The organism is Clostridium estertheticum (genome assembly GCF_018861295.1).
In the GTDB taxonomy this organism is placed as follows: domain Bacteria; phylum Bacillota; class Clostridia; order Clostridiales; family Clostridiaceae; genus Clostridium_AD; species Clostridium_AD estertheticum_D.
This window is the reverse complement of sequence record NZ_JAHLDM010000018.1, coordinates 57,672-110,623: the sequence shown is the minus strand read 5'-3', so window position 1 is coordinate 110,623 and position 52,952 is coordinate 57,672. Positions and strand designations below refer to the sequence as shown.

The window sequence follows — 52,952 nt, the reverse complement described above, 5'->3', positions numbered from 1 at the left end:
AGTCGAGGGCTTGACCAAGATATAATAATAAAATGCGAAAACACTGTGCAATTTTCAGAGAATATTTATATTCTCATCTGGTGATTATGGCATGAAGGTAACACCCCTTCCCATACCGAACAGGTCGGTTAAGCTTCAATGCGCCAATGGTACTGCAGGGGTGACCTTGTGGAAGAGTAGGTTGTCGCCAGGTAATAAAAAAACACTAAGTTTATCTTAGTGTTTTTTTGCGTTAATATTATAAGAGGATACTTTTAGTGTTATCTTTTTAAATTTATATAAACATTGAATTGAAATTCTTTACTAATACTATACATTTTTGATATACTTATATTAAAATATCTAAATAATAAAGATTATGTAGCTAAAATAAAGTTTTAAATGAATATAATGAAAAAGGAGATAGGTTGCTATGAAGACAATACGTTGGGGAATCATTGGATGTGGAGATGTGACTGAGGTTAAAAGTGGTCCAGGATTTCAACTGGCAAAAAATTCACAATTGGTAGCTGTTATGAGGCGTAATGGGGAACTTGCAAAGGATTATGCGACTCGCCACAATGTGCCAAAGTGGTATGATAATGCAGAAGAATTAATAAATGATCCTGATGTTGATGTTGTTTATATAGCTACGCCACCTGCATTTCATAAAGAATATACATTAAAATGTGCAGAGGCTGGAAAGCCAGTTTATGTTGAAAAACCTATGGCTCGCAATTTCGAAGAATGCACTGCTATGATACAGGCGTGTGAGAATGCTGGAGTCCCATTATTTGTTGCATATTACAGGAGGGCCTTGGATCGTTTTAATAAGGTTAAAGAATTAATTGAATCAGGTGAAATTGGAGAAATACGTTTCGTTACAGTTGTGTTATATAAAAAGGCATTAAAAATAGATTCAAAGTCTGGTGAGTTTCCGTGGAGAGTTATTCCTGAGATTTCAGGAGGAGGAGAATTTATGGACCTTGCTTCTCATACATTAGATGTTTTAGATTATATTCTGGGACCAATTGAGAAAGCCTGTGGTTATGCAGATAATCAAGCTAAATTATATGATGCGGAAGATATTGTGACAGCTTCACTAGCCTTTGAGTCTGGTGTCAAGGGAACAGGGACTTGGTGTTTCTCAAGTTTTTCTAATTATGATATGAATGAGATTATTGGAAGCCTGGGGAAAATATCATTTTCCACTTTTGGAGCAGAGCCAGTTTTATTGACAACAATTAATGGTATCACTCCATTTAACATAGTAAAGCCGGTTCATATTCAGCAGCAATTGATTCAAAGCATAGTAAATGAACTTAACGGTCTGGAAGTGTGCCCAAGTAAAGGAATTAGCGGCGCGCGAACAAATAAAATTATGGATCAAATTTTAAGAAATTATAGATTAAATAAAAATAAAAAGTAGAATATTAATTATATGTATTTTTATTGAACTTTTCTTTTTTATACAAAATGTGATAGAATAAATCAAACTGTGTAATCGTTTTATTTGGATTTTATTGTGAAAGGATGATGTTAATGAAAAATTTTAGCTTTAGAACACAAGTATTTTTTGGAGAAGGTTCATTAAAAAGATTAAGCCAACTTAATTGTCATAAGGCATTTATAGTAACTGACCCTTTTATGGTAAAGTCAGGTGTTATAAATAAAATTACTGATGAAATTTCAAAGGGCAATGTTGAGTATATTGTTTTTTCAGATATTGTACCAGATCCATCAATTGAAATTGTGGCAAAAGGTATTGAAGTTATGATGAAATTTAATCCGGATGTAGTTATAGCTTTGGGTGGAGGGTCTGCAATAGATGCAGCAAAGGCGATATGCGATTTTAATTTAAAACTAAAAGCTAATATGGGTTCTAATATAGAAAGTAATAAAAAAATTAAGCTTATAGCTATACCTACAACCAGTGGTACCGGCTCTGAGGTTACAAGTATTTCTGTAATTACAGATAAAAATAAGAATATAAAGTATCCGTTAATATCAGAGGAGTTACAACCGGATGAGGCTATATTAGTCGCAGAACTTGTGAGTACAGTACCCGATTTTATAACAGCAGATACAGGAATGGATGTACTAACTCATGATATAGAAGCATTCGTGTCGACAAGGGCAACCGATTATACAGATGCCTTGGCTGAAAAATCTATAAAATTAGTTTTTCAGAACTTAATAAATGCATATAAGGATGGTAATAATTTAGAAGCAAGAACTAAAATGCACAATGCTTCTTGTATTGCCGGAATAGCATTTAACAATGCATCTTTAGGATTAAATCATGGAATGGCACATATCATTGGTGCAAAATTCCATGTGTCGCATGGAAGAGCTAATGCTATATTACTCCCATATGTAATAGAATTTAATGCAGATATAAAAGATTTTAATTCAAATGAATATACATATGCTGCCAAAAGATATTCAGAAATAGCTAAAATATTAGGATTGCCATCATCAAATGCTTACGAAGGAGTAAAAAGCTTAATAATAGCTATAAATATGATCCTAAAGGAATTAAATATTCCTACAACACTGAAAGAAGCTGGAATAAAGGAAGAAGATTTTAAAAGGGAAGTTAATGAAATGGCGAGTATTGCCATAGAGGATAGATGTACGCAAACTAATCCTAGGGTGCCAAGGCTTGAAGAAATAATAACTCTATTTAATAAAGTTTATAATAATTAACAGGGAGTTGCTAAAATATTATGGAAGATAAACAAAGGGTAATACAGGAATATGTTCCGGGAAAGCAAGTTACATTAGCCCATTTAATTGCAAATCCAAACAAAGATTTATATAAAAAGCTAGGACTTATATCAGAGAATATGGGCGCCCTTGGGATACTTACAATAACACCTGGAGAGGCTGCTATCATAGCCGCAGATGTTGCGACAAAGGCAGCAGATGTAACAATTGGTTTTGTAGATAGATTTAGTGGAACGGTGGTTATAATTGGGGATGTAGGTAGTGTAGAGTCAGCACTTACGCAGGTTTTAAAACTTCTTACGAGTGTTCTTAATTTTGCTGAGTGTAGCATAACTAAATCTTAGGAGGGTATATGAAAAAGTTAATGTTAATTGGAAAAACAAGTTGTGGCAAGACTACTCTGACTCAAGCATTAAATGAAAAAAAACTTTTTTATAAAAAGACGCAGACAGTTGAAATTATTGATAGCATTATAGATACTCCTGGTGAGTATATTGAAAGTAGATTTTTTTATAATGCACTTATAATTACATCTGTAGACAGCGATGTAATTGCTATGGTTCAGGATTGTACGGAGGAAAATAGTGTTTTTCCACCGAGTTTTGCTAGTAGATTTGCAAAACCAGTTATTGGGATTATTACAAAAATAGATCTATGTCGTGATGAAAATAATATAAAAATAGCAGAAGAATTTTTATTAAATGCAGGTGTAGAAAGAATTTTCAAGGTAAGTGCATTTGGTAGACAAGGTGTAGAGGATTTAAAAGAGTACCTTATAAAATCATAATAAAGGGAGTTTGAGTGTAATACTCAAACTTCCTTTATCATATTAGCTTTTTCTATTAATAGCACTAAATAAAGCATTTAGTGAAGCTGTATCAATATTTGCAGAAACACCAACTCCAAAATACCTTTTGTCATTGTATTCTATTTGTATATAAGTGGCAGCTTTTGAATTTGAGCCACTACCTAGAGCATGTTCATCATAAGATATAAAGTTATAGCCATTAATATTTGATTTATGTAGTGCATTGAAGAATGCATCTACTGGACCATTACCTACACCGGAAATATTCATTTCTTTCCCGTTTACTGAAATTAGAGCATTGATATTTACTATATTTTCATCTGTTTCAACATTTTGTACTGATTGAATGGTATAATTTTTCAATAGATTTGGACTTTTTAAATTTAAGTATTCCTTTTCAAATAAATCATAAATTTGATTTCCTAATAGTTCTGTACCAAGTAGGTCGGTCTTATTTTTCACTATATTACCAAAATCAGCCTGCATAGCCTTTGGTAAAATAAAACCAAATTCGTTTTCCATTATAAATGCAGCACCGCCTTTACCGGATTGACTGTTAATACGAATAACTTCCTCGTAATCTCGTCCGACATCATGTGGGTCAATTGGAAGATATGGAACATCCCAATAATTATTATTTTCATCTTTAAGGGCTTTAAGTCCTTTTTTGATTGCATCTTGGTGTGATCCAGAAAATGCTGTGTAGACAAGTTTACCAGCATATGGATGACGCTCGTGTACCTTCATCCTTGTGCATAATTCATATATATCTACAATTTCATAAAGATTTGAAAAATCTAATTTAGAATCTATTCCTTGAACATGCATGTTTAAAGCCATAGTCATAAGATCAAGATTTCCAGTTCGTTCACCATTTCCAAAAAGTGTACCCTCAATTCTGTCAGCCCCTGCAAGAATTCCAAGCTCGGAAGCCGCAGTACAAGTACCCCTATCGTTATGAGTATGAAGACTTATAATAATGTTTTCTCTCCTTTTAACATTCATGCAGAACCATTCAATTTGATCTGCATAAATATTAGGAGTGGCCATTTCTACTGTTGATGGTAAGTTTAAAATAACTTTCTTTGATGATGTTGGGTTCCAAACATCTAATATGGCTTCGCAAATTTGAAGAGAATATTCAAGCTCTGTTCCAGTAAAACTTTCAGGAGAATATTCAAAAGAAAAATCCGTTTCTGGGTATTTATCTTTGTATTTCATTAGAAGTTTTGCACCAGTTACTCCAATATCAATAATTTCTTGTTTGCTTTTTTGAAAAACAACTCTTCGTTGTAAAACTGAAGTTGAATTATAAAGGTGGACAATTGCTTTTTTCGCTCCTTTGAGAGCTTCAAAGGTTTTCTTGATTAAATGTTCTCTTGATTGTGTTAAAACTTGAATAGTTACATCTTCAGGAATAAGATCATCTTCTATAAGTGTTCTTAAAAATTGATATTCAGTATTTGAGGCGGAAGGGAAACCTACTTCTATTTCTTTAAAACCAATATCCACAAGAAGTTTGAATAATTTAACTTTCTCATCAACGTTCATTGGAATAGGAAGAGATTGATTGCCATCTCTTAAATCAACGCTACACCAAATGGGAGCCTTTTCAATTAGTTTATTAGGCCACTGACGATCCTTAATATTTATACCACCATAAGGTTTATATTTTTTATATGACAATTTAAACATCTCCCTTTAGAATATTAAAATAAATATGTCTATTTTATTTCATTTGCGATAAGTTTTGACATTTCTATAGTTCCAACACACTTCATGTTAGGCTGCATAATGTCAATTGTTCTATATTTATCATCTAAAACTTTAGATACTGCATCTTCAATATTTTTTGCAGCATCTTCCATATTAAAGCTATATCTAAGCAGCATTGCAGCGCTCATTATAGTTGCAATTGGATTGGCGATATCTTTACCTGCAATATCTGGTGCTGAGCCATGTATTGGTTCATATATACCAAGAGTGCCATTGCCTAAGCTTGCAGAAGGTAACATTCCAAGCGATCCAGTAAGCATTGAAGCTTCATCACTTAGGATATCACCGAACATATTTTCAGTTAGAATAGTATCAAATTGTCCTGGATTTTTTATAAGTTGCATTGCACAACTATCAACTAATTGTACTTCAAGAGTTACATCTGGGTAATCAGCAGACATTTTTAGAACAATTTCTCTCCACAGTCTTGATGTCTCAAGCACATTTGCTTTATCAACTAATGTAAGCTTTTTAGTCCTTTTTCTTGCAGTTTCAAAACCAATACGGGCTATTCTATCTATTTCATAAGTTGAGTAAGCCATTGTATCCCATGCTTTTTGGCCACCAGAGGGTAGGTCTATTCTAGATTTTTCACCAAAATATATACCACCTGTTAATTCACGTATAACCATAATATCAATATTACCTTTAAGAACTTCTGGCTTAAGAGCTGAAGCTTCCTTTAATTGTGGAAAAAGAATAGCAGGTCTTAGGTTTGCAAAAACCTCAAGGGCTTTTCTAATTCCAAGAAGTCCAGCTTCTGGTCTTTGATCACCAGGAAGTTTATCCCACTTAGGACCACCGACAGAACCAAGTAAAACCGCATCACTCCGTTTACAAATGTCTATTGTTTCTTTTGGAAGAGGTACTCCAGTTTCATCTATAGCTACCCCACCCATTAAAAGATTTGTATAAACAAATGGGATATTATATTTTTGAGATATTACATCTAATACCTTAATTGCACCATCAACAATCTCTGGTCCAATTCCATCTCCACGAATTACTGCTATTTTTTTCATTAATCCTCAGTCCTTTCTTTAAGATAATTAATAAGTCCCTGTGAAGCTATGATATCTTGCATAAATGCTGGAAATGGTATTGCCATATAAGTTTTTCCTTTTGTGGTATTTGTGATAACTCCAGAAATAACATCAACGGATATTTCATTTCCTTCTTCAATATCCTCGGCAGCCTCGGTGCATTCGAGTATTGGTAAACCTATATTAATTGAGTTTCTGTAGAATATTCTTGCAAAGTTTTCAGCAATTATACAACTAATTCCTGAAGTTTTTATAGCAAGAGGGGCATGCTCCCTTGAAGATCCACAACCGAAGTTTTTACCAGCAACCATTATGTCACCATTTTTAACTTTGCTAGTAAAATTTTTATCTATATCCTCCATGCAATGAGATGCAAGTTCGTTTGCATCTGAGGTATTAAGATATCTTGCGGGAATTATAACATCAGTATCTACATTATTACCATATTTTATAGCTTTTCCTTTAAACATTACATTACCTCCTCTGGAGACGAAATTTTTCCGGTTATTGCTGATGCTGCGGCTATTGCTGGACTGCAAAGATATACTTCACTTCCGGGATGGCCCATTCTGCCAACAAAGTTTCTGTTTGTAGTAGACAAAGCCCGCTCACCATTTGCAAGCACTCCCATGTATCCACCAAGGCAAGGTCCACAAGTTGGAGTACTTACTGCAACTCCAGCCTCTATAAATATTTCAATTAAACCTTCGCGAAGGGCCTGAAGGTAAATTTTTTGAGTAGCAGGAAAGATTAGTGTTCTTATTTTAGGATCGACCTTTTTACCTTTGAAGATACTTGCTGCCATTCGAAGATCTTCTATTCTTCCGTTAGTACAAGAACCAATAACTACTTGATCAATCTTAACTTCGCCAACCTCATCAATAGTTCTGGTGTTATCTGGAAGGTGGGGGAAGGCTATTGTTGGTCTTATAGTACTTAAATCAATCTTTATTATTCTTGAATATGTTGCATCAGCGTCAGCCTTAAATATTACAGGGGCTTTAGTTGAATGTTCTTTTACATATTCTAAAGTTTTATCGTCAACTTCAAATATTCCATTTTTGGCACCTGCTTCAATGGCCATATTAGATATTGTAAATCTGTCATCCATAGAAAGGCTTGCAACTCCAGATCCTGTATATTCCATTGATTGATACAGTGCCCCATCTACTCCAATCATTCCGATAATATGGAGTATTACATCCTTACCACAAACCCATTTTTGCATTTTTCCAGTTAAAATAAATTGTATTGCTTCTGGAATCTTAAACCAACATTTTCCACTAGCCATTCCGGCTGCCATGTCAGTGGAGCCAACTCCAGTTGAAAAAGCACCTAAAGCACCATAAGTACAAGTGTGAGAATCAGCACCTATTACAACATCTCCAGATACTACAAGTCCTTTTTCTGGTAATAATGCATGTTCTATCCCCATTTGCCCTACCTCAAAGTAATTTTCAATCCCCTTTTCATATACAAATTCGCGGGTGCACTTGCATTGCTCAGCAGATTTTATGTCTTTATTTGGAGCAAAATGATCTGGAACTATAGCAATTTTCTTTTTATCGAAAACTTCATTAACACCCATTTTGTTAAACTCATTTATTGCAACTGGTGTTGTTATATCATTGCCTAAAACTAAATCAAGATTTGCCATAACTAATTGTCCGGCATTTACCTCTTGCATGCCAGCGTGTGATGCTAGTATTTTTTGCGTCATCGTCATTCCCATATAATTGAACCTCCCTTATAAAATTTAAAAGCTTTTTCTAAGTTATTATTTATTTTGAAGAATATTCTAAAATAAAATTAACAGAATGTTTTGATAAATTTGGACTAAAAAAAGGGTACAAAAAAACAGACATCTTCACTGGGGCGAAGAGTCCGTCGCGGTACCACCCATATTTATAACTTATTTTAAGATAACGGATTAAACCGGTAAAACCTACTAATAAGTACACTTTTAAGAGTGAATACACTTTTAAGTGTAACTTAGTTTAAGTTCACAACTCGAGGGTAAGTTTCAACATCTGATTATTTAGGGTTCACAGCTTTATCCCTTCTCTGTAAAACATCCTGATGCCTATTTGTCCCTGTCAAAGTTTTTATTATATTAGCGATAATCTTATCAAACAAAAGACTGCTTGTCAATATCTTAAGCTCTTATAAAATATATAAATGACTATTTTTATATTAGTAAGATTTAAAAAAACAGTATCTTTCTAAAAATACGCTTGAAACATAATATACTACGAATAATAAAATATGTCAATAAGTCAATAAAAAAAGTATTCTGAATTTGGTTGACAATTCAATTTATAGATGGTACGATACATAAAATGTTTGGTACGAATTACAAGTCAACTTGGAATTATTTACTTGTGGAAAGGGAGGCGATATTTTGATTTCACATGTATTGTCAATTTTAGTTGACAACAACCCAGGAGTATTAACAAGAGTATGTTCATTATTTAATAGGCGAGGTTTTAATCTTGATACTGTTTCCTCTGGTCACACAGAAGATGAAAAATTAGCCCGAATAACTTTATTAACTAAAGTTCGGGATGATGAAGGCATTGACCAAATAATTAAACAAATAAGGAAATTAGAGGATGTTCATAAAGTTGAGCAATTAGATAATGAAAACTCTATTTGTAAGCAAATGTTGTTTGTAAAAGTTAAAGCTGAAGGCAATAATAGGCAAGAAATTATTAATATAGGAAAAATTTTTGGAGTTTCTGTTATAGATGTAACACCGACAACATTAATTATTCAGATATTAGGTGATAATGGCAAGTTATGTGCTTTTGAAAATTTAATTAAACCGTTTGGTATTTTAGAAATAGTCGGTAGTGGATTTATTGCAATGCAAAGAGGTTCAGATGCAGTAATCTAATAATATAGATAAAAATTAGGGGGAATTAATAATGGCTAAGATGTATTATGAAAGTGATTGTAATTTAGATAATTTAAAAGGAAAAAAGGTTGCAGTAATAGGATATGGTAGTCAAGGACATGCACATGCGCTAAACTTAAAAGAAAATGGTGTAGATGTTGTAGTTGGTCTTTATGTAGGAAGTAAATCTTGGGAAAAGGCAGAAAAAGCAGGATTAACTGTTTTGACTGCAGCAGAAGCAGCTAAAGCTGCAGATATTATAATGATCCTAGTTAATGATGAAAAGCAGGGACAAGTATATAAAGAAAGTATCGCACCAAATCTTACAAAAAATAAGGCTTTAGTATTTGCTCATGGTTTTGCAATTCATTTTGGTCAAATAGTTCCACCAGCAGATATTGATGTATTCCTTATAGCTCCAAAGGGACCAGGACATACAGTTAGAAGTCAATTTTTAGAAGGCAAGGGAGTACCATGTCTTATAGCTATACATCAAGATGCTTCAGGACATGCAAAAGAAGTAGCTTTAGGTTATGCTTTAGGAATAGGTGGCGCAAGAGCTGGTGTTATGGAGACTTCTTTCAAGGAAGAAACTGAAACAGATTTGTTTGGAGAACAAGCAGTTCTCTGTGGTGGTGTTACAGCACTTATAAAAGCAGGTTTTGAAACACTTGTAGAAGCTGGATACCAACCAGAAATGGCGTACTTTGAATGTTGTCATGAAATGAAACTTATCGTAGATTTAATAAATCAAGGTGGTTTAAATATGATGAGATATTCAATAAGTGATACTGCAGAATATGGTGACTACATTACAGGAAGTAAAATAATAACTGCGGATACAAAGAAAGCTATGAAAGGCGTATTAACTGATATTCAAAAGGGCGTTTTTGCTAGAGATTGGCTTTTAGAGAACCAAATTGGAAAACCATTCTTTAATGCAACAAAGAGAATAGAAAGCGAACATCAAATAGAAAAAGTTGGTGCTGAACTTAGAAAAATGATGTCTTGGAATAAAAAATAAGATAAATTTAATATTTAAAATTGAGCAATAAAAATAAAAGTTACTAATATTATATTTGAGAACCAAGTTCTAGAAAATTCAATATGAACTTGGTTCTCTTTATTATATGAATTAAGGAGGGATTAAAATGAAGTGCAGCGGTGCAAAAATTTTGCTAGAGTGTCTTAAAGAGCAAGGTACTGATACTATATTTGGGTATCCAGGTGGAGCAGTACTAAATATATATGATGAAATTTATTCTTTTCAGGAGATAACTCACATATTAGTTTCTCATGAACAAGGGGCAGCGCATGCTGCTGATGGATACGCTAGAGCAACTGGAAAAGTAGGCGTATGCCTTGCAACATCAGGCCCAGGGGCCACAAATCTTGTTACAGGTATTGCAACTGCTTACATGGATTCTGTACCTATGATTGCAATTACTGGGCAGGTAGCAACGACATTAATAGGTAAAGACTCTTTTCAGGAAGTTGATATTGTTGGTATAACAATGCCTATTACAAAACATAATTTTTTAGTGAAAGATATTAAGGAATTAGCACCTACAATAAGAAAAGCCTTTAGAATTGCAATGAGTGGAAGGCCAGGACCTGTGCTTATAGACATACCTAAGGATATAACTGGCATGGAGTGCGAATATTTTCCTGAAATTCCAAAGATAATCGAGCATAAAGTCGTAAAAGAAAGCCAACTTAAGGATGCTATTTCTGCTATTCACAGCTCGAAAAAACCAATAATTGTAGTCGGTGGTGGGTGTAATATATCAGAGGCTGAGGAGTTATTATTATCATTTCAAGATAAATTAAAATGCCCAGTCTGTAGTACTATGATGGGGCTAGGTGCCTTTAGTGGATTACATCCTATGTACACGGGGATGCTTGGCATGCATGGAACTTTTGCCTCTAATAGGTGCATAACTTCAAGTGATTTAATAATTGCAATAGGGGCAAGATTTAGTGATAGAGTTATTAGTGATCCGGTTACTTTTGCAGCGAATACTAAAGTAATCCATATTGATATAGATGAAGCAGAAGTTTCAAAAAATATTAAGGCGGATTGCTTTGTAATTGGAAATGTAGCTGATGTATTAATAAAATTACTACAAAATCTAAAAGGTCGGGAATCAAATGAATGGACAACTTGTGCAAAGGAACTAATTCAAAAGGACAAGGAAAAAGTTATAAAAATAAATGAATTGGAAAGTGTAAATCCTCTTTATGTAATTAAAAAACTTTATGAAATTACAAAAGGTAATGCTATAATAACTACAGAGGTAGGCCAAAATCAAATTTGGGCAACTCAAGCATTCACTTATACGAGACCAAGAACTTTTATAAGCTCTGGAGGACTAGGTACTATGGGATATGGCTTTGGAGCAGCAATAGGAGCAAGTATAGGAAAGAAAGAAATGGTTTTTGATATTGCAGGGGATGGTAGCTTTAGAATGAATCTTAATGAGCTCGGAACTGCTGCAAGATATAATATACCAGTTAAAATAATATTATTAAATAATGGTGTTTTGGGTATGGTAAGGCAATGGCAGAATGTGTTTTACTCAAAAAGATTTTCTAGCACAACACTTGAGAGAGATACTGATTTTGTAAAAATAGCAGAGGGTTTTGGAGTTAAAGGTATAAGAGTTGACCATAATGGACAGGTCGTAGATGCATTAAAAGAAGCAATAGCATGGGATGGTCCTGTTGTGATTGATTTTAGGGTTGCACCAGATGAGATGGCGTCTCCTATGGTTCCGCCAGGTGCAAGTATTGAAATGATGTTTGAGGTATAGTGTTTATCGCTATACCTTGTTTTAATTCAATTGAAAATATGTTTATAGGAGGAATACATGAAAATAGTAGTATTAGATGGGTTCACTTTAAATCCAGGAGATTTATCTTGGAAAAAGTTTGAAAAATTAGGTGAGTTAAAAGTTTATGATAGAACAAGCTTGGAGGAAATTGTAGATAGAGCTTATGATTGCGAGATAATTCTTACAAATAAAACACCATTAAGTATGGATACTTTAAAAAAGTTACCTAAAATAAAATACATTGGGGTTCTTGCAACAGGATACAATGTAGTTGATGTAAAAGCCGCAAAGGAGAGGGGTATTATAGTTACCAATACTCCAGCTTATGGTACTAATTCAGTTGCGCAATTTGTTTTTGCTCTTCTCCTGGAAATATGTCATCATGTAGGGGAACATAATGAAGTCGTTCGAAAAGGTGCTTGGACCAATAGCAAGGATTTTTGTTTTTGGAATTATCCTATGATTGAACTTGCTGGCAAAACAATGGGTATTATAGGTATGGGACGGATTGGTGTTGTTACGTCCACAATTGCGCAAGCTTTTGGTATGAATGTCTTAGCATATAATCCATCTAAGAAGGAGTCATTAATATCAGATACATTTAAATATGTTGAACTAGACCAGTTATATGAAGGGGCTGATGTTATAAGTTTACACTGTCCTTTGTTTGAGGAAACTAAGGGAATAATAAATAAGGAATCTATTAAGAAAATGAAAGATGGCGTTATTATAATAAATACTTCTAGAGGCCCTTTAATTGTTGAAGAGGACTTAGCGGATGCTCTAAATAGTGACAAGGTTGCAGGTGTTGGATTAGATGTTATGTCAGTGGAGCCGGTTCAAATGGATAATCCACTTATGAGAGCTAAAAATTGTTTGATTACACCACATATAGCATGGGCACCAAAAGAATCTAGGGAGCGTCTTATGAATATAGCGGTAGATAATTTGGCCCAATTTGTAAAAGGTAGACCTATAAATATAGTAAAATAACTATTGCTAATTATTTGGTATATTCACGTAAAAAATGTGCAAAATAGTAAAAGGTTATTTCAACTAATTAGGAGGCGTACATATGCAAGGAAAAATGTTTTGTTTTCAATGTGAGCAAACTTTCGGTGGTAAAGGTTGTACAAAAGTAGGGGTATGTGGTAAAACACCAGAGATTGCGGCAATGCAGGATCTGCTAATATATCAGATAAAAGGAATAAGCTGTTATGCATCTAAGCTTTTAGCTAAAGGTGAAAAAATTGATAAGTCATTGGTATCTTTTGTTGAGAATTCATTATTTATGACATTGACTAATGTAAATTTTGATCCTGAGTCTCATATGGATATGCTCAGAAGATCTCAAGTGAATAAAGAAGAGATTAGAAAAAAAGCGATAGGGGAAGATGTAAATAGCAAGGAAGCTTTATATAATTTAAGTGATACAAAAGAACAAATACTTGAAGATGCTAAAAAAGCAGGAATTATGTATGATGAGAATTTAGATGCTGATATTCGCTCTGTTCGTGAAACTATAAAATATGGATTAAAAGGAATTGCTGCGTATGCACATCAAGCTAGATTTATTAAATATCAAAGTGATGAGGTGGATAATTTTTATTTTATAGCTTTAGCGGTACTTACTGATGATAGTTTAAATTTAAAAGATCTTATTGCGTACTTAGTTAAAACTGGAGATATGAGTGTTAAGGTTATGGAGGTATTAGATAAAGCAAATAATGAGAAATACAATTCTCCAACACCTACAAGAGTAAATGTAAATATTAAGAAAGGACCATTTATAATAGTTTCTGGCCATGACTTAAGAGACCTTGAAATGTTACTTGAACAAACAGAAGGCAAGGGGATAAATGTTTATACTCATGGTGAAATGTTACCTTCACATGGATATCCAAAACTTAATAAATTTAAACATTTAGTAGGTAACTTTGGAGGAGCATGGCAAAATCAACAAAAGGAGTTTGATGGTATACCAGGTTGCATTTTAATGACAACAAACTGCTTAATGAAACCAAGAGATTCTTATAAAGATAGAATTTATTCTACAAGTGTTGTAGGATGGGAAGGATTAAAACATATATCTAATGATGAGAAGGGGTATAAGGATTTTTCTGAAATAATAAATAAGGCTTTGGAACTTGGTGGCTTTGAAAAAGATGAGGAAGTTAAGGAAATTACAGTAGGATTTGGACATAAAGCAACTTTGAGTCATGCAGGAGAGATTGTAAGTGCAGTTAAAGAAGGGAAGATTAGACGCTTCTTCTTAATCGGTGGATGTGATGGTGCAAGACCAGGAAGAAATTATTATACTCAATTTGCACAACTAGTTCCAAAAGATTGTATTATCCTTACATTAGCCTGTGGAAAATACCGTTTTAATAAATTAGAATTTGGTGAAGTAGCAGGACTTCCAAGGTTACTTGATGTAGGTCAATGTAACGATGCATATTCTGCAGTTATAATAGCTAATGCGCTAGCTGATGCATTTGAGTGCACCATTAACGAACTACCGCTTTCGTTTATCATAACTTGGTATGAGCAGAAGGCTGTTGCTGATCTACTAGCCTTATTATCGCTTGGGGTAAAAGGTATTTATCTTGGACCAACACTTCCAGCGTTCTTAAGCCCAAATGTATTACAATTTTTAATTGATACATTTGACCTTAGAGCAATAAGTACACCAGAGGACGATTTAGCAAAAATACTTGGATAAAATCCTAAGATATAAAAAAATAAAATTAATAATAAAAAAATGAAAGTATGTGATATTAGTCACATACTTTCATTTTTTATAATGATATAGTATGGCTATATTTTATTAAGGAGATGATTTATTATGTTTAGTGAAGAAATTAACAAAGTATCAGCATCGGCGATAAAAAAGTCTGAATTATTAAAGAGGAGCAAAATGAGGTACCTCACTTCTTCAGCATTGGCTGGTATATATGTGGGATTTGGAATTTTATTAATATTTACTATCGGTGGATTATTATCACAAGCTGCATCTCCAGCAACAAAAATTATGATGGGAGCTTCCTTTGGGATTGCCTTAAGTCTTGTAATAATGGCTGGCTCTGAACTTTTTACAGGAAATAATATGACTATGACAATAGGTTCTTTAGAAAAGAAAGTTTCGTGGCTTGACTCAACAAATATTTGGATATACAGTTTTATAGGTAACTTTGTGGGGTCAGTAGCTCTTGCAGCAATGTTTGTAGGTGCGGAACTTGCAAAAGGAAGTACAGCAACATTTATTCTAAAAACATCACAAATGAAAATGGCTTCGCCAAGTATAGAATTATTTTTAAAAGGATTACTTTGTAATATGTTAGTCTGTTTAGCAGTTTGGTGTTCTATTAAATTAAAGGAAGAAACAGCTAAACTTATAATGATTTTTTGGTGCTTATTTGCATTTATAACTACAGGGTTTGAACATAGTATTGCAAATATGACATTGCTTACAACGGCGTTAATGATTCCTCACAGCGCAGCGATTTCCATAGGGGGACTAGCACACAACTTAATTTGGGTTACGTTAGGTAATTTTGTAGGTGGAGCAGTGTTTATTGGAGCAGCATATTGGTTTATATCAAAAGAGAAATAATATATTATAAAAATAAAAGCATCCTATAGGGTGCTTTTATTTTGTTTATATCCAATGTGCAATAATCATAGTATAATAGAGAGCGATTAGTAATATGAATATATTTATAAATATACTGAGATCATAAGGAGAAATTAAAATGCCACAAGTAACTATTAGGCAATTAAGAGACCTTCCTTTGTTAGAATGTATTGAGGATAAAACTTTAGATTTAATAAGAGAAAAGGTTGTACTAAAAAATTTTAAGAAATCACAAATGTTATTTGGGGAAAGAGAACGTTTAAATAACATATATATAGTGTTAGAAGGAAAGGTATCAATGTACAGATTATCGGAAAAAGGTCAAAAGAGAGTTATTTATATCTTGAATAAGGGTGAGATTGTAAATGAAGTGAATTTTGATAATTATACAAGCTCGATTAGTTGTGAAGCGTTTGAAGACAGTGAGATTATAAGCATATCAAAAGGAGATTTATTAAATATTATGCAGCAAGATTTTAAGCTTACAGAGGTTATATTATACTCTATGAGCAAGAAAATAAGACGATTGTATAGGCAAATTAAAAACACTGTTCCTACTAAAATGGATAAAAGGGTAGCTGCCAAGCTTTGGAAGTTGTCTAGAGATTATGGCTTAGAAACTCCAAAAGGTGTTTTAATAGATGTTAAAATAAGTATAACTTATTTGGCAGATATGTTAGGTAGCTCTCGGGAAACTATTTCAAGGGCCGTAAAAGAGCTAGAAAATATGGGAATGGTTAAGATAGAACATAGAAAATTCATAGTTGATAGAGAAAAGTTAAGTGGTTACTTTAAAAGTGTGTGATGAAAATTACATATTTTTTTAGTATGCAGAAAAGATTTCTGCATACTCTTTATTCTATTTAATATAAAGTTACAATAATTTATGAATCGTCTCTTAATATATTAAGATCTTTACCTTGCATTATCTTGTTCATAGTTCTTGCAGAACACATTTTACCACACATTGTGCAACTATCAGCATTTTCTGGCATTGATTCTTTTCTATATCTTATGGCTTTTTCTGGATCTATTGCAAGTTCAAACATTCTCTTCCAATTAAGAGCTTGCCTTGCAGTACTCATTTCATTGTCCCAGTCGCGGCTACCTGGAATTTTTTTGCCTATATCACCAGCATGGGCTGCAATTTTACATGCAATAATTCCTTCGCGTACATCATCAACATTAGGAAGTCTTAAATGTTCTGCTGGAGTTACATAACAAAGAAAATCAGCTCCTGCGCTTGCAGCTAAAGCACCTCCTATGGCACTTGTAATATGGTCATAGCCTGGAGCAATATCTGTAACTAGGGGTCCTAAAATATAAAAAGGTGCACAATGACATAATTTCTTAGCAAGTAATACATTTGCCTCGATTTCATTTATTGCCATATGACCTGGTCCTTCTATTATAACTTGTACATTCTTTTCCCAAGCTCTTAAGGTTAATTCACCTAGCACCATTAATTCATGAATTTGACAAGCATCAGTTGCATCATTAATGCAGCCGGGTCTACATGCATCACCAAGGCTTAAAGTTAAATCATATTTTTGACATATTTCTAATATTTCATCAAAATGTTCATAAAAAGGATTTTCTTTATGGTTTAATTCCATCCAAGCATATAGGAGCGATCCTCCACGAGACACAATATGAGTTATTCTCTTGTTTCTTTTAAATACATTTGCAGTAGCTGTGTTTAAACCGGCGTGTATTGTTACAAAGTCAACTCCATCTTTTGCATGTTTTTCTACAACATCTATTAATTCTTTTGAAGTAATATCCTGTAATTCTTTATCGTAAAAACCTAAGGCATCATAAATTGGAACAGTACCTATCATAGCAGTTGAATCAGAAATGAGTCTTTTTCTAAATTCTTCAGTTTTACCAAATGAACTTAAATCCATAACAGCTTCAGCTTTCATATCTATAGATAACTGTACCTTTTTCATTTCTTCATCAATATCACAGCAATCTTTTGAGATACCTAGGTTTACATTGATTTTTGTTTTTAAACCTTCTCCAACTCCCTCAGGGCTTAATATTTTATGATTTCTATTAGCGGGAATTGCGACTACGCCTCTTGATATTTTTTCTCTTAAAACATCTTCTGGCATATTTTCTTTTTTTGCAACTATCTTCATCTCTCCAGTTATAATACCTTTTTTTGCAGCATCCATTTGAGTTGTATACATCATTTTATAGTCTCCCTTACAGTTGTATTATTTTGAAATAAAAAAAAGCAAGCTCATAAAGAGCTTGCAACAAAAAACATTGTAATAAACTCCCTACGTTGGAATTACCCAAATCAGGTTATGAGGGTCAGCGATAATATCTCTTTCTCAGCTCTTGGTGCGAGCTCCCCTTGTTTAATTTATTTAATTATTATTTGTCTTAAGTATATTAGTAAAATAACCCTTTGTAAAGTCTTTTTTATTTTTAATATAAGTTTTAGATTGTATCCATACACTATTCAAACCATGTAAATATATGATATACTTCGTCTAATAAATAATTTACGTGGAGGTTTATTATGGAAAGATATGAAATAAATAAGAACTTGGCTCAGATGTTAAAGGGCGGAGTAATCATGGATGTAGTGAATGTTGAGCAGGCAATAATAGCAGAGAATGCAGGGGCCTGCGCGGTAATGGCATTAGAAAGAGTGCCTTCAGATATTAGAAAAGAGGGTGGAGTAGCTAGAATGTCTGACCCTAAAATGATTAAAGAAATAAAGGCTGCGGTAACTATTCCAGTAATGGCTAAAGGCAGAATAGGGCATTTTGTTGAAGCGCAAATTCTTCAAGAAATAGGGGTAGATTTTATAGATGAGAGCGAAGTTTTGACTCCAGCAGATGAGCAGTATCATATAAATAAGTGGGATTTTAAAGTTCCTTATGTTTGCGGAGCAAGAAATTTAGGTGAGGCACTAAGAAGAATCGGAGAAGGTGCTGCGATGATAAGAACAAAAGGTGAAGCAGGCACAGGCAATGTGGTAGAAGCTGTTAGGCACATGAGATGTATAATGGGTGAAATTCGCAAAGTTAAAAATGCTCCAAAAGAAGAACTAATGACAATTGCTAAAGAGTTTGGGGCACCTATTAATTTAATAGAATATGTATGGAAAAATGGTAAACTTCCAGTAGTAAATTTTGCAGCAGGCGGAATAGCAACCCCAGCTGACGCAGCACTCATGATGCAACTTGGAGCAGAAGGAGTTTTTGTAGGTTCAGGAATTTTTAAAGCAGAAAATCCAGAGGCTAGAGCAAAAGCAATAGTACTTGCAACTACATATTATAATGATCCAAAAGTTGTTGCAAAAGTTTCAGAAAATCTTGGGGAAGCAATGAGTGGCCTAGAAATAAGTGAAATTAAAGAGAAGTTTGCCAAGAGGGGTTGGTAAAGTTGAAAATAGGTGTTTTATCACTTCAAGGAGATGTTATCGAGCATATAAATCATATTACAAAACTTGGTCATGTTGGGATAGAGGTTAAAAAACTTGAAGATATGGACGGGATAAATGGAATAATACTTCCTGGTGGTGAGAGTACAACAATAGGTAAACTTTTAAGGGAGACAAAAATGCTTATACCTCTAAGGAATAAAATACTTTCAGGATTACCGGTATGGGGAACTTGCGCTGGTATGATTTTACTTGCTAAAGCTATTGAGGGCGAAATAGATGGACATCTTAAAATTATGGATATAAAAGTAAAAAGAAATGCCTATGGAAGCCAAATTAATAGTTTTAAAAGAGAGGTTATAATTAGTGAAATTTCAAGTGAGCCTTTGCCACTAGTTTTTATACGTGGACCAGTAATTACAGAGGTGACAAGTAATGTAAAAATAATATGCAAGGTTGATGATAGGATTGTAGCGGCAAAACAAAATAATATGTTTGTTACAGCTTTTCATCCGGAACTCACAAATAACTTAGAAACTCATAAATACTTTATAAATATGTGCAAATAGAACAATATATATAAATTATTATTAAAATTAAGCATAAGGCTAAAAAATATGACTTAACATTATTCCCATACATAATCATTTTCAAACTTGTTTGAAAATGGTTATGTATGGGATGTTTTTTTATGATATAGTAAGTTACTATAAGTTATAAATTAATTATTGCAGGGGGAAAATAAGGAGTGAAAAATGATTTTAATTTATCTCAATATATGAACAATGGAATTGAAAATGTAGTAAGGGGTGTAGTGAAAGCATCATTTAGAAACCCAAAAGAAACATCATTTGTATTAAAATATGTATTATCAAGCAAGGAAGCCAAAGAAATTGGTGTTTCTTTTATACTGCTTGCAGGTGGTGAGCCTTTACTAAGAAAAGATGTTATAGAAAAGGCATCGGAACTGGAATTCTACTAGGAGAACATGATGGCGGGTGCATTCTTTTTGAAAAAGAAAATAAGGTTAAAGAATTACTCAATATCAGCAGATAATATTATATTAAAGGACATTTAGTATCAATGAAAAATCAGGATAACCAATACGCATTCCAAATAAGGGGCATTTCTCCACATGGAGTAGATAAATAAATTTACACTTACAAAATTTAGTAGTATATTATATGTAAGAAACCTTATAAAATTACTGGAGTGTGAAGGTTATGTATAAGCTTTTAATTGCTGATGATGAACCAAGGATTAGGAAGGGGTTAAGAAATGCCTTAAATTGGAATGAGTTCAATATTGAAGTGGTTGGTGAGGCTGAAGATGGTGAAATAGCATTAAATCAAACAGAAAAATTAAAACCTGATATAATCTTTTTAGACATATGTATGCCATTTTTAAATGGTTTGGAGCTTATTAGAAAATTGAATGAAAAAGACCAAAATTGTATTATAATAATAATAACAGGATATGATGAGTTTGAGTATATGCATGAGGCACTGAAGCTAAAAACATTTGATTATCTTTTAAAACCAGTTCCAAAAGAAGTGCTTATAGACACAGTAAATAAAGCAATACAAGAAATAAGAAAGAATGAAGAGAAAAAAGTATATTTGGATTGGGCGGACAGAAGATTAGACGAGAATTTTGATATGTTAAAACAAGCTTTTTTAAATAATTGGTTAAATGGAAGTTATGAATACGTGGAAATATTAAATGAGTTAAAATTTTTCAAATATAATTTCGATGCTGACATAGAAGTTGTAGTAATTAAAGTGATAGAAAGGTTAAACCATGAGGTATACTCAAAAAACTGGGATAGAGAACTATTAAATTTCGCATTATCTAATGTTACACTTGAGTTAATGAGGAAAGTTAAGCCAGAAATAACATATACTGATGAAGATAATAACATTGTTATAATTAGTAATGTTATGAATGCTTACGATTGGTTAAACATAGCGAATGAAATTGAAAATAAAATATATTATTATTTACACTTTACTGTAATTATAGAACACAAAAGGAGCCTAAGTGGTATCTCGGGGGTAAAAAACACGTATAATGAAATTATTGCTAGTATAGATAAAATAGCTGCTTATAAACCTATAGTGCTTTTAGCTACTAGATATATAGACACCAATTATAGTGTAAACGATTTAAGCTTAGGCGATGTAGCAGAGAAATTTAATTTAAGTTCTTCTTATTTAAGCAAATTATTAAAAAAAGAAGCGGGACTTTCTTTTATTGATTATCTTACAAAGTATAGAATTAATAAATCTATTTGTATGATGGATGATCCTAAATATAAGATTTATGAAATTGCTGAAGCTGTAGGATATAGTAACCAACATTACTTTTGCAAGGCATTTAAGAAGATTATGGGGTTTGCCCCAACAGAATATAGGGGGAGGAGTATATGATTGATTAAATACATTAGAGCAAAAGGTATGTATTTATTTGTGTTAGTCCTTATTATTGCTAGTTCAGTAATTATTATTAAATCAATTTGCATAAAAAAATCTGGAGGCGTGGAATTTGTTATTGGAATGTCTCAAGCAAATTTGACAGAGCCTTGGAGAATTTCTATGAATGATGAAATAATAGAGGCGTCAAAAAAATATAAAAATATAAAAATTGTGTATAAAGATGCTGGAGGAGATACGGATAAACAAAAAAAAGATATAAATGAACTTGTAGATGATGGTGTGGACTTATTAATTGTATCTATAAATGATTCAAATAAATTGACACCACTAGTGAGACAAGTATATAAATCAATGCCGGTAATAGTTCTTGATAGAGCTGTTGAAGGCTATGATTACTCATTATATATTGGACCAGACAATGAAAAAATAGGTACACAAGCAGGAAATTTTGTTATAAATTTAATTGGACAAGGTAAAGGTAAAGTTATCGAGGTTCAGGGTTTATTAGATTCTTCACCTGTTATATCGAGGAGTAATGGCTTTAGATCGGTTCTCAAAGATCATAAAAATATTGAAATATCTAACACCATAGTTTGTAATTGGCAAAGAGATGAAGCAGAAGATAAAGTTACGCAGGCTTTACAAGGAGATAAAGACGTAAATGCTATTTTTGCACATAATGACTATATGGCATTAGGGGCTTATAAAGCTGTTTACAAATTAGGGCTTAAAAACATAAAAATTATTGGGGTAGATGGTCTTACTGGAGAAAATAGTGGATTAGATTTGGTTTCTAAGGGAATTCTAAGTGGTACTTTTACCTGTAAAACGGGTGGAAGCGAAGCTGTAAATTATGCAATGGATATTTTAAATAAAAGGAGTGACATACCAAAAAAAATAATATTAAAGAGTGATAAAATTACTGTTGGAAACGTAAATCAATATTTAAATAATAAATCAAAGAATCTAGTGGATAATAAAGGCATAGTGCTGGGGTATGCTCAATTGATGTCAGAGAGTAGATGGAGAGATGCAAATGCAAAATCAATTAAAAATGCAGCAAATGATGCCAGTATTAATTTAGATTTTAGAGAAGAAGGTTATACCCAAAAGGATCAGAAACAATTAATTAGAGAACTAATAAAAAAGAGAGTGGATATAATTGCATTTTCACCTTTTGTGAAGACTGGGTGGGACGATGTTTTATTTGAGGCAAAAAATGCAGGTATTCCGGTGATTTTATGTGATAGAAGTGTTGACTCAGATGATTCGCTCTGGACTTGTAATATTGGTTCAGATTTTCAGGAGGAGGGACGACGTGCTGCAAGATTATTAATAGAACACTTTAAGGATAAAGAAGCAAATATCTTCGAACTTAAAGGAAATATAGGTTCAGCTCCTGAAATTGAAAGAGAATTAGGATTTAATGAAGTAATTAAAGACCATCATAATTATAAAATAGTAGCAGAAGGTACTGGAAACTTTAATATTGATGAGGGAAAGGAAGTAATGAAAAAATTTCTTAACTCAAAGCATCAAAAAATAAATATGGTATTCGCTCTTAATGATGATATGGCACTTGGTGCTATTGACGCTATAAAAGATGTTGGACTTACTCCAGGAAAAGACGTTATTGTTATTGGAATAGATGCTACTAAGCAAGCATTACTTTCTATAAAAAAAGGAGAAATGTACAGTACTGTAGAGTGCAACCCACTACTCGGCCCTCAATTAATGAAAACTGCTCAGCAAATAATGGAAGGCGTTGAAGTTCCATTGAAAATAGTAAATGCTGAGGATGTCTTTACAAAAATAAATTCAGCAAAAGAATTTAATAATAGGAAATATTAATATAGCTCTGCAAATGCAGAGTTATATTTTTTTGTTTCAAATAGTGTAAAAAATAGCTGATTAGTGCAAATACAGTAATGTAAAATAGATATATAATACTTGTAAACGATACAATGATATTATTAGAGGGGGTTTATTAATGAAAAACAAAAAAATTATTGCATTTTTATCTGCGGCTATTCTAGTGACTACAATGTTTGCTGGATGTGGTACTAAGGCTACAACTGATGGGGCGAAAGCGACGCCAACTGCAACTGATACTTCAAAGAAAAAAGTTATTGGATTTGCTCAGGTTGGTGCGGAAAGTGGCTGGAGAACAGCAGAAACAGCTTCAATAAAAACGATTCCAACTTTAGATCCAACATTTGAATTAAAATTCTCAGATGGGCAACAAAAACAAGAAAACCAAATAAAAGCTATTAGATCTTTTATAGCACAAAAAGTTGATATTATTGCTTTAGATCCAGTTGTTGAAAATGGTTGGGACACAGTATTAAAAGAAGCAAAAGATGCAAAGATACCAGTAATTATAGTAGATAGAGGTGTAAAGGTTTCAGATCAATCTCTATATGCTGGATTCTTAGGATCAGACATGGAAGCAGAAGGAAAAAAAGTGGCAAAAATATTAGTAGACAAGTTTGGGAAAGATGCAAAATTAAATATAGCTGAAATCCAAGGAACTGTTGGGTCAAGTGCTATGGTTGGACGTCAAAAAGGCTTTAAGGAAGGTATTGCAAATTGCCCGAATTATAAGATCGTAAAATCACAAACTGGCGATTTCACACGTGCAAAGGGTAAAGAAGTTATGGAAGCTTTCATGAAATCAGATGGAAAGAACATCAATGTTCTATTTTCACATAATGATGATATGGCTATAGGAGCAATTCAGGCCATTGAAGAAGCTGGAAAGAAACCTGGAAAAGATATATTTGTAGTAGCAGTAGATGGTATTAAAGAATACTTTCAATTTATGGTAGATGGAAAAGCAAATGCAACTGTTGAGTGTAATCCGCTACTTGGACCACAATTATTAGATACTGCAAAATTAATTTTAGCAGGTAAACCAATAGATAGATGGGTTAAATCAAAAGAAGGTGTATTCACCGCAGCTCAAGCTGCTGCAGAGTTACCAAACAGAAAATATTAATTTGTAAATTTTAATATAAGAGCAGGAATGTTATACAGTATCCTGCTCTTATATTATAAATAGATTTTTCTATATCCATTTTAAAAGGAGGGAAAAAAGGATGGAAGATAACAATGTAGTTTTAAAAATGGAAAATATATGTAAGACATTTCCTGGTGTAAACGCTTTATCATCTGTAAACTTTCAGCTTGCAAAAGGTGAAATTCATACTCTTATGGGAGAAAATGGAGCAGGAAAGTCAACACTAATAAAAGTTCTTACTGGTGTGTATAAAATAGATAAAGGAAAAATAATATTAAATGGAAAAGAAATTTTTATTTCTTCTACTAGAGATGCACAAGAACATGGCATAAGTACAGTGTATCAAGAAGTTAATTTGTGTTTCAATCTTACTGTAGCTGAAAATATTTATATTGGCCGTGAACCTATGAAGAATAAGAGTATTAATTGGAATGAGATGAATAAAAATGCTACAAAACTATTAGAGGAAAGATTGAATTTAAAAATCGATGTCAAAAAAACATTATCTACTTATTCTGTTGCTATACAACAAATGGTTGCAATTGCACGTGCGGTGGATATTTCAAGGGGTATATTAATATTAGATGAACCAACATCAAGTTTAGATGCAAATGAAGCAAAACAATTGTTTGTTGTAATGAAAAAATTGAAATCAGAAGGAATGTCAATCTTATTTGTAACTCATTTCCTAGATCAAGTTTATGAAATCTCAGATAGGATTACAGTACTTCGAAATGGAGAATTTGTTGGAACTTATGAGGCTAAAAATCTTACTCGTATTGATTTGATTTCTAAGATGATTGGAAAAGATATTGGTGAAGTAGAAAAGTTAAATAATACTTTTAAAAATACTACTAGAAAACTTAGTGGAGAGAAATTAATCGAAACACATCAATTTGGGAAAAAGGGTACAATTGAACCCTTTGATATAGATATTAGAAAAGGAGAAGTGCTTGGACTAGCTGGCCTTCTAGGATCAGGGAGAAGCGAAATTGCAAGGCTGATTTTTGGTATAGATAAATCAGATCATGGTACCATTGAGATTAAAAAAAAGAAATACTCTTATATTTATCCTAAAAAAGCAATTTTAGATGGTTTTGGTTTCTGCCCTGAAGATAGAAAGGTAGAAGGTATTGTTGGACAATTAACTATTAGGGAAAACATAATACTAGCTATTCAGTCTAGACGTGGGATAATTAAATATTTGTCAATTAAAAAGCAACAGGAAATAGCTAAAAAGTATATAGATTTATTGTCTATTAAAACACCTAGTATGGAACAAAGAATTGATAATTTAAGTGGTGGAAATCAGCAAAAAGTAATATTAGCAAGGTGGCTTGCTACAGATCCCCAGCTTTTGATTTTGGATGAACCTACAAGAGGCATAGATGTAGGTGCAAAATATGAAATTGAAAAACTTATTGCTAAGCTCGCGAGTGAGGGGGTAACTATTTTATTTATTTCCTCAGAACTTCAGGAAATAGTAAGAAGTTGTGATAGAGTGCTTGTGCTCAGAGATAGAAAAATCATTAAAGAACTAATTGGAGAAGATATACAAGAAGAAAATATTATGCAAGCAATTGCAGGGAGAGGGTAAAAACAATGCACAAAATTAAAGATATATTTAAAAAGTTTTATGCAATGCAGATCTTTTGGCCAGTAGCATCTTTAATTGTATTAATATTTTTGAATTTTGTAATTAGACCTGGCTTCGTAAGTATTAATATTAGGGATGGTCATTTATATGGAAACCTAATTGACATAATTAATCATGCAGCTCCACTTATTCTTATATCCATTGGAATGACCATTGTTATTGCCACGCAAGGGATAGATATCTCTGTGGGATCTATCATAGCTATTAGTGCTTCTGTTTCAGCATCTGTTATTGTTATGAGTGGTAATGTACCTCTTGCTATACTTGCTGGTATATTTGTTGGACTTATTTGCGGTATGTGGAATGGTATGCTAGTAGCGTACATAGGAGTACAACCCATGGTCGCTACTTTGATTTTGTATATAGTGGGTAGAGGTATTGCACAGTTAGTAACAGGTGGACAAATATTAACATTTACAAATAAAACTTTTATTTTTATAGGTACTGGTTATTGGGTTATACCTTTTGCAGTATATATAACAGTTTTAGTTGTAGGGATTGTATTTTATTTAATGCGAAAGACTGCTCTTGGATTATTTGTTGAATCTATAGGAGTGAATAACAGTGCCAGTAAATTTGCAGGTATTAATTCTAAAAGAGTAATTTTTTCTCTATATGTAATTTGCGGTATTTTGTCTGGAATTGCTGGAATTATTATATGTTCAAATATAAAATGTGCAGATGCAAACAATGCAGGGTTGTGGCTTGAATTGGATGCTATTCTTGCAACAGTTATCGGAGGAACATCGATGGCAGGGGGAAGGTTTTATATAGGTGGAACTGTTATAGGTGCATTATTTATCCAAACATTAACAACCACAATTTATAGTATGGGAGTACCACCAGAAGTTACCTTAGTTGTAAAGGCTGTTGTCGTAATTGTGGTGTGCTTAATTCAAACTACAGAGTTTAGGAAAATCTTTAACGGAAGATTAGTTCATAATAAAAATAATCTGAAAGCAAAGAAGGTGGAAAGAATATGAAACAAGTTAAGATTAGAAAAGAAAACTTTAAGTTAAACCCTGCGTATATTTCTATTTATGCTACGATAACTCTATTTATAATTATGTTTTTAACTGGTTCGGTGTTATATGATGGTTTTTTCTCAGCACAGGTATTATCAAATTTATTTATTGATAATGCGTATTTAATTGTTATATCCATTGGAGAAACATTCGCAATACTCACAGGTGGAATTGATCTTTCTGTGGGTGCTATGATCGCTTTCACAAGTATGATTTGTGCAGACCTACTAAGAAAAGGTGTGAATCCATTTATTGTTATGATTTTTGTTCTGGTAATAGGTGTTGTTTTTGGTACAGTTCAAGGATATTTAATTCAAAAATTCAAACTTCATCCTTGGATTGTAACACTAGCAGGAATGTTTTTTGCTAGAGGTTCAAGCTACCTTATTAGTATAGATACGATAACTATAACTAATCCAGTTTTTACTAAGATTGCTGCTTTTAGAATACCTGTTTTACCAGGAACGTTTATCTCTATTAATGTAATAATAGGTTTACTTATAGTAGCAGTAGCAGCATATACACTTAAATATACAAAATTTGGCAGGACTGTTTATGCAATTGGTGGAAGTGAAAATTCTGCAATGCTTATGGGACTTCCAGTTGCAAAAACAAAAATTTTGGTATACACCCTATCTGGATTTTGCTCTTCATTAGGAGGATTGTTATTCACAATATATACGCTTTCAGGTTATGGGCTACATTGTAATGGGACTGAAATGGATGCCATAGCAGCTTGCGTAATAGGGGGTATACTATTAACAGGAGGATCTGGATACCCAATAGGACCAATGTTTGGTGTGCTAACTACTGGAATTATTCAAAGTTTAATCATGTTCGATGGAACATTGAACTCATGGTGGACAAAAATTGTAGTTGGATTACTGTTATTTATCTTTATTGTTCTTCAAAGGGTAATTGTAATAAGTAACGAAAAGAAAAAGACAGTAGCAATAGCATTGAAAGTTTAGCTGTAATTAATACCAAAAGAAGTATTTAAAATTTATTTTTAGATACTTCTTTTTCATGTCGTGTCTAAAGAGTAAGGTAGAGTTAACACAGAAAGATTTTAATTTAAAAATTGTTATCTATGTAATTATTGTACAAACTGTGATTTTTGGTTATGATGGTAATGAAACTAATAGGAGGAGAGAAGATGAACAAATTTGTAAAAAAATTCCTTGATAGAAGTATAAAATATAAATTGTCTTTTTATTTCTCCTTAGTAATTTTAATACCGATAATTACTATTTCTATTTTAGGAAATTTGTTATATAAAAATTCAATTACTAATCAACAAAATGAAAATATAAAGCAAATGGTAAGTCAAATAAGTAATAATATTGATTTTTATATAAAAGATACAGAAAATATAATTAATTATTTATCTGAGGATCCAAGAATTCTAAGCTTTCTGGGTAATAATACTAACAGTAGTGGTATGGAAGGGGCATCTAAGGCTATAAATAGTTTTACTACATTTCATTCAGAGATAGCCGGGATAATGATAGTTAAACAAGATGATACATTTGTAAGTGATGTTATGGGCAGAATTTCAAGAGATGCACTTACAAAAGAAAAATGGTACTTGGATGCATCCAAAAACCCCATTACTATGCATCTTTTTAGTAAACCTGTAGGTAGAAATATTAATAATGTTTTTCAATACAGTGCTGATGATGTGGTATCGATGTCAAAGGCTGTAGTTGATAAGAAAACAGGTAAATGTATTGGTGTAATTCTCATAGACATGAAACTAGATATTATAAAAAGTGTAATAGAACATGCTAAACCTGCAAAAAATGGATTTGTATATATTGTAGATAATAATGGTGAAATAGTATATTCACCAGTTAATAAAATAGTATATAGGATAAAAAGTGAGTGGACTGATAACTCAAGTGGTGAAATTTTAATTAAGAGAATTAAGGAAAATGATTATAAAATAATTCATGGGAATTCAACCTATACAGGGTGGAAAACTGTTGAAGTATTTCCTCTAAATGAAAGTCTAAGGGTCATAGATTCTTTAGTATATTACTCTATAATAATTGCTATAATTACTTTACTTATCGCGGAAATATTGGCAACATTTTTCACAAAGTCTATAGTACGGCCTATTTCAAAACTTAAGAGGCTTATGAAAAAGACTGAAGAAGGTAATTTCAATGTGGTTTTTAATAGTAAATACGATGATGAGATTGGTGAACTTGGAAATGCATTTAATAATATGGTTAGAGAAATCAAAAATCTAATTATGTTAGTAGAAACGGAAGGTAAAAAGAAGAGAAAAGCTGAAATAAGTATATTACATGCTCAAATAAAACCACACTTTATATATAACACGTTAGATACAATTCAATGGATGGCGCAAGAACATGATGCACAGGATATAGTTGATATAACTTATAATTTAACTAATCTTTTAAGAATTGGATTAAGTGCTGGGGAGGAGAATATTAAAATATCTCAAGAAATTAAACATGTGGAAAGTTATTTATTAATTCAAAAAATTAGGTATGAGGATAAACTTAATTACGAAATTAATATGCAGAAGGAAATATTAAATTTAAGTGTAATAAAACTAATATTACAGCCAATTGTAGAAAATGCAATTTATCATGGTATTAAGGAAAAAAGAGGTAGTGGTCATATTAAAATAAGTGGTATGATTGAAAATGAAAAAATTTGTTTTATAATTCAGGATAATGGTATAGGCATAGCAGATGAAAAATTAATGAAAATAAATGAAATGTTAAAAGGTAAAACAATATCAAACGATGTGATTGGATATGGTATTTTCAATGTAAATGAAAAAATAAAATTGACATATGGTGAAGAGTTTGGGTTGGAATATCATAGTATTTATGGAGAAGGTACTACGGTGGTATTGTGGCATCCAATTATAAAGAATTAAGGAATATATGACAATGCAATTTTTATATGTATTTATATTTGAATCTATATTCCATTTTTATTTTCAGAAATCTTTTTAAAATCACTTGAAAAAGTTTAGTGAAACGATTACAATATAGATATAAAATATAGAAAAAATAAACTCTTAGGGGGTATAAATATGTCTTTTTTAGGAATTGATTTAGGTACTTCTTCAGTAAAAATTATAATTATGGATGAGAGTGGCAAGGTAGTAAACACTACTACTAAAAATTTTGAAATAAGTTACCCACATGTAGGGTGGGCAGAGCAAAATCCAGATGACTGGTGGGATGGCACAAAAGAAGGTATTAAGGAGATTATTAAGCTAAGTGGTTTAAAATCAGATGAAATAAAAGGAATAGGATTTAGCGGACAAATGCATGGTTTAGTGATTTTGGATAAAGATAATAAGGTATTAATGCCTTCAATTTTATGGTGTGATCAAAGAACACAAGAAGAATGTGATTATTTAAATAATGTTATAGGGCAGGATAAACTTTCTAAATATACAGCTAACATGGCATTAACCGGTTTTACTGCACCTAAGGTATTATGGGTTAAAAAACATAAACCAGATATATATAATAAAATATATAAGATGATGTTGCCAAAAGACTACATAAGATTTAAACTTACAGGGTTGTTTGCAACAGATGTGTCTGATGCCTCAGGAACTTTAATGTTTGATGTTGAAAATAGAAAATGGTCTAAGAAAATGTTGAACATTTTAGAAATAGATGATGAAGTTTTACCTAAAGTATTTGAATCCTATCAAGTAACGGGAAGAGTATGTGATGAAGCTGCAAAGTCTACTGGACTTTCAACGGAAACATTGGTAGTTGCAGGGGCTGGAGACCAAACAGCAGGTGCTGTTGGGACAGGTACTGTTGATAGTGGTGTAGTTTCTGTGGCACTTGGTACTTCTGGTGTGGTATTTGCTTGTGACAAAAAGTTTTCAGTAGATAGCGAGAATAGATTACATTCATTTTGCCATGCAAATGGTAGATATCATCAAATGGGAGTTATGCTTTCAGCAGCATCATGTTTGCAGTGGTGGAATGATAATATAAATCTAGATACAAAGGAGAATTCTTTTGAAGTCTTACTAAAAGAGGCTGAAAATTCAGTTGCAGGTTCTAAAGGATTAATTTATCTCCCATATCTTATGGGAGAGAGGACGCCTTATAGTGATCCTGATGCAAAAGGGGCATTCATAGGTTTAAATATAACTCATACAAGGGGTGATATGACACGTTCTATTCTTGAAGGAGTATGTTTTGGTCTTCGGGATTCTTTAGAAATTTTAAAGAGTATGGGCATAGAAGTAAAAGAAGTAAGAGTAAGCGGTGGTGGTTCGAAAAGCACGCTTTGGAAGCAAATATTAGCAAGTGTATTTAATTTAAAAGTTAGTTCAATAAATTCTAAGGAAGGGCCTGCATATGGAGCAGCAATTTTGGCAGCGGTAGGGTGCGGACTTTATGATAATGTTGATGATGCTTGCAATTCATTAATCAAGATAACAGATACTATTATGCCAATAGCAAAAGATGTGGATAAATATGATAAAACATATAAGGTTTATGCTTCACTTTATGGTTGTTTAAAAGATAAATTTAAAGAACTAAGCGAGTTGGATTCTAAGGAAGACTAGGTAGGATGGGTGATTTTTTGAAAAAGTTTAAGATTTTAGATCAAGAAACTATTAAACAAATAAACAAGAAGAATATAATACATCTTTTATATAAAAAAAGTCAGATTACAAAACAGGAAATAGCAAAAGAACTTCATATAAGCATCCCCACAGTAATTAGTAATGTAAATGAGCTTATAGAAGAGGGGTACTTGGATGAGGCAGGAGTAGCTGAATCTACAGGTGGAAGAAAGCCGATTATTGTAAGATTTTTATCAGATGCTAGATACTCATTTGGAGTTTGTATAACTCCTAGTAAAATAAGAATCGCATTAATTAACCTTAAGCTCCAGATAATTAAAGAAGAAGAATTTAAATTATCAGAAGACATTGAAAGTATAGATATAATAATGGATAAAATTAAACAATGCATAGATGAATTAGTTGATAGTTTTAATATACCAAAGTATAAGATAATTGGTGTAGGTTTTTCGCTTCCAGGTACTGTGAATGAAGAGAAACTACTTTTGGTAAATGCACCAAATCTAAAATTAAATAATATAGATTTTAAAAAATATGAAAAACTATATGATTATAAATTTTTTATCGAGAATGAAGCAAATGCAGCAGCTTATGCTGAAACATTTTTGAATCCTGATAAAGTTATAAAAAATTTAGTTTTTGTATCTATAACAGAGGGAATAGGTGCAGGCGTAATGATAAATGATAATCTTTACAAGGGAAATAATAAGCGTGCTGGTGAGTTTGGTCATATGACTATAGTAAAAGATGGAAAACAATGTAATTGTGGAAAAAAAGGATGCTTTGAACTATATGCTTCTGAAAAAGCATTAATAAACAAGTATAACGAGGAATTTAGTGTAGAGGATAAAAATTTAAAAGAATTTTTTAGACTCACTAAAACGGATGAAAAGGCAAAAGAAATTCTCTATAGTTATATTGATTATCTTGCAGAAGGAATTAAAAATATCATTTTAATAACGGACCCTGAGGAAATTATAATAGGAGGAAAAATTGCCTACTATGAAGAGTATTTTAAAAAACTTTTGATGGAGAAGGTTTTTGAAGAAAACAGTTTTTACACTAAAGGAGAATGTTCATTATCATTTTCAAAATTAAAAGAAAACGCATCAATACTAGGTGCAGCGTTAATGACCATGCAAGAAATATTTTTTACAAGTAAAAAAATAATATAAATACTACATTTATATTATTTTATATCATTACAATAGTTATGTGGTATATAATAGAATAAATTGTTTTATACAAACAAATATGAAAAGTTATTTGATAGACATATAATATATAAGAAGGGAAGAGTGAACTATGAGTATAAAAAGAAATTTTGGAATAATAGATGGAAAGGAAGTATATCTTTTCACTATTAAAAACTCAAAGGGTATGAAAGCCGAGGTTAGTAATTATGGAGGAACATTGGTATCATTAAAGGTTCAAGGAAGTAATGGCAAGTTTGATGATGTAGTTTTAGGCTACGATACATTAGAAGATTATAGAAAGTACAACTATTTCTTTGGAGCAACAATTGGGCGAGTTGCTAATAGAATAGGAACTGCAAGTTTTGAAATAAATGGAACTAAGTATAATGTAGCTAAAAATGAAGGCGAAAACCATATACATGGTGGAGTAGTTGGTTTTGATAAAAAAGTGTGGGAAGAAAAACTTGGATCAAAAGATACGAGTGATAGTATAGAATTATCTTACCTTAGCGTTGACGGCGAGGAAGGATATCCAGGAAATCTTAATGTATCTGTTAAGTTTACGGTTTCTGAGGATAATGAATTAAAAATAGAGTATAATGCTATCTCTGATAAAGATACGATAGTAAATCTTACTAATCATTCTTATTTTAATCTATCAGGTCAGGGCTCAGGAGATATTTTAAAACATAAGGTTATGATTAATGCTGATAAATTTACAAAGAACAATAAAAATGCTATACCTACGGGCGAAATAGCCGATGTAAAGGATACTCCAATGGATTTTAGAGAGTTAACATATGTGGGGGAGAATATATCAAGCAGTTATGAACAAATTGTGTTTGGTAATGGTTATGATCATAACTATATAATTAATACTACTGGTAAAAAACTTGAAAAGGCAGCCGAAGTTTATGATGAAAAAAGTGGGCGTGTTATGGAAGTTTATACAACTAAACCAGGAGTACAGTTTTATACAGCAAACTTTCTTACAGGACTAGAGCTAGGAAAAGGTGGCGCAACATATAATAAAAGAGACGCTTTATGCCTTGAAACACAATATTTTCCTAATGCTATTAATACTAAGAATTTTGATTCACCAATACTTAAAGCAAAACAAAATTATGATCATAAAACAATATACAAATTTTCAGTAAGGTAAGAGTATTTTTTTATTGAAAGTGAATTTCAACCTATATGAAAGGGTGAGATTCACTTTTTATTTTTTTGTATAAATTCCAATGTAATGTAGCATTTCTATAATTTGTATGATATGCTTTACATGTAAAATTCAAGACAAATTAAATAAATATTTATTATAAAAGAAAGCTTTAACATGATATATACGGAATATAGAAAGGAAGTGAGTATTTAGTGTGTTTGTATACTTATAATACAATGCTCACTAAATCTAAAAAATGGATAATGAATTTCCAAATGCTCGGAAGATATTGGGCTGTTTATTAGAAAATTTGGAGGAAGGAATTCAGGTAATAGACTGTGAAGGCAGAACTATATATTACAATGGTGTTATGGGAAAAGTAGAAGGTGTAGAACCTATAGAAGTAATAGGTAAAAAGGTTAATGAGTATCTAGAGGATGTAAAAGAGGATGAGTCTACACTTATGAACGTATTAAAGTCTGGTGAAAAAATAGTAGATTTAATACAACATTATGGTAATGGATACAAGAAAAAAGTGACTACTATAAATACTACTATTCCAGTAACATTAGAAGATAAGATTATAGCAGTGATTGAAATAGCTAAAGACATGACTCAGTTAAAAGAGTTAACTGAAAACATTTGTAAATTACAAAATTCAGATAAAAAGATGAATGGACATTACACTTTTAGTGATATTTATAGTGATAATTCTGTTATGAAAAGTATTATAGAAAAGGCTAAAAAGGCTAGTATATCAAGTTCATCAGTACTATTATATGCTGAAACTGGTTCAGGAAAAGAAGTTTTTTCTCAAAGTATTCACTATTGTGGTTTAAGGAAAGATAAGCCGTTTATACCTATAAATTGTGCAGCTATTCCGGCTCTATTGTTAGAAGGAATGCTCTTTGGCACGGAAAAGGGAAGTTTTACAGGAGCTGAGAATAAAAAAGGATTGTTTGAAGAAGCAAATCATGGAACCATTTTGTTAGATGAAGTTAATTCACTGGAACCGTATCTTCAATCTAAACTTCTAAGAGTACTTCAAGACGGTTATATAAGGCCTATTGGAAGCACTAAAAGTATATATATTGATGTAAGAATAATAGCCACGTTAAATGAGGAACCACAAAAACTTATAGAAAGTGGTAAATTAAGAAAAGATTTCTATTATAGGTTAAGTGTGCTGAGAATAGATATTCCTCCGTTAAGAGAAAGAAAAGATGATATTATTTTATTTGTAGAAAAATTAATTGAAAAATATAATAAAATCTTAGGTAAAAATATAAAAGGTATAGATGATAATATGCTGATAAAACTTAAAGAATATAGTTGGCCAGGAAATATTCGTGAATTAACAAATGCTATTGAAGCTGCAATGAATATGGCAGACAATAATTCGATTTTAACAGAAAATTATTTTGATTCTAGAATTGTATATGAAAACAACCAAAATCCTTGCGATGTTTTATCAAATTTAGATGTAAAATTTAATTTAGAATGTTATATGAGTAATATTGAAAAGGAAATAATAGAAAAAATATTAAAAAGAAATAATTATAATGTTAGTAAAGCAGCTAGAGAACTTAGTATTTCAAGACAAAATCTTCAATATAAAATAAAGATACATAAAATAATATAAGTTTATTAAAATAAGCAAGATTATTTGCTATACCTGCAAAACATTTTGCAGGTATAGTTAACTTTAGAAGAGACTGAATTTACTGGGAATTATTAGTTAAAACTTTTTATTATAATAAAACATGCAGAATATTTTGCAAATAAAAAACACACGTATTTAAGCAATGGCTTAAATACGTGTGTTTCTATTTGGCATGATAATTGCTCCTATTAAAATAAGTATATTAATAAAATGATTTAATAATAATTTTGATTTTGGGAGGTAAAATTATGATTAAAAAAGGTACTTGGGTCGAGATAGAAGAAATCGTTTTAACACCAGAAGATAGAGCTAATAACATTCCTGATGAGACAAAGAAAACTCCTCTTAAATGCTGGATACGGGGAAAGTGCCTCAGTGATTGTGAATTAGGAAATGAAATGCAAGTTGAAACCAATGTAGGTAGAATTGCTAGAGGAATAGTCGTTCAAATAGAACCAGGATATTACCACACATATGGTAAGTATGTTGAAGAAATAAGTAATATAGGAAAACAAGCTAGAGAGATGATATCTCAGTAAAATAATGAATTTAAATCTATTTTAATAGGAGGTTATGCATCGTGAATAAATATGAAAAGCTTATGTCTAGAAAGAATACTATAATTCTAAAATCTATAGGGATAGATTATAGTAAATATGAAACTGGCAAAATTTCATTTGATTATGAAGCTTTGATGAGTGATGTTGAATATTCGTTTGAAGAAGTTAAAAGAATTCAAAACGAGGTGGGAGTAGGAAATACTCCACTTCTAGAATTAAGAAATATAACAAAACTTGCAAGAAAGGTGTCAACGACTGGACATGCGGCTAGAATATTTGTAAAAGATGAAAGTGCTAACCCATCCGGAAGTTTTAAAGATAGAAGAGCGTGTGTATCTGTATTTGATGCAATGAAGAGAGGCTACACTGGCGTAGGAGCAGCTACTTCAGGTAATTATGGAGCCGCAGTTGCATCTCAAGCAAATATACGTGGTCTTAAATGTATAATAGCAAACGAATGTTATGATTCAAGAAAAGTAGGGCAACCAGAGATATTAGAAAAAGGAAGAAAATGTGAAGGATTTGGAGCAGAAGTTGTTAGACTTTCTGTAGGTCCTGAATTATTTTATACTTACCTAAAAATACTTGAAGATACAGGTTATTATAATGCTTCACTATATTCATCTTATGGAGTAGCAGGGATTGAGACATTAGGTTATGAGATAGCTGAGCAGTGCAGAGAAAAATTAGGGAAAGAACCGGAGGCTGTTATTATAACTCATGCAGGTGGTGGCAATGTTACGGGTACGGCAAGAGGGCTTATTAGAGCTGGTTCTACAAAGACAAAGATAATAGGAGCATCAGTTGATCTTTCGGGTCTTCATATGGCATCTGATATAGACTTCAACAAGAAATCGTTTACTACAGGGCATACAGGATTTGGGATTCCATTTATGACGAATCCTGATAGGTCAGATGTACCTAGAAGTGCGGCTAGACCTTTAAGATATTTAGATAGATATGTAACAACTACTCAGGGTGATGTATTTTGGATGACTGAAATATTAGCACAGCTAGAAGGACTTGAGCGAGGGCCAGCAGGAAATGTATCCTTAGTAGCGGCATTTGCAATTGCTCAGGAATATGATGATGATGCTATCATAGTTGTTCAAGAGACTGAATATACGGGAGCTGGGAAACATTTATTACCTCAACTTAATTTTGCTAAAGAAAATGGAATTAAAGTTTGTGTTGGTGATCCAAAGGAGCAAATACCAGGTGAGAATATAGTAATTCCATCTCATCCATCAAAGGTGAAAGTTACCGATATCGATATGGAAGGGTTAAAAAAATCATATATGAAAAATGTAATTAAGAAATTAGGTGAGAATAAAGCGCAGCAGGTTGATATTGAATATTTGTCATTGGAAACAAAGTTGCCCAAAGAAAAAATTGTAGAAATATTAAAACAACATAACGTTGAAATATGTTAGGAAGGGGGTATTTAATTTATGAAAAGAGAAGATGATTTTGAAATAAGAAGAGAACATTTAAAAAATTTAACAAATGATCAATTGTATGACAGATTTTGGAGTCTTACAAATCAAGTCGTAAAACCTATGGTTGATTTAGCATATACTCATACGTCACCAGCTATTGAACGGTCTGTAGTACTTAGAATGGGTTTTTCTAGTTTGCAAGCTCAGCCCATAATATCTTATGGAACTAAATGGAACTTACTTGGCAAGGGTATAGGAAATGTTATTTTAACTTATGCAAAGCTTAAAAATATAGATTATATTAAAGCAGGAGTGGAACTTTCTAAAGGAATAGGCTGGGATGTCGTATCTGAAAAAATGAAAGGAAGTGACAACTAATGCAGGAAAAGTTAGAGGAAAATACAAAACTTAATGTAGAAGAAATATTAAAGGATCTAGATAAGTATGAGCCTAAATGGAGAGGCTGGCATTGGAGAGAAAAAAACGAAACTGGAAAAGTTGGTGAATTCACATATCATGAAATATCAGCACCATTAAAGAAGAGTCAGCCTCTTCCAGCAGCAAGGAGTTTTGGAAATATAGATCCACAACCAAGAGCAACTATTACCACAGAAATTGCTTCAGGTAGATTTGAAGATGATATAAGAAGAATGAGAATGGCAGCATGGCACGGTGCGGATCATTTAATGGTTATTAGGACAATGGGACAAAGTCATTTTGATGGGCTACTCGAAGGAAGTCCAGAAGGTTTTGGTGGGGTACCAATAACTAGAAAAGAAATTAGAGCAACAAGAAAAGCTATAGATTTAATAGAAGAAGAAGTGGGTAGAAAGATTAATTTTCATTCCTATGTATCTGGCGTTGCAGGTCCAGATGTAGCAGTTATGTTTGCAGAAGAAGGCGTTAATGGAGCTCATCAAGATCCACAATACAATGTGCTTTATAGAAATATTAATATGGTTAGATCATTCGTTGATGCTGCAGTTGCAAAAGGCATCATGGCACATGCTGGAATGCTTCAAATAGATGGAGCACATAATGCAAATGCAACAGCTATGAAGGGTTATAAGGTAATGCCAGAACTTATGGTACAACATGCTATAAATTCTTGTTTTTCTGAGCTTGTTGGAATGAAACCAGAAAATATTTCTTTATCAACAGTACCTCCAACATCAGCACCAGCACCTTGTATGAGATATGACTTGCCTTATGCAGTTGCTCTAAGGGAGTTTTTCAAAAAATATAAAATGAGAGCTCAAATGAATACTAAATATATAGAATCTTGTGAAAGGGAAGCTACCGTAGGGCATACTTTGAATCTTTTAATATCTGAGTTAACATCAGCAGATATTCAAAGTACAATAACTCCTGATGAAGGACGTAATGTTCCTTGGCATTATAATAATATTCATGCTATTAACACAGCTAAACAAGCATTTATAGGTATGGATGGATTAATGGATATGATAGAGCTTAAGAAAACAGGATATTTAAGAGAAAAGGCAAGAGAAATTCAGGAAAGAGCTGTTTTGTTCTTTGAGGAAATATTAGAGGTTGGTGGATACTTTAAAGCTGTAGATTCTGGATTTTTTATTGACTCAGGTCAGTACCCAGAAAGAAATGATGATGGTATTGCAAGAAAGATTCTAGGTGGAGATGCAGTTGGGACAATAGTTAAGAGAGAATCAGATTATTTTGCACCTGTTTGTGGTCATTTTGGATACAATAATGTTCCCAAAGAGTATAAAAAACCTTGTGATGCTATTGATGAATGTACCTTGTGTAATCATTCTAAAATTATATACATCGATGAATTAGATGATAACGATAATGTATTTAAGAGAATGGAAAAAGTTAAAGAAGATGGTACTATAATTCCTGAAGTTCAATGGGCAAAAGATGGGTATGTAAAGATCACTTTATGTATACCGGAAAATGAACAGATTAGTGAGGCAGCAGCCCTTGAAATGGGCAAGAGAATGAATTTGAAAAATGTAGAAATTGTTCATAAACAAGTGTTACAAAAGGCGGAAGGAACCCTCGTTGAAATAAAAGGGGTATGTGATTTTACACCTATAAAACGTGATGAGTTAGTTCTTCCAAAGAGAAGAAAATCACTGTCAGATCAACAAATGAAAGATTATGTAAAGCAGCATCCAATAAAGGTTGTTGCAGCAACTGTTGGGGAAGATGAACATTCAGTTGGAGTTCGTGAAGTTATTGATATTAAACATGGTGGAGTTGAAAAATTTGGTATAGAAGCAATTTTCCTTGGAACTTCGTGCCCAATAGAAAAACTTGTAGATGCAGCTATAGAGTCAAAAGCTCAAGCTATACTCTGTAGTACAATAATTAGTCATAATGATGTTCATACAAAAAACATGAAAAAACTTAGTGATCTTTGTATAGAAAAGGGAGTAAGAGATAAGATTATACTTGTTTCAGGTGGTACACAAGTAACAGATGAAATAGCTAAAGCAAACGGCATGGATGTTGGTTTTGGACGTGGATCAAATGGCACCTCTGTTGCATCATTCATAATTAAAAGGTTAATGGGTCTTCCTGATAATGAAGAAGAGGAAGAGTAAAAGGAGTGTGATTGCTTGTGAAGGTAGATTATCTAGTTGCTGAAATAGGTAGTACCACCACATTGGTTACAGCATTTAACGTATGTTACGATGAGGCAGGACAGGTTTTTGTAGATATACCTTTTCAAGGTAACAGTTGTACTACAGTAACAGACGGTGATGTAACTATAGGATTAAAAAATGCAGTTAAAGATATTGAAAATCAAATACATGAACCAATCACGTGGGAAAAGATGTTAGCAACATCTAGTGCGGCAGGTGGGCTTAGAATAACTGTTCATGGTCTTATGGAGCACATGACTGTTAAGGCGGCAAGGGAAGCAGCTCTTGGCGCTGGTGGCATAATAAAAATGGTTACTGCTGGGAAAATGAGAAGGAGTGATTTAAAGAGGATACATGATATAAACCCTAATATGATAATGATTGCTGGAGGCACGGATTATGGTGAGAGGGAAACAGCTCTTTATAATGCAGAACTTATAAGTGCTAAAAAATTTAGTATTCCTATTGTTTATTGTGGAAACAGCGAAAATAGAGAAGAAATAAAAGAAATATTTGAAGGGCAAGAAATTTATTTAATAGATAATGTTTACCCAAGTGTAGATATTTTAAATGTAGAACCTGCAAGAAAAATAATACAAGAAGCCTTTGAAAAAAACATTGTAAAGGCACCTGGAATGAGTAAAATAAAAGAAATGGTAAATGGAAGCATAATGCCAACACCAGGAGCAGTTATGGAAAGTTCAAAACTTTTGTATGACATAATAGGAGACTTAGTAGTTCTTGATGTAGGGGGTGCTACTACCGATGTGCATTCTGTTACAGAGGGAAGTAGCGTAGTTTTAGATATGCTAATAAATCCTGAACCAAAGGCTAAAAGAACTGTAGAAGGAGACCTTGGAGTTTTTATTAACAGTAAAAATGTAATCGATTTACTTGATGATAGGGACTTAGGTGAATTTAGCACTGAATATATAAAAGAGCATATAAAACCTATACCAAAAGATAAGGAGGATGTATTTGCAAGTAGATTGCTAACAAAGAAAGCTATAGCTGTTGCAATAGATAGGCATGTAGGATTTATAAAAAGAAAATATGATGGTGACAGTGGGTTTGTAGCCTATGGTAAGGATTTATCTGAGGTTAAATATATAATAGGTACCGGTGGTGCACTTACAAGGCTTCCAAAGGGAGAAGAATTGCTTTTGAAAATAAGGTACTTAAAGGATGAAGTTACAATGTTACCTAAAAAAGGTGCTAAAGTAATAATCGACAAAAACTATATTATGGCTTGTGCAGGAGTTTTAAGTAGAGAAAACAAAGAAGTAGCGAAAGCCCTATTAATTCAAAGTCTAGGGATAACAAAGGATATGGAAATTAATGATGATAGATTTGAGTCAAATTTAAACAAATAATATATATTTGGATTGTTAGTTAGTATTATTTGTAAAAGTTTAAAATAAGGGGAGTATCTATATGGGAAAAAAATATCCTTGTATGGAAGTGGATCTTAAAAAATTGACTCACAATGTAAAAATAATATTAGAAATGTGTAATAAAAAACAGATAGATGTTGTGGCGGTAACTAAAGTATATTGTGCTCAAATGCCTATTGTAGAAGGTATACTTGAAGCTGGAGTATCTATGGTTGGGGATTCTAGAATTTTAAATTTAAAAAAGTTAAAAGATTTAAATTGTAAAAAAATGCTGCTTAGAATTCCAATGATAAGTGAAGTTTCTGAGGTTGTTAAGTATAGTGATTGTAGCTTGAATTCAGAAATAGATACAATAGAGAAGTTAGCAAAAGCTGCAAAAGAATTAAATAAAATCTATAACATTATATTAATGGTAGATTTAGGGGATTTAAGAGAAGGAGTATTAGTTAATGATGTAGTTTCTATTGTCAGTAAAATAGTAAAATTAGATAATATTAAGCTAATAGGCCTTGGAACCAATGTTACTTGTTACGGTGGAGTAATTCCGGATAGTGAAAACTTAGGTAAGCTTACAAAGTTAAAAATTGATATAGAAAAAGGGTTTGATTTAAAATTACCTGTAATTTCAGGAGGAAACTCTAGTAGTTTATATATGGTGATTAATGATACAATGCCAAAAGAAATTAATCAGCTTCGAATTGGAGAAGCAATAGTTCTTGGTAGAGAAACTTCTTTTGGGAAACCAGTGCCTAATTGCTATGATGATGCTTTCATACTCAGCGGTGAAATAGTTGAAATAAAGAGCAAACCAACGGTGCCAACAGGTACTATAGGAATGGATGCGTTTGGACATATTCCTTCTTTTGAAGATAAAGGAATAAGAAAAAGAGCCATTATAGCATTAGGAAGACAAGATATAAGAGTAGAAGGGATAACTCCTTTGGACAATGACATAAGTATTTTTGGTGCAAGTAGTGATCATCTGATTTTAGATGTTACTGATAGTAAAAAACAATTAATAGTGGGGAGTATAGTGGAGTTTAAAATAGATTATGGATGTTTACTTAAGGCAATGACATCCCCTTATGTTGAAAAGTATTATAATAATTAAAAATTAGTTTGCATTATATGAAATTAAATATTAAAATTTTAAGGAGGAATATATTATGAAAAATAAAATAAGAGTTGTTGTTTGGGGATTAGGTTCAATGGGAAGCGGTATTGCTAAAATGGTACTCAGCAAAAAAGGATTTACTATCGTTGGAGCTATTGATATGGATCCCAATAAGGTTGGCAAAAAACTTTATGAAGTGTTAGGTGTAAAGGCAAATGAAGATAATTCTTGCATTGTTACTAGAAATTCTATGGATGTTATAAAGAAGAGTTTTGCAGATGTTTGTCTTATGGCAACAGCTTCATTTACAAAAGTTGTATTTCCATTAATAAAAATGGCAGCAGAAGCTGGCATGGATATCGTAACAACAGCTGAAGAAATGTCATACCCAAGAGCAATGGATCCAAAATTATCAGATGATATGGATAGAATAGCTAAAGAAAATAAGATCTCAATATTAGGAACTGGAGTAAATCCTGGATTTATAATGGATTTAGTTGCTATAATGCTTACAGGAGTTTCTGATACGGTTGATAGCATAAAGGCTACTAGAGTAAATGATTTAGCTTGTTTTGGTAAAGCAGTTATGGTTGAGCAAGGTATAGGATTAAAACCAGAACAATTTATACAAGGAGTTAAAGACAATACAGTAGATGGACACGTTGGATTTATGCAATCTTTTGGAATGTTTGAAGAAGCGTTTAATATCAAGTTCAATAATATTAGACAAGAAAAATCACCAATTGTTACAACTGTACCACGCAGCACGGATATTGTTTCGGTGGAAGCTGGAGAAGTTGCGGGATGTAGCCAATTGGGATATGCAAGTTTAGGAGATAAAGTATTTGCTACAATGGAGCATCCTCAACAGATAAGACCAGAACTTGAGAATGTTGATACTGGAGATTATATTACAATTAAGGGAGTTCCAAACTTGAACCTCCAAATAAAACCAGAGATACCAGGAGGCATTGCTACAATTGCTATATGTGTTAATATGATTCCACTTGTAATGAATTCAGAGCCAGGACTAAAAACAATGCTTGATTTACCAGTTCCAAGAGCTATAATAGGTGATGTAAGAGATTTAGTAAAATAAAGTAGAATAAACGAACATTAGGGGGAGTTTTTTATAATGGAAGAAGACAATAAAAAATTAGGTCTTGGGCTACTTGTAGCTTTAGGCATTGGTACTATGATTGCATCAGGTATTTTTAATAGCCCAACGGACCTAATATCAACAACAAATCCAATGGCAGTCCTTATTTCATGGGGTATTGGAGTTTTCGGCGTAGTTATGCTAGGGTTGGTATTTTACTTACTTTCAAATAAAAAACCGGAATTAAAGGGAGGGATTTATTCATATGCAAAAGAAGGATATGGTGACTTTGTAGGGTTTAATTCAGCTTGGGGCTACTTTACAAGTTCTTTCCTTGGGAATATTGCATTTGTTATTTTAATTTTTAAGACTATCAATAGTTTAATAGGAGAAGGATATTCAATGCCTCCTATTTTATCATTCATATTTGCATCTATCCTTTTGTGGTCATACTATTTTGTAATAAGGAGGGGTATAAGGCAAGCGGGTATCCTGAATTTAGTAGTTACAATTGGAAAAGTAATACCACTAATATTAGTAATTATATTTGGTTTTTCAGCTTTTAAGCTAGGTATATTTAATGTTGATAATTGGCAGACTGTTTTAGCATCAAGTGGAGACAGTGTTAACTTAGGAAAACAGATAAGTGGAGCAATGGGGACAATTTTATGGTGTTTTGTGGGTGTTGAAGGTCTAGTAGTCTTATCCCAAAGAGCAGAATCACAAATACTAGTTGGTAAAGGAACAATAATTTCACTTGCTATAACGGCAACACTTTATGTATCAATATCAATATTATCAATGGGTATTCTGCCAGCTAAAGCTTTAGTTGCAGCACAAACGCCATTAGCAGCTGTTTTAGCACAAACAGCATTAGGAAGCGCGGGGGCTATGATAGTTAAAGTTGGAATTTTAATTTCACTTATAGGGGCACTCCTTTGCTGGCTTTTGTTAACTACAGAAATATTGTATGTTCCAGCAGATCAAGATGGGCTAATGCCTAAATGGTTTAAAAAGAATAATAGTAAAAACGTACCTACAAATGCTCTTTTATTTTCAATGCTTGCAACACAAATAGGGCTTTTAGCTATGTTATCACCAGCACTACAAAAGGCCTACTATGTAGCAACTCATATGTGTACAACTAATATATTAATACCATACTTATTATCATCTATGTTTGCATATAAAGTATATAATAAAGAAAGCGGACATATTAAAGAAAAAATTATATCAATAATTGCAGGTATTTATTCAATTTATGTTATATATGCAGTAGGAATTGGATATTTAGGTTTAGCTGTTGTAATTTATGCAGTAGGTATAGGTTTTTATTTAAAAGCTAAAAAAGAAAAAAATGAAGTTATTACTTCTAAAGAAAAGTTGGCTATGCTAGTTATTATTATAGTGGCTATTATTATGATAATAGCAGCAGCTATGGGTAAAATTTCTGTGTAGTAACATTTCAGAAGTAAAGTATCCATTTTTATAAGTATAAATAATATGTTATAACAAAAATAAATTCAGAGGGACTCTAAATCTCCTTCTGGATTTATTATTATATCTGGAGGCGTTATTCATGATGAGTGTTCTAATGGAAGATTCTGAAAAAAAAATAAAAGACACTTTAGAAGAACTAATTTCAATACAAAGTGATACAGGAACGTCACTAGAGAAAGACGTTGAAAAATATCTATATGATTGGTTACAAAAACTAGATTATTTTAAAAGTAATACAAATAACTCGGGAAGTTATCCACTTAAGAAGGACTCATTAGAACGAGCCGTCGTATGGGGGTTGGTTAAAGGAGTTGGGAGAAAAACAGTTATTCTTCTTAATCATCATGATGTTGTAGATGCTTATGATTATCAAACTCTAAAAACTTATGCTTATCAACCTGCATTACTTAGAGAAATGCTAAAAAATGTTGAATTAGCAAAAGATGTTGAAGAGGATTTAATAAGCGGAGAATGGATTTTTGCAAGAGGAGCGGCAGACATGAAAGCAGGTATTGCAATTCAGTTGTCAATTATTGAAGAATTTTCAAAACAGCAAAATTTTAATGGTAATATTCTGTTTATATCGGTTGCTGATGAGGAATCATTATCGCTCGGAATGAGAAGTAGTGCAGAGTTACTTAAAAAAATCAAGAATAAATTTGATTTGGAATATACTATTTTAATTGATTCAGAGCCACACCAGAAAACGGAAAATAATGAAGGTGTGTTTTATACAGGTTCTGTTGGGAAATTAATGCCTGTTGTGTATGTAAGGGGTAAAAAAACTCATATTGGTGACATTTTTCAAGGATTTAATCCGCTCCTTTTATTATCGCAAATTGCAAGTGAAACAGAACTTAATTCGGACTTCTCAGATGTTGTAGAGAATGAAGTATCACCGCCACCTTCCTGGAACTATTTTAGAGATGGGAAAAAATGTTATGATGCGTCTATACCAGATTCGGCAGGTGGATATTTTAGTGTCTTAACCCTTAAGCGAACGCCAAAGGTAATACTTGAGCAATTACTTGAAATTTCTAAACAAACATTTGAAAGTGTTATATGCAAAATGAATAAAAATTATAGCAATTATCTAAATAAGAAAAATGAAGATGAACATAAACTTCCTTGGAAGACAAATGTTAAAACATTTTCACAAATATATAATGAGGCCATTGAACAATCTGGAGAGAAATTTCTCTTAGATTATAATTTAACTATTAATAAATTAAAAATAGATATAAAAAATAACATCATTAGTATGCCCGAGAGTAATATGGCTCTAATCGGTAAAACATTAGAATATATTACAGATAAAACACCAATGGTGGTTATAGCATTTTCTCCACCTTATTATCCTCATATATCAATTAATGATTTTAAAGAATTAGATAATAATGTATCGGATATTGGTAATGCTGTAGTTCGCATTGCGAAGGAAGTGTGTTATGAAACTTATAGTAAGAGAAATTATTTCATGGGTATTTCTGATATGAGTTATGCAGCCTTGAATGAAAGTGAGAACGTAATACCACACATAGAATTTAATATGCCACTTTGGAAAAACATGTATGACATTCCCTTCGAAACTATAAAACAATTAGCTATTCCAAGCATAAATATAGGTCCTTATGGAAAGGATCTGCATAAGTTTACAGAAAGAGTCTTTACGATTGATCTAATAAGACAAACACCAAGACTAATTAATGGTGTAATTGAGTATGTTTTAAAAAATAATTAAGAAAATATTTGATTTGGAAACAAGGGTTAGATTTTAAATTTACATGCTTACCAAAGTATTAAATAAAGGGGGAATGTAGAATGGAATCAAATAACAATGAAATAAAAGAGGTAATTGATAAATCTAAAGGACTTGAACGTAGTTTATCAAGTAGACACATTCAAATGTACACACTTGGCTCAACTATAGGTACGGGTATATTTTTAGCCTCAGGTTATGTTATACACAATGCGGGACCTGGGGGTGCGGTGGTTGCATATTTGGTTGGCGCATTAATTATGTATCTAATGATGTCATGTCTTGGAGAACTAACAGTGGCAATGCCAGTTTCAGGTAATGTGCAAGCTTATGCAACAGAATTTATTAGCCCGGCAATAGGATTCACATCTGGTTGGATGAAGTGGATAAGTTGTGCTGTAACAGTTACAGCTCAATTAGTCGCTTCAGCAATTATAATGAAAAATATATTTCCTACTGTAAGTTCACTAGTTTGGATTGTTGCCTTTACTATCTTATTAATTTTACTTAATGTACTTCCAGCTCGTAACTATGGTGAAACAGAATTTTGGTTTGCAAGTGTTAAGATTATCGCTGTAGTTCTCTTTGTTATTGTAGGAATTGGAATTATGACAGGTGTTATTGGAGGGAAATCTATTGGGTTCACGAATTTTGTAAATGATGGAGGAGCATTTCCTAATGGGTTTAAAGCCATTGTTGTATGTATGTTATCTGCTATCTTTGCATTTGGTGGGTCAGACCTTATTGCAACTGCAGCAGGTGAGAGTAAAAACCCTGGAGTTGAAATGCCAAAAGCCATAAAAGGATATGTAATTTCTATAACCTTAATTTATGTGGTATGTGTTATTTTAATTGGGTGTGTTCTTCCTTGGAGAGAAGCAAATCTTGCAGGTAGTCCTTTTGCTTATATGTTTAAAAGCGCCGGAATAAGTTCAGCTGCACTTTTAGTGAATATAATTGTTGTTACCTCAGCACTCTCGTCAGCAAATGGTTTTTTATATGCAAGTACAAGGACATTATGGTCTCTTGCAAAGCATAAACAAGCACCAAAAATATTAGCAAAACTAAATAAAAATAAAGTTCCAATATATTCACTTGCTATTTCTATTGCGTTTGCATCATTTGCGATCGTTTCTAGTTTTATAGCAGCTGATACAGTTTATCTTTTCTTAATATCTCTTCTCGCTAGCATTGATATATTCATTTATTCAATAGACTGTATATGTCAAATGAGATTTCGAAAACGTTATATATCAGAAGGGAATAAGGTTGAGGATTTAAAATATAGAACTCCATTTTATCCAGTAACTCCAATTTTAGCGCTTATATTATATGGTATAATCGTAATTGCTATGATATTTGATCCAACAGAAAAAATAGCTATTATTACAGGAGTTCCAACAATTATAATATTATATGTTTCGTTTAAATACTTCTCTAAAAAGATAAAAAATACCAATGTTTTTTAATTGGTGAAAAATAAGTGATTACTAAGCAAAAAATAATTTCTGTATAATACAGAAATTATTTTTTTATTTTAAATCTATTTTCTGATTTTAGGGTTCAAATATTATGAATAAACTGTTAACAATACTAATTTTGGCAACGGTTTCAACCATTATTATTGGGAAAAATAAGCAAAAGTGCATAAATATAAGCACTGTAATTACTAGTATATAAGGGACATAACTTTAAGTTTAGCATTATTATGCAATTATGCGTATAAAGAACCAAAAAAAACTTTTATGTATGTTTATGCTATAATTTTTGTGTTATACATTATAAATTAGAACATTGTGAATATATATACAATCAATTCGTTGTTTGAAAATTGCAAGTAGTGATATATATATAATTATAGCGTAAAATGGAGTTTAAGATATAAAGGGGGTTATAAATAAGCGTTAAACCTAATAGACACTATATATGTAGAATAATGGTATAATAAGGGGTTTTCTTTATGAAATAAAAGACTTTATAATGAAGGCATCAAAAGAAATGATAGGGAGATGAAATATCATGGATTCATTTATAAATGTAACTTCGGAAATAGGAAAACTTAATAAAGTAATGTTACATAGACCAGGTAGAGAAATAGAAAATTTAACACCAGAACTTCTTGAAAGATTGCTTTTTGATGATATTCCTTATTTAGAGGTAGCCAGAAAAGAGCACGATATATTTGCAAAGCTTTTAAAAGAAAATGATGTAGAGGTTCTTTATTTAGAAGAACTTGTTACAGATGCTTTGGAAGATGATAAAGTAAAAAAAATATTTTTACAGCAGTTTTTACAAGAAAGTCACATTAGTAATAAAGAAATATATAAATCTCTTTATGCTTATTTAATGTCAAAGCCAACAAGAGAAATGATTGATATACTTATGGCTGGAGTTAGAAAAAATGATGTAGATGTTAAAGAAATGCATTCACTAAGAGGATTAATAGGAAATAACTATCCATTTTATTTAGATCCTATGCCTAATCTTTACTTTACTCGCGATCCAGGTGCTTCGATTGGAAATGGTATTACTATAAATACTATGCAAACTGAAGCAAGAAGGCGTGAGACGTTGTTTCTAGAATTTATTCATAGATATCATAAATCCTTTAAAGAGCATGAAGTACCACTTTGGTATGATAGGACTCTTCCTAATAATATAGAAGGTGGGGACGAGCTTATATTATCTGCTACAACGCTTGCAATAGGATGTAGTCAAAGAACTTCACCTGAAGCTATAGAAGTGGTAGCAAGGAATTTGTTTGCAAAACATACTTCTTTTGAAAAAGTATTAGTATTAGAAATTCCATCTAGCAGAGCATTTATGCATCTTGATACTGTATTTACTATGGTTGATTATGATAAATTTACAATACACCCAGAGATAGAAGGACCACTTAATGTTTTTGAAATTACAAAAGGTCTTAATGGGGAAATAAATATTAAACAAGAAAAAAATGTATTGCAGAATGTATTAAAATCCGCATTAAATGTACCTTCAGTTGAATTGATAAGATGCGGTGGTGGTGACTCTATTGTAGCGGCAAGAGAACAATGGAATGATGGATCAAACACTCTAGCTATTGCACCAGGAAAGGTTATAACTTATGAACGAAATTATATTACAAACGAAATTTTAGCAAAACGTGGTATAACAGTTATAACAATGCCAAGTGCTGAATTATCAAGAGGAAGAGGCGGCCCTAGATGTATGAGCATGCCACTAAATAGAGATAACTTATAATAACAATGATAATATGATAAAATGATAAAATACAAATAAAAATATTAGGAGGAATTATTATGTTTAACTTAAGAAACAGAAACTTTTTAACTTTGATGGACTTTACTCCAAAAGAAATAAACTACTTTTTAGATTTAGCTACGGATTTAAAAAAAGCTAAGTACGCAGGTACAGAGAAGCAGAACTTAAAAGGTAAAAACATCGCTCTAATATTTGAAAAAAGTTCTACAAGAACAAGATGTGCTTTTGAAGTAGGAGCACTTGACCAAGGAGCACATGTAACTTACCTTGGACCTACAGGAACTCAAATTGGTAAGAAAGAATCTGTAGCAGATACAGCGAGAGTTCTTGGAAGAATGTATGATGGAATAGAATATAGAGGATATGGTCAAGAAATTGTTGAAGATTTAGCTAAATATGCAGGAGTACCTGTATGGAACGGTTTAACAACTGAGGATCATCCAACACAAATTCTTGCAGATTTTTTAACTATAAAAGAACACTTTGACAAACCGTTAAGCGACATTTCATTTGTATATGCTGGTGACGGAAGAAACAATATGGCAAATGCATTGATGATAGGTGCTGCTAAAATGGGTATGGACTTTAGAATCGTGTCACCTAAGAGCTTATTCCCAGAAACGGCATTAGTTCAAAAATGTAATGAAATTGCGAAAGTTACAGGAGCAAAAATCACTATTACAGATAATGTGGATGCAGGAGTTAAAAATGCAGATGTAATCTACACAGACGTATGGGTTTCTATGGGTGAAGCAGATGAAGTTTGGGCATCAAGAATAAAACTATTAAGACCATACCAAGTTAATATGGAAATGCTTAATAAGACAGGCAATAAGAATGTTAAATTTATGCATTGTCTACCAGCATTCCATGACTTAAAGACTATCGTAGGAAAAGAAATATTTGAAAAATATGGTCTTGAAGGTTTAGAAGTTACGGATGAAGTATTTGAAAGTAAACATTCTATTGTATTTGATGAAGCAGAAAATAGGATGCATACAATCAAAGCTGTTATGGTTGCTACACTTGGAAACTAGCCTAAAATAATTTACAATTATAAACTTTGGTGGGGGTAATATTATTACTTTCGCCAAATTCCAATATTGCAAGTACGGTTAGAAGGAGATTATAAAATGGCTGATAAATCTAAAAAACTAGGCGTATTTTCACTAACAGCACTAGTTATTACTTCCTCAATAGGTGCTGGCATATTTAATATATCGGGTGATTTAGCATCAGGTGCTGCTGCAGGACCTGCAATTATTGCATGGATAATTGTTGGTTTTGGTATTTTAATGTTATCGTTATCTTTTAACAATTTATTATTAAAAAAACCTGAATTAAATGGTATATTCAGTTATGCAGAAGATGGTTTTGGGAAATTTGGAGGGTTCATTAGTGGATGGGGATATTGGTTATCCGCATGGCTTGGTAATGTAGCATTTGCTACAATGCTTATGAGTACACTTTCATATTTCTTTCCTATATTTGGAAATGGGCAAAATGTTGCCTCAATTATTGGTGCAAGTATTATTATGTGGGTACTTACCTACATAGTTAATAGAGGCGTTGAGGAAGCGGCTCTTATAAATACAGTAGTCACTATATTTAAATTAATACCTATCTTTTTATTCATAGTAATAGGTATTGTAGCTTTTAAGGTAGATTTATTCACAAATCATTTTTGGGGTAACATATCTACTAATTTTAATCTATCAGATATATTCTCACAAGTTAAAAGTTGTATGATGGTAATGATGTGGGTTTTTGTTGGTATAGAAGGAGCTTCTATGTTATCTTCACGTGCTAATAAAAAATCTGAAGCTGGAAGAGCAACCATTCTTGGGTTAATAGGATTATTAACTATTTACATTCTTGCTTCAATGATTCCTTATGGTGTTATGAGTAAAGATCAGTTAGCGAAATTAGCTACTCCTTCAATGGCTTATATTTTAAAAGATATTGTTGGACCTTGGGGAGCTGCATTTATAAACGTAGGTTTAATAATCTCAATTTCAGGTGCATGGTTATCTTGGACGATGCTACCATCTGAAACAACTCTTTTAATGGCTCGTTCAAAATTATTACCAAAAGTGTTTGGTAAAGTAAATAAGGCTGGGGCCCCAACTTTTTCTTTAATTATCACAGCGGCATTAACTCAATTGTTTATTTTTACTTTCCTATTTACTGATAAGGCATACCAATTTGCATATTCTCTTTGTACCGCTGCAATACTCGTATGTTACTTATTTGTTGGATTGTACCAATTTAAAATATCTTATCTAAACAGACATGAAAAAGGACAAATAAAACAAATAATAGTA

43 protein-coding genes, 1 rRNA gene, 1 riboswitch and 1 other annotated feature (1 of these 46 only partly in view) are annotated in these 52,952 nt (G+C 32.2%); of the genes, 39 read left to right on the top strand and 5 right to left on the bottom strand.

The window, feature by feature from the left end:
• Positions 1-76: 76 nt before the first annotated feature.
• The 5 genes from rrf (at position 77) to KPL54_RS17025 (ending at position 3,496) form a co-directional block, all read left to right on the top strand.
• Positions 77-193: ribosomal RNA gene (rrf, locus tag KPL54_RS17045) — 5S ribosomal RNA — on the top strand.
• Positions 194-412: 219 nt separating this feature from the next.
• Positions 413-1,408: a Gfo/Idh/MocA family protein gene (locus tag KPL54_RS17040; protein WP_216107699.1), complete on the top strand. Its 996-nt coding sequence runs from the start codon at positions 413-415 to the stop codon at positions 1,406-1,408.
• A gap of 113 nt (positions 1,409-1,521) precedes the next feature.
• Positions 1,522-2,688, top strand: a complete 1,167-nt coding sequence (locus KPL54_RS17035) for a 1-propanol dehydrogenase PduQ (RefSeq protein ID WP_216107698.1) — start codon at positions 1,522-1,524, stop codon at positions 2,686-2,688.
• A gap of 20 nt (positions 2,689-2,708) precedes the next feature.
• Positions 2,709-3,053, top strand: coding sequence for an ethanolamine utilization microcompartment protein EutS (gene eutS, locus KPL54_RS17030; RefSeq protein ID WP_216107697.1), 345 nt, complete (start codon positions 2,709-2,711; stop codon positions 3,051-3,053).
• Between the two features lie 8 nt (positions 3,054-3,061).
• Positions 3,062-3,496 carry a EutP/PduV family microcompartment system protein gene (locus KPL54_RS17025; protein ID WP_216107696.1) on the top strand — a complete coding sequence of 145 codons (435 nt, stop codon included), beginning with the start codon at positions 3,062-3,064 and terminating at the stop codon, positions 3,494-3,496.
• Between the two features lie 42 nt (positions 3,497-3,538).
• On the opposite strand, the gene leuA is transcribed toward KPL54_RS17025, so the two are convergent.
• From leuA to leuC, 4 genes are read right to left on the bottom strand one after another with little or no spacing between them, the layout of a single operon-like run.
• A complete protein-coding gene (leuA, locus tag KPL54_RS17020; RefSeq protein ID WP_375373000.1) occupies positions 3,539-5,203 on the bottom strand; it encodes a 2-isopropylmalate synthase in 1,665 nt (554 codons plus the stop codon).
• 38 nt (positions 5,204-5,241) lie between these two features.
• Positions 5,242-6,315, bottom strand: coding sequence for a 3-isopropylmalate dehydrogenase (gene leuB, locus KPL54_RS17015; protein ID WP_216107694.1), 1,074 nt, complete (start codon positions 6,313-6,315; stop codon positions 5,242-5,244).
• Entirely contained in the window at positions 6,315-6,806 is a 492-nt protein-coding gene (gene leuD, locus KPL54_RS17010) for a 3-isopropylmalate dehydratase small subunit (RefSeq protein WP_216107693.1), read from the bottom strand. The genes leuB and leuD overlap by 1 nt, the downstream gene beginning before the upstream one ends.
• Positions 6,806-8,068, bottom strand: coding sequence for a 3-isopropylmalate dehydratase large subunit (gene leuC, locus KPL54_RS17005; protein ID WP_216107692.1), 1,263 nt, complete (start codon positions 8,066-8,068; stop codon positions 6,806-6,808). Before leuC ends, leuD begins: the two co-directional genes overlap by 1 nt.
• Before the next feature lie 136 nt (positions 8,069-8,204).
• Positions 8,205-8,445 (bottom strand) — a binding site (T-box leader).
• 292 nt (positions 8,446-8,737) lie between these two features.
• Between leuC and ilvN the strand changes: the two genes are divergently transcribed.
• The 7 genes from ilvN (at position 8,738) to KPL54_RS16970 (ending at position 16,505) form a co-directional block, all read left to right on the top strand.
• The gene (gene ilvN, locus KPL54_RS17000; RefSeq protein WP_216107691.1) at positions 8,738-9,232 is read left to right on the top strand and encodes an acetolactate synthase small subunit; all 495 of its coding nucleotides are present in this window, start codon (positions 8,738-8,740) and stop codon (positions 9,230-9,232) included.
• 31 nt (positions 9,233-9,263) lie between these two features.
• The gene (ilvC, locus tag KPL54_RS16995; RefSeq protein WP_171299188.1) at positions 9,264-10,256 is read left to right on the top strand and encodes a ketol-acid reductoisomerase; all 993 of its coding nucleotides are present in this window, start codon (positions 9,264-9,266) and stop codon (positions 10,254-10,256) included.
• 127 nt (positions 10,257-10,383) lie between these two features.
• Complete coding sequence (gene ilvB, locus KPL54_RS16990; protein ID WP_216107690.1) at positions 10,384-12,045, top strand: biosynthetic-type acetolactate synthase large subunit; 1,662 nt, start codon at positions 10,384-10,386, stop codon at positions 12,043-12,045.
• Positions 12,046-12,102: 57 nt separating this feature from the next.
• On the top strand, positions 12,103-13,059 hold the full coding sequence (locus tag KPL54_RS16985; protein WP_216107689.1) for a D-2-hydroxyacid dehydrogenase: 957 nt from the start codon (positions 12,103-12,105) through the stop codon (positions 13,057-13,059).
• An 82-nt stretch (positions 13,060-13,141) separates the two neighbouring features.
• The gene (gene hcp, locus KPL54_RS16980) at positions 13,142-14,788 is read left to right on the top strand and encodes a hydroxylamine reductase (RefSeq protein WP_216107688.1); all 1,647 of its coding nucleotides are present in this window, start codon (positions 13,142-13,144) and stop codon (positions 14,786-14,788) included.
• A 123-nt stretch (positions 14,789-14,911) separates the two neighbouring features.
• A complete protein-coding gene (locus KPL54_RS16975) occupies positions 14,912-15,679 on the top strand; it encodes a formate/nitrite transporter family protein (RefSeq protein ID WP_216107687.1) in 768 nt (255 codons plus the stop codon).
• A gap of 139 nt (positions 15,680-15,818) precedes the next feature.
• The gene (locus KPL54_RS16970) at positions 15,819-16,505 is read left to right on the top strand and encodes a Crp/Fnr family transcriptional regulator (RefSeq protein ID WP_216107686.1); all 687 of its coding nucleotides are present in this window, start codon (positions 15,819-15,821) and stop codon (positions 16,503-16,505) included.
• Positions 16,506-16,584: 79 nt separating this feature from the next.
• Here KPL54_RS16970 and thiC read toward each other — a convergent pair whose 3' ends face one another.
• Positions 16,585-17,898, bottom strand: a complete 1,314-nt coding sequence (gene thiC / locus KPL54_RS16965; RefSeq protein WP_216107685.1) for a phosphomethylpyrimidine synthase ThiC — start codon at positions 17,896-17,898, stop codon at positions 16,585-16,587.
• Between the two features lie 71 nt (positions 17,899-17,969).
• Positions 17,970-18,076: riboswitch (TPP riboswitch) on the bottom strand.
• Positions 18,077-18,233: 157 nt separating this feature from the next.
• Here thiC and pdxS point away from each other — a divergent pair.
• From pdxS to arcD, 27 genes are all read left to right on the top strand, one after another.
• Complete coding sequence (pdxS, locus tag KPL54_RS16960) at positions 18,234-19,103, top strand: pyridoxal 5'-phosphate synthase lyase subunit PdxS (RefSeq protein ID WP_216107684.1); 870 nt, start codon at positions 18,234-18,236, stop codon at positions 19,101-19,103.
• A gap of 2 nt (positions 19,104-19,105) precedes the next feature.
• Positions 19,106-19,672 carry a pyridoxal 5'-phosphate synthase glutaminase subunit PdxT gene (gene pdxT / locus KPL54_RS16955; protein WP_216107683.1) on the top strand — a complete coding sequence of 189 codons (567 nt, stop codon included), beginning with the start codon at positions 19,106-19,108 and terminating at the stop codon, positions 19,670-19,672.
• Positions 19,673-19,851: 179 nt separating this feature from the next.
• Positions 19,852-20,085, top strand: a complete 234-nt coding sequence (locus KPL54_RS16950) for a hypothetical protein (protein WP_253203534.1) — start codon at positions 19,852-19,854, stop codon at positions 20,083-20,085.
• Positions 20,086-20,326: 241 nt separating this feature from the next.
• A complete protein-coding gene (locus tag KPL54_RS16945; RefSeq protein ID WP_216107682.1) occupies positions 20,327-21,532 on the top strand; it encodes a response regulator transcription factor in 1,206 nt (401 codons plus the stop codon).
• A complete protein-coding gene (locus KPL54_RS16940) occupies positions 21,533-23,389 on the top strand; it encodes a substrate-binding domain-containing protein (protein ID WP_253203533.1) in 1,857 nt (618 codons plus the stop codon).
• 139 nt (positions 23,390-23,528) lie between these two features.
• Complete coding sequence (locus KPL54_RS16935) at positions 23,529-24,536, top strand: ABC transporter substrate-binding protein (RefSeq protein WP_216107681.1); 1,008 nt, start codon at positions 23,529-23,531, stop codon at positions 24,534-24,536.
• Positions 24,537-24,636: 100 nt separating this feature from the next.
• On the top strand, positions 24,637-26,154 hold the full coding sequence (locus KPL54_RS16930; protein ID WP_216107680.1) for a sugar ABC transporter ATP-binding protein: 1,518 nt from the start codon (positions 24,637-24,639) through the stop codon (positions 26,152-26,154).
• A gap of 5 nt (positions 26,155-26,159) precedes the next feature.
• The gene (locus KPL54_RS16925) at positions 26,160-27,197 is read left to right on the top strand and encodes an ABC transporter permease (RefSeq protein ID WP_216107679.1); all 1,038 of its coding nucleotides are present in this window, start codon (positions 26,160-26,162) and stop codon (positions 27,195-27,197) included.
• The gene (gene yjfF / locus KPL54_RS16920) at positions 27,194-28,210 is read left to right on the top strand and encodes a galactofuranose ABC transporter, permease protein YjfF (RefSeq protein ID WP_216107678.1); all 1,017 of its coding nucleotides are present in this window, start codon (positions 27,194-27,196) and stop codon (positions 28,208-28,210) included. Before KPL54_RS16925 ends, yjfF begins: the two co-directional genes overlap by 4 nt.
• A gap of 185 nt (positions 28,211-28,395) precedes the next feature.
• Complete coding sequence (locus tag KPL54_RS16915) at positions 28,396-30,156, top strand: cache domain-containing sensor histidine kinase (protein WP_216107677.1); 1,761 nt, start codon at positions 28,396-28,398, stop codon at positions 30,154-30,156.
• 159 nt (positions 30,157-30,315) lie between these two features.
• Positions 30,316-31,827 (top strand): xylulokinase, encoded by a 1,512-nt coding sequence (gene xylB / locus KPL54_RS16910; RefSeq protein ID WP_216107676.1) that lies wholly within the window; start codon positions 30,316-30,318, stop codon positions 31,825-31,827.
• 17 nt (positions 31,828-31,844) lie between these two features.
• On the top strand, positions 31,845-33,023 hold the full coding sequence (locus KPL54_RS16905; protein ID WP_216107675.1) for an ROK family transcriptional regulator: 1,179 nt from the start codon (positions 31,845-31,847) through the stop codon (positions 33,021-33,023).
• 130 nt (positions 33,024-33,153) lie between these two features.
• Positions 33,154-34,206, top strand: coding sequence for an aldose epimerase family protein (locus KPL54_RS16900; protein WP_216107674.1), 1,053 nt, complete (start codon positions 33,154-33,156; stop codon positions 34,204-34,206).
• Positions 34,207-34,495: 289 nt separating this feature from the next.
• Positions 34,496-35,848, top strand: coding sequence for a sigma-54 interaction domain-containing protein (locus KPL54_RS16895; RefSeq protein WP_253203532.1), 1,353 nt, complete (start codon positions 34,496-34,498; stop codon positions 35,846-35,848).
• A gap of 269 nt (positions 35,849-36,117) precedes the next feature.
• Positions 36,118-36,408 (top strand): 2-amino-4-oxopentanoate thiolase subunit OrtA, encoded by a 291-nt coding sequence (gene ortA, locus KPL54_RS16890; RefSeq protein WP_216107672.1) that lies wholly within the window; start codon positions 36,118-36,120, stop codon positions 36,406-36,408.
• Between the two features lie 41 nt (positions 36,409-36,449).
• Positions 36,450-37,862: a 2-amino-4-oxopentanoate thiolase subunit OrtB gene (gene ortB / locus KPL54_RS16885; protein WP_268037496.1), complete on the top strand. Its 1,413-nt coding sequence runs from the start codon at positions 36,450-36,452 to the stop codon at positions 37,860-37,862.
• Between the two features lie 18 nt (positions 37,863-37,880).
• On the top strand, positions 37,881-38,246 hold the full coding sequence (locus tag KPL54_RS16880; protein WP_171296737.1) for an ornithine aminomutase subunit alpha: 366 nt from the start codon (positions 37,881-37,883) through the stop codon (positions 38,244-38,246).
• Positions 38,246-40,456, top strand: a complete 2,211-nt coding sequence (oraE, locus tag KPL54_RS16875; RefSeq protein WP_216107671.1) for a D-ornithine 4,5-aminomutase subunit OraE — start codon at positions 38,246-38,248, stop codon at positions 40,454-40,456. Before KPL54_RS16880 ends, oraE begins: the two co-directional genes overlap by 1 nt.
• A 17-nt stretch (positions 40,457-40,473) precedes the next feature.
• Positions 40,474-41,871: a GlmL-related ornithine degradation protein gene (locus KPL54_RS16870; RefSeq protein ID WP_216107670.1), complete on the top strand. Its 1,398-nt coding sequence runs from the start codon at positions 40,474-40,476 to the stop codon at positions 41,869-41,871.
• A gap of 61 nt (positions 41,872-41,932) precedes the next feature.
• Positions 41,933-43,003, top strand: a complete 1,071-nt coding sequence (gene orr / locus KPL54_RS16865) for an ornithine racemase Orr (protein WP_216107669.1) — start codon at positions 41,933-41,935, stop codon at positions 43,001-43,003.
• A gap of 55 nt (positions 43,004-43,058) precedes the next feature.
• Positions 43,059-44,105 (top strand): 2,4-diaminopentanoate dehydrogenase, encoded by a 1,047-nt coding sequence (gene ord / locus KPL54_RS16860; RefSeq protein ID WP_216107668.1) that lies wholly within the window; start codon positions 43,059-43,061, stop codon positions 44,103-44,105.
• 36 nt (positions 44,106-44,141) lie between these two features.
• The gene (locus KPL54_RS16855; protein WP_216107667.1) at positions 44,142-45,563 is read left to right on the top strand and encodes an amino acid permease; all 1,422 of its coding nucleotides are present in this window, start codon (positions 44,142-44,144) and stop codon (positions 45,561-45,563) included.
• Between the two features lie 121 nt (positions 45,564-45,684).
• Positions 45,685-47,346: a M20/M25/M40 family metallo-hydrolase gene (locus tag KPL54_RS16850; RefSeq protein WP_216107666.1), complete on the top strand. Its 1,662-nt coding sequence runs from the start codon at positions 45,685-45,687 to the stop codon at positions 47,344-47,346.
• Positions 47,347-47,426: 80 nt separating this feature from the next.
• Complete coding sequence (locus KPL54_RS16845; RefSeq protein WP_216107665.1) at positions 47,427-48,833, top strand: amino acid permease; 1,407 nt, start codon at positions 47,427-47,429, stop codon at positions 48,831-48,833.
• Positions 48,834-49,383: 550 nt separating this feature from the next.
• Positions 49,384-50,607, top strand: a complete 1,224-nt coding sequence (gene arcA / locus KPL54_RS16840) for an arginine deiminase (RefSeq protein WP_216107664.1) — start codon at positions 49,384-49,386, stop codon at positions 50,605-50,607.
• A 59-nt stretch (positions 50,608-50,666) separates the two neighbouring features.
• Positions 50,667-51,665, top strand: coding sequence for an ornithine carbamoyltransferase (gene argF / locus KPL54_RS16835; RefSeq protein WP_253198787.1), 999 nt, complete (start codon positions 50,667-50,669; stop codon positions 51,663-51,665).
• A gap of 96 nt (positions 51,666-51,761) precedes the next feature.
• Positions 51,762-52,952, top strand: partial view of an arginine-ornithine antiporter gene (gene arcD, locus KPL54_RS16830; protein WP_216107663.1) — the 5' portion only. Its footprint extends 231 nt past the window's final position; only the first 1,191 of its 1,422 coding nucleotides appear in the window; it begins with the start codon at positions 51,762-51,764; its stop codon lies off the right edge, out of view.

Coding starts and splice junctions, on each gene's coding strand:
- KPL54_RS17040 (WP_216107699.1), top strand. CDS start 413: ATGAAGACAATACGTTGGGGAATCATTGGATGTGGAGATGTGACTGAG.
- KPL54_RS17035 (WP_216107698.1), top strand. CDS start 1,522: ATGAAAAATTTTAGCTTTAGAACACAAGTATTTTTTGGAGAAGGTTCA.
- eutS (WP_216107697.1), top strand. CDS start 2,709: ATGGAAGATAAACAAAGGGTAATACAGGAATATGTTCCGGGAAAGCAA.
- KPL54_RS17025 (WP_216107696.1), top strand. CDS start 3,062: ATGAAAAAGTTAATGTTAATTGGAAAAACAAGTTGTGGCAAGACTACT.
- leuB (WP_216107694.1), bottom strand. CDS start 6,315: ATGAAAAAAATAGCAGTAATTCGTGGAGATGGAATTGGACCAGAGATT.
- leuD (WP_216107693.1), bottom strand. CDS start 6,806: ATGTTTAAAGGAAAAGCTATAAAATATGGTAATAATGTAGATACTGAT.
- leuC (WP_216107692.1), bottom strand. CDS start 8,068: ATGGGAATGACGATGACGCAAAAAATACTAGCATCACACGCTGGCATG.
- ilvC (WP_171299188.1), top strand. CDS start 9,264: ATGGCTAAGATGTATTATGAAAGTGATTGTAATTTAGATAATTTAAAA.
- ilvB (WP_216107690.1), top strand. CDS start 10,384: ATGAAGTGCAGCGGTGCAAAAATTTTGCTAGAGTGTCTTAAAGAGCAA.
- KPL54_RS16985 (WP_216107689.1), top strand. CDS start 12,103: ATGAAAATAGTAGTATTAGATGGGTTCACTTTAAATCCAGGAGATTTA.
- hcp (WP_216107688.1), top strand. CDS start 13,142: ATGCAAGGAAAAATGTTTTGTTTTCAATGTGAGCAAACTTTCGGTGGT.
- KPL54_RS16975 (WP_216107687.1), top strand. CDS start 14,912: ATGTTTAGTGAAGAAATTAACAAAGTATCAGCATCGGCGATAAAAAAG.
- KPL54_RS16970 (WP_216107686.1), top strand. CDS start 15,819: ATGCCACAAGTAACTATTAGGCAATTAAGAGACCTTCCTTTGTTAGAA.
- thiC (WP_216107685.1), bottom strand. CDS start 17,898: ATGATGTATACAACTCAAATGGATGCTGCAAAAAAAGGTATTATAACT.
- pdxS (WP_216107684.1), top strand. CDS start 18,234: ATGGAAAGATATGAAATAAATAAGAACTTGGCTCAGATGTTAAAGGGC.
- KPL54_RS16945 (WP_216107682.1), top strand. CDS start 20,327: ATGTATAAGCTTTTAATTGCTGATGATGAACCAAGGATTAGGAAGGGG.
- KPL54_RS16935 (WP_216107681.1), top strand. CDS start 23,529: ATGAAAAACAAAAAAATTATTGCATTTTTATCTGCGGCTATTCTAGTG.
- KPL54_RS16930 (WP_216107680.1), top strand. CDS start 24,637: ATGGAAGATAACAATGTAGTTTTAAAAATGGAAAATATATGTAAGACA.
- KPL54_RS16925 (WP_216107679.1), top strand. CDS start 26,160: ATGCACAAAATTAAAGATATATTTAAAAAGTTTTATGCAATGCAGATC.
- yjfF (WP_216107678.1), top strand. CDS start 27,194: ATGAAACAAGTTAAGATTAGAAAAGAAAACTTTAAGTTAAACCCTGCG.
- KPL54_RS16915 (WP_216107677.1), top strand. CDS start 28,396: ATGAACAAATTTGTAAAAAAATTCCTTGATAGAAGTATAAAATATAAA.
- xylB (WP_216107676.1), top strand. CDS start 30,316: ATGTCTTTTTTAGGAATTGATTTAGGTACTTCTTCAGTAAAAATTATA.
- KPL54_RS16900 (WP_216107674.1), top strand. CDS start 33,154: ATGAGTATAAAAAGAAATTTTGGAATAATAGATGGAAAGGAAGTATAT.
- ortA (WP_216107672.1), top strand. CDS start 36,118: ATGATTAAAAAAGGTACTTGGGTCGAGATAGAAGAAATCGTTTTAACA.
- KPL54_RS16880 (WP_171296737.1), top strand. CDS start 37,881: ATGAAAAGAGAAGATGATTTTGAAATAAGAAGAGAACATTTAAAAAAT.
- oraE (WP_216107671.1), top strand. CDS start 38,246: ATGCAGGAAAAGTTAGAGGAAAATACAAAACTTAATGTAGAAGAAATA.
- orr (WP_216107669.1), top strand. CDS start 41,933: ATGGGAAAAAAATATCCTTGTATGGAAGTGGATCTTAAAAAATTGACT.
- ord (WP_216107668.1), top strand. CDS start 43,059: ATGAAAAATAAAATAAGAGTTGTTGTTTGGGGATTAGGTTCAATGGGA.
- KPL54_RS16855 (WP_216107667.1), top strand. CDS start 44,142: ATGGAAGAAGACAATAAAAAATTAGGTCTTGGGCTACTTGTAGCTTTA.
- KPL54_RS16850 (WP_216107666.1), top strand. CDS start 45,685: ATGATGAGTGTTCTAATGGAAGATTCTGAAAAAAAAATAAAAGACACT.
- KPL54_RS16845 (WP_216107665.1), top strand. CDS start 47,427: ATGGAATCAAATAACAATGAAATAAAAGAGGTAATTGATAAATCTAAA.
- arcA (WP_216107664.1), top strand. CDS start 49,384: ATGGATTCATTTATAAATGTAACTTCGGAAATAGGAAAACTTAATAAA.
- argF (WP_253198787.1), top strand. CDS start 50,667: ATGTTTAACTTAAGAAACAGAAACTTTTTAACTTTGATGGACTTTACT.